General features: G+C 33.3%; 63 protein-coding genes and 1 riboswitch (1 of these 64 running past the window's edge). Of the genes, 2 read left to right on the forward strand and 61 right to left on the reverse strand.

Features of this window, described 5'->3' with window-relative positions; all coding sequences use genetic code 11:
* Window positions 1-167: 167 nt before the first annotated feature.
* The 28 genes from gcvPB to ccpN all read right to left on the reverse strand — a co-directional run bounded on the left by gcvPB (window position 168) and on the right by ccpN (window position 26,715).
* Complete coding sequence (gene gcvPB / locus KRR19_RS08130; protein ID WP_216733580.1) at window positions 168-1,643, reverse strand: aminomethyl-transferring glycine dehydrogenase subunit GcvPB; 1,476 nt, start codon at window positions 1,641-1,643, stop codon at window positions 168-170.
* Window positions 1,633-2,982 carry an aminomethyl-transferring glycine dehydrogenase subunit GcvPA gene (gene gcvPA, locus KRR19_RS08135; RefSeq protein ID WP_057510473.1) on the reverse strand — a complete coding sequence of 450 codons (1,350 nt, stop codon included), beginning with the start codon at window positions 2,980-2,982 and terminating at the stop codon, window positions 1,633-1,635. The genes gcvPB and gcvPA overlap by 11 nt, the downstream gene beginning before the upstream one ends.
* A gap of 21 nt (window positions 2,983-3,003) precedes the next feature.
* Window positions 3,004-4,098, reverse strand: coding sequence for a glycine cleavage system aminomethyltransferase GcvT (gcvT, locus tag KRR19_RS08140; RefSeq protein ID WP_216733581.1), 1,095 nt, complete (start codon window positions 4,096-4,098; stop codon window positions 3,004-3,006).
* A gap of 81 nt (window positions 4,099-4,179) precedes the next feature.
* Window positions 4,180-4,299, reverse strand: a riboswitch (glycine riboswitch).
* Window positions 4,277-4,816 (reverse strand): shikimate kinase, encoded by a 540-nt coding sequence (locus KRR19_RS08145; protein ID WP_002481034.1) that lies wholly within the window; start codon window positions 4,814-4,816, stop codon window positions 4,277-4,279. Its footprint overlaps the riboswitch before it by 23 nt.
* 164 nt (window positions 4,817-4,980) lie before the next feature.
* The gene (gene comGF, locus KRR19_RS08150; protein ID WP_216733582.1) at window positions 4,981-5,475 is read right to left on the reverse strand and encodes a competence type IV pilus minor pilin ComGF; all 495 of its coding nucleotides are present in this window, start codon (window positions 5,473-5,475) and stop codon (window positions 4,981-4,983) included.
* Window positions 5,476-5,693: 218 nt separating this feature from the next.
* The gene (gene comGD / locus KRR19_RS08155) at window positions 5,694-6,119 is read right to left on the reverse strand and encodes a competence type IV pilus minor pilin ComGD (protein WP_002481037.1); all 426 of its coding nucleotides are present in this window, start codon (window positions 6,117-6,119) and stop codon (window positions 5,694-5,696) included.
* A 2-nt stretch (window positions 6,120-6,121) separates the two neighbouring features.
* Window positions 6,122-6,451, reverse strand: a complete 330-nt coding sequence (gene comGC, locus KRR19_RS08160) for a competence type IV pilus major pilin ComGC (RefSeq protein WP_002481038.1) — start codon at window positions 6,449-6,451, stop codon at window positions 6,122-6,124.
* Window positions 6,452-6,468: 17 nt separating this feature from the next.
* Window positions 6,469-7,542: a competence type IV pilus assembly protein ComGB gene (comGB, locus tag KRR19_RS12330; protein ID WP_057510472.1), complete on the reverse strand. Its 1,074-nt coding sequence runs from the start codon at window positions 7,540-7,542 to the stop codon at window positions 6,469-6,471.
* Complete coding sequence (gene comGA / locus KRR19_RS08170; protein ID WP_105979774.1) at window positions 7,514-8,488, reverse strand: competence type IV pilus ATPase ComGA; 975 nt, start codon at window positions 8,486-8,488, stop codon at window positions 7,514-7,516. The genes comGB and comGA overlap by 29 nt, the downstream gene beginning before the upstream one ends.
* Window positions 8,489-8,544: 56 nt before the next feature.
* Window positions 8,545-9,168: an MBL fold metallo-hydrolase gene (locus KRR19_RS08175; RefSeq protein WP_057510470.1), complete on the reverse strand. Its 624-nt coding sequence runs from the start codon at window positions 9,166-9,168 to the stop codon at window positions 8,545-8,547.
* On the reverse strand, window positions 9,168-9,497 hold the full coding sequence (locus KRR19_RS08180) for an MTH1187 family thiamine-binding protein (protein ID WP_216733583.1): 330 nt from the start codon (window positions 9,495-9,497) through the stop codon (window positions 9,168-9,170). The genes KRR19_RS08175 and KRR19_RS08180 overlap by 1 nt, the downstream gene beginning before the upstream one ends.
* Complete coding sequence (locus tag KRR19_RS08185; RefSeq protein WP_002481043.1) at window positions 9,497-10,483, reverse strand: ROK family glucokinase; 987 nt, start codon at window positions 10,481-10,483, stop codon at window positions 9,497-9,499. The genes KRR19_RS08180 and KRR19_RS08185 overlap by 1 nt, the downstream gene beginning before the upstream one ends.
* On the reverse strand, window positions 10,483-10,683 hold the full coding sequence (locus tag KRR19_RS08190) for a YqgQ family protein (protein ID WP_002481044.1): 201 nt from the start codon (window positions 10,681-10,683) through the stop codon (window positions 10,483-10,485). The genes KRR19_RS08185 and KRR19_RS08190 overlap by 1 nt, the downstream gene beginning before the upstream one ends.
* Complete coding sequence (locus KRR19_RS08195; RefSeq protein ID WP_023015150.1) at window positions 10,667-12,124, reverse strand: rhomboid family protein; 1,458 nt, start codon at window positions 12,122-12,124, stop codon at window positions 10,667-10,669. Before KRR19_RS08195 ends, KRR19_RS08190 begins: the two co-directional genes overlap by 17 nt.
* Before the next feature lie 12 nt (window positions 12,125-12,136).
* Window positions 12,137-12,679, reverse strand: coding sequence for a 5-formyltetrahydrofolate cyclo-ligase (locus KRR19_RS08200; RefSeq protein ID WP_002481046.1), 543 nt, complete (start codon window positions 12,677-12,679; stop codon window positions 12,137-12,139).
* A gap of 138 nt (window positions 12,680-12,817) precedes the next feature.
* Entirely contained in the window at window positions 12,818-14,878 is a 2,061-nt protein-coding gene (locus KRR19_RS08205) for a peptidoglycan D,D-transpeptidase FtsI family protein (RefSeq protein ID WP_037556407.1), read from the reverse strand.
* A gap of 202 nt (window positions 14,879-15,080) precedes the next feature.
* A complete protein-coding gene (locus tag KRR19_RS08210; RefSeq protein ID WP_002481048.1) occupies window positions 15,081-15,686 on the reverse strand; it encodes a superoxide dismutase in 606 nt (201 codons plus the stop codon).
* Window positions 15,687-15,865: 179 nt separating this feature from the next.
* A complete protein-coding gene (locus tag KRR19_RS08215; RefSeq protein WP_023015147.1) occupies window positions 15,866-16,273 on the reverse strand; it encodes a Fur family transcriptional regulator in 408 nt (135 codons plus the stop codon).
* Complete coding sequence (locus KRR19_RS08220; RefSeq protein WP_002481050.1) at window positions 16,274-17,122, reverse strand: metal ABC transporter permease; 849 nt, start codon at window positions 17,120-17,122, stop codon at window positions 16,274-16,276. It lies immediately after the preceding gene.
* Complete coding sequence (locus tag KRR19_RS08225) at window positions 17,122-17,892, reverse strand: metal ABC transporter ATP-binding protein (protein ID WP_002481051.1); 771 nt, start codon at window positions 17,890-17,892, stop codon at window positions 17,122-17,124. The genes KRR19_RS08220 and KRR19_RS08225 overlap by 1 nt, the downstream gene beginning before the upstream one ends.
* 127 nt (window positions 17,893-18,019) lie before the next feature.
* Complete coding sequence (locus KRR19_RS08230; protein ID WP_023015145.1) at window positions 18,020-18,910, reverse strand: deoxyribonuclease IV; 891 nt, start codon at window positions 18,908-18,910, stop codon at window positions 18,020-18,022.
* A 16-nt stretch (window positions 18,911-18,926) separates the two neighbouring features.
* Complete coding sequence (locus tag KRR19_RS08235) at window positions 18,927-20,267, reverse strand: DEAD/DEAH box helicase (protein WP_002481053.1); 1,341 nt, start codon at window positions 20,265-20,267, stop codon at window positions 18,927-18,929.
* Between the two features lie 23 nt (window positions 20,268-20,290).
* Window positions 20,291-21,385 (reverse strand): Nif3-like dinuclear metal center hexameric protein, encoded by a 1,095-nt coding sequence (locus KRR19_RS08240; protein ID WP_002481054.1) that lies wholly within the window; start codon window positions 21,383-21,385, stop codon window positions 20,291-20,293.
* Window positions 21,382-22,056: a tRNA (adenine(22)-N(1))-methyltransferase gene (locus tag KRR19_RS08245; protein WP_031262513.1), complete on the reverse strand. Its 675-nt coding sequence runs from the start codon at window positions 22,054-22,056 to the stop codon at window positions 21,382-21,384. Before KRR19_RS08245 ends, KRR19_RS08240 begins: the two co-directional genes overlap by 4 nt.
* 125 nt (window positions 22,057-22,181) lie before the next feature.
* Complete coding sequence (rpoD, locus tag KRR19_RS08250; RefSeq protein WP_002481056.1) at window positions 22,182-23,291, reverse strand: RNA polymerase sigma factor RpoD; 1,110 nt, start codon at window positions 23,289-23,291, stop codon at window positions 22,182-22,184.
* Between the two features lie 76 nt (window positions 23,292-23,367).
* Window positions 23,368-25,140: a DNA primase gene (gene dnaG / locus KRR19_RS08255; protein ID WP_216733584.1), complete on the reverse strand. Its 1,773-nt coding sequence runs from the start codon at window positions 25,138-25,140 to the stop codon at window positions 23,368-23,370.
* Between the two features lie 114 nt (window positions 25,141-25,254).
* Entirely contained in the window at window positions 25,255-26,079 is an 825-nt protein-coding gene (locus KRR19_RS08260) for a pyruvate, water dikinase regulatory protein (RefSeq protein ID WP_057510463.1), read from the reverse strand.
* Window positions 26,080-26,091: 12 nt separating this feature from the next.
* Window positions 26,092-26,715, reverse strand: a complete 624-nt coding sequence (gene ccpN, locus KRR19_RS08265; RefSeq protein WP_081705407.1) for a transcriptional regulator CcpN — start codon at window positions 26,713-26,715, stop codon at window positions 26,092-26,094.
* Between the two features lie 313 nt (window positions 26,716-27,028).
* On the opposite strand from ccpN, the gene KRR19_RS08270 reads away from it, so the two are divergent.
* Window positions 27,029-28,420, forward strand: coding sequence for a glycine--tRNA ligase (locus KRR19_RS08270; RefSeq protein ID WP_002481060.1), 1,392 nt, complete (start codon window positions 27,029-27,031; stop codon window positions 28,418-28,420).
* A 53-nt stretch (window positions 28,421-28,473) separates the two neighbouring features.
* On the opposite strand, the gene recO is transcribed toward KRR19_RS08270, so the two are convergent.
* The 19 genes from recO to lepA form a co-directional block, all read right to left on the reverse strand.
* Window positions 28,474-29,241 carry a DNA repair protein RecO gene (recO, locus tag KRR19_RS08275; protein ID WP_023015139.1) on the reverse strand — a complete coding sequence of 256 codons (768 nt, stop codon included), beginning with the start codon at window positions 29,239-29,241 and terminating at the stop codon, window positions 28,474-28,476.
* Between the two features lie 24 nt (window positions 29,242-29,265).
* Window positions 29,266-30,165 carry a GTPase Era gene (era, locus tag KRR19_RS08280; protein ID WP_216733585.1) on the reverse strand — a complete coding sequence of 300 codons (900 nt, stop codon included), beginning with the start codon at window positions 30,163-30,165 and terminating at the stop codon, window positions 29,266-29,268.
* A complete protein-coding gene (cdd, locus tag KRR19_RS08285; RefSeq protein ID WP_002481063.1) occupies window positions 30,162-30,569 on the reverse strand; it encodes a cytidine deaminase in 408 nt (135 codons plus the stop codon). The genes era and cdd overlap by 4 nt, the downstream gene beginning before the upstream one ends.
* A gap of 15 nt (window positions 30,570-30,584) precedes the next feature.
* Window positions 30,585-30,929, reverse strand: coding sequence for a diacylglycerol kinase family protein (locus tag KRR19_RS08290; RefSeq protein ID WP_057510461.1), 345 nt, complete (start codon window positions 30,927-30,929; stop codon window positions 30,585-30,587).
* Between the two features lie 3 nt (window positions 30,930-30,932).
* Window positions 30,933-31,394: an rRNA maturation RNase YbeY gene (gene ybeY / locus KRR19_RS08295; RefSeq protein WP_057510460.1), complete on the reverse strand. Its 462-nt coding sequence runs from the start codon at window positions 31,392-31,394 to the stop codon at window positions 30,933-30,935.
* A gap of 5 nt (window positions 31,395-31,399) precedes the next feature.
* Window positions 31,400-32,347, reverse strand: coding sequence for a PhoH family protein (locus KRR19_RS08300; protein WP_023015136.1), 948 nt, complete (start codon window positions 32,345-32,347; stop codon window positions 31,400-31,402).
* A gap of 219 nt (window positions 32,348-32,566) precedes the next feature.
* Window positions 32,567-33,202 (reverse strand): superantigen-like protein SSL4, encoded by a 636-nt coding sequence (locus KRR19_RS08305; protein ID WP_023015135.1) that lies wholly within the window; start codon window positions 33,200-33,202, stop codon window positions 32,567-32,569.
* Between the two features lie 13 nt (window positions 33,203-33,215).
* Complete coding sequence (floA, locus tag KRR19_RS08310; RefSeq protein ID WP_002481068.1) at window positions 33,216-34,202, reverse strand: flotillin-like protein FloA; 987 nt, start codon at window positions 34,200-34,202, stop codon at window positions 33,216-33,218.
* 18 nt (window positions 34,203-34,220) lie between these two features.
* Window positions 34,221-34,937, reverse strand: a complete 717-nt coding sequence (locus KRR19_RS08315; RefSeq protein ID WP_002481069.1) for an NfeD family protein — start codon at window positions 34,935-34,937, stop codon at window positions 34,221-34,223.
* A 213-nt stretch (window positions 34,938-35,150) separates the two neighbouring features.
* The gene (gene rpsU / locus KRR19_RS08320) at window positions 35,151-35,327 is read right to left on the reverse strand and encodes a 30S ribosomal protein S21 (RefSeq protein ID WP_000048060.1); all 177 of its coding nucleotides are present in this window, start codon (window positions 35,325-35,327) and stop codon (window positions 35,151-35,153) included.
* A gap of 130 nt (window positions 35,328-35,457) precedes the next feature.
* On the reverse strand, window positions 35,458-36,804 hold the full coding sequence (gene mtaB, locus KRR19_RS08325) for a tRNA (N(6)-L-threonylcarbamoyladenosine(37)-C(2))-methylthiotransferase MtaB (protein WP_002481071.1): 1,347 nt from the start codon (window positions 36,802-36,804) through the stop codon (window positions 35,458-35,460).
* Between the two features lie 5 nt (window positions 36,805-36,809).
* On the reverse strand, window positions 36,810-37,562 hold the full coding sequence (locus KRR19_RS08330; protein ID WP_023015134.1) for a 16S rRNA (uracil(1498)-N(3))-methyltransferase: 753 nt from the start codon (window positions 37,560-37,562) through the stop codon (window positions 36,810-36,812).
* A 1-nt stretch (window position 37,563) separates the two neighbouring features.
* Window positions 37,564-38,502, reverse strand: a complete 939-nt coding sequence (gene prmA, locus KRR19_RS08335) for a 50S ribosomal protein L11 methyltransferase (protein ID WP_156666968.1) — start codon at window positions 38,500-38,502, stop codon at window positions 37,564-37,566.
* Window positions 38,503-38,507: 5 nt separating this feature from the next.
* Window positions 38,508-39,641: a molecular chaperone DnaJ gene (gene dnaJ, locus KRR19_RS08340; protein ID WP_002481074.1), complete on the reverse strand. Its 1,134-nt coding sequence runs from the start codon at window positions 39,639-39,641 to the stop codon at window positions 38,508-38,510.
* 170 nt (window positions 39,642-39,811) lie between these two features.
* The gene (dnaK, locus tag KRR19_RS08345) at window positions 39,812-41,647 is read right to left on the reverse strand and encodes a molecular chaperone DnaK (RefSeq protein ID WP_002481075.1); all 1,836 of its coding nucleotides are present in this window, start codon (window positions 41,645-41,647) and stop codon (window positions 39,812-39,814) included.
* 50 nt (window positions 41,648-41,697) lie between these two features.
* Window positions 41,698-42,288 (reverse strand): nucleotide exchange factor GrpE, encoded by a 591-nt coding sequence (grpE, locus tag KRR19_RS08350; protein ID WP_002481076.1) that lies wholly within the window; start codon window positions 42,286-42,288, stop codon window positions 41,698-41,700.
* Between the two features lie 26 nt (window positions 42,289-42,314).
* Window positions 42,315-43,274 (reverse strand): heat-inducible transcriptional repressor HrcA, encoded by a 960-nt coding sequence (hrcA, locus tag KRR19_RS08355; RefSeq protein ID WP_002481077.1) that lies wholly within the window; start codon window positions 43,272-43,274, stop codon window positions 42,315-42,317.
* A gap of 96 nt (window positions 43,275-43,370) precedes the next feature.
* The gene (hemW, locus tag KRR19_RS08360; RefSeq protein ID WP_107548356.1) at window positions 43,371-44,492 is read right to left on the reverse strand and encodes a radical SAM family heme chaperone HemW; all 1,122 of its coding nucleotides are present in this window, start codon (window positions 44,490-44,492) and stop codon (window positions 43,371-43,373) included.
* Window positions 44,493-44,560: 68 nt separating this feature from the next.
* Entirely contained in the window at window positions 44,561-46,384 is a 1,824-nt protein-coding gene (gene lepA / locus KRR19_RS08365) for a translation elongation factor 4 (protein WP_002481079.1), read from the reverse strand.
* 265 nt (window positions 46,385-46,649) lie between these two features.
* Between lepA and rpsT the strand changes: the two genes are divergently transcribed.
* A complete protein-coding gene (gene rpsT / locus KRR19_RS08370) occupies window positions 46,650-46,901 on the forward strand; it encodes a 30S ribosomal protein S20 (protein ID WP_216733586.1) in 252 nt (83 codons plus the stop codon).
* A 32-nt stretch (window positions 46,902-46,933) separates the two neighbouring features.
* Here the strand turns inward: rpsT and holA are convergent, their stop codons facing one another.
* From holA to greA, 14 genes are all read right to left on the reverse strand, one after another.
* Window positions 46,934-47,908, reverse strand: a complete 975-nt coding sequence (holA, locus tag KRR19_RS08375; RefSeq protein WP_156666506.1) for a DNA polymerase III subunit delta — start codon at window positions 47,906-47,908, stop codon at window positions 46,934-46,936.
* A 69-nt stretch (window positions 47,909-47,977) separates the two neighbouring features.
* On the reverse strand, window positions 47,978-50,215 hold the full coding sequence (locus tag KRR19_RS08380) for a DNA internalization-related competence protein ComEC/Rec2 (RefSeq protein WP_216733587.1): 2,238 nt from the start codon (window positions 50,213-50,215) through the stop codon (window positions 47,978-47,980).
* Window positions 50,216-50,222: 7 nt separating this feature from the next.
* Window positions 50,223-50,684, reverse strand: coding sequence for a ComE operon protein 2 (locus KRR19_RS08385; RefSeq protein WP_002481084.1), 462 nt, complete (start codon window positions 50,682-50,684; stop codon window positions 50,223-50,225).
* Window positions 50,685-50,754: 70 nt separating this feature from the next.
* Window positions 50,755-51,438, reverse strand: a complete 684-nt coding sequence (locus KRR19_RS08390) for a ComEA family DNA-binding protein (protein ID WP_156666504.1) — start codon at window positions 51,436-51,438, stop codon at window positions 50,755-50,757.
* A 53-nt stretch (window positions 51,439-51,491) separates the two neighbouring features.
* A complete protein-coding gene (locus tag KRR19_RS08395) occupies window positions 51,492-52,208 on the reverse strand; it encodes a class I SAM-dependent DNA methyltransferase (protein ID WP_156666503.1) in 717 nt (238 codons plus the stop codon).
* The gene (gene rsfS / locus KRR19_RS08400; RefSeq protein WP_002481087.1) at window positions 52,209-52,559 is read right to left on the reverse strand and encodes a ribosome silencing factor; all 351 of its coding nucleotides are present in this window, start codon (window positions 52,557-52,559) and stop codon (window positions 52,209-52,211) included.
* Window positions 52,560-53,144, reverse strand: coding sequence for a bis(5'-nucleosyl)-tetraphosphatase (symmetrical) YqeK (yqeK, locus tag KRR19_RS08405; RefSeq protein ID WP_002481088.1), 585 nt, complete (start codon window positions 53,142-53,144; stop codon window positions 52,560-52,562).
* A complete protein-coding gene (locus tag KRR19_RS08410) occupies window positions 53,134-53,706 on the reverse strand; it encodes a nicotinate-nucleotide adenylyltransferase (RefSeq protein WP_002481089.1) in 573 nt (190 codons plus the stop codon). Before KRR19_RS08410 ends, yqeK begins: the two co-directional genes overlap by 11 nt.
* Window positions 53,707-53,709: 3 nt before the next feature.
* Window positions 53,710-54,000 (reverse strand): ribosome assembly RNA-binding protein YhbY, encoded by a 291-nt coding sequence (gene yhbY, locus KRR19_RS08415; protein WP_002481090.1) that lies wholly within the window; start codon window positions 53,998-54,000, stop codon window positions 53,710-53,712.
* Complete coding sequence (gene aroE, locus KRR19_RS08420; RefSeq protein WP_002481091.1) at window positions 54,001-54,810, reverse strand: shikimate dehydrogenase; 810 nt, start codon at window positions 54,808-54,810, stop codon at window positions 54,001-54,003.
* A gap of 12 nt (window positions 54,811-54,822) precedes the next feature.
* Window positions 54,823-55,920, reverse strand: a complete 1,098-nt coding sequence (yqeH, locus tag KRR19_RS08425; RefSeq protein WP_002481092.1) for a ribosome biogenesis GTPase YqeH — start codon at window positions 55,918-55,920, stop codon at window positions 54,823-54,825.
* Entirely contained in the window at window positions 55,921-56,448 is a 528-nt protein-coding gene (locus tag KRR19_RS08430) for a YqeG family HAD IIIA-type phosphatase (protein WP_002481093.1), read from the reverse strand.
* Window positions 56,449-56,468: 20 nt separating this feature from the next.
* A complete protein-coding gene (locus tag KRR19_RS08435; RefSeq protein ID WP_105977997.1) occupies window positions 56,469-57,155 on the reverse strand; it encodes a 5'-methylthioadenosine/adenosylhomocysteine nucleosidase in 687 nt (228 codons plus the stop codon).
* Between the two features lie 207 nt (window positions 57,156-57,362).
* Window positions 57,363-57,671, reverse strand: the 3' portion of a protein-coding gene (gene greA / locus KRR19_RS08440) for a transcription elongation factor GreA (RefSeq protein ID WP_002481095.1). 174 nt of this gene lie beyond the right edge of the window; the window shows 309 of its 483 coding nt (coding positions 175-483); its start codon lies beyond the right edge, outside the window; the stop codon is at window positions 57,363-57,365.

The following is a 57,671-nucleotide window of genomic DNA, read 5'->3' on the forward strand; positions in this document are numbered from 1 at the left end:
TTTAGCATACTATCACCTCATTATCTTATTACTATCATTATACAAGAAATGGGGAAAAGGTTATTATGTAAAATGTTAAAAAATAAAAAATGCCGACAAGTCCGTAGGACTTTGTCGACAGTCTGAACCCTCGTTCATTAAAAACGAGGGTTTAATCATTATTGATATTAAAGTTTTTCTTCGTGTAAGTTTTCGAATTTCAAGACTGGATGTCTAGCTGCCTTAGTCTCATCAAGTCTATCGATTACTGTATTATGAGGTGCTTCAAGCACTTTATCTGGATCTTCTTTTGCTTCTTCAGCGATTTGAATCAATGCATCACAGAAGTAATCTAATGTTTCTTTAGATTCTGTTTCTGTAGGTTCAATCATCATACCTTCTTCCACATTAAGCGGGAAGTAAATTGTAGGTGGATGAACACAGAAGTCTAATAAACGTTTCGCCATATCCAATGTACGAACGCCTTCTTTTTTCTGCTTAGATCCACTTAATACGAATTCGTGTTTACAATATTGGTTATATGGAATTTCAAATGCATCTTTCAGACGCGCTTTAATGTAGTTGGCATTAAGCACTGCTGCTTCTGAAACTTCTTTAAGACCAATGTTACCCATTGTTCTAATATACGTATAAGCACGTAAGTAGATTCCAAAGTTACCGTAGAATGGTTTAACACGACCGATAGAATCTTTAATATCGTTGTCATATTTATAAGTGTCGCCATCTTTGATTACCATTGGTTTTGGTAAGAAGCTAGCAAGTTCTTTTTTAACTCCAACAGGACCTGAACCTGGTCCACCACCGCCGTGAGGCCCAGTGAATGTCTTGTGTAAGTTCAAGTGAACAGCATCAAAGCCCATGTCTCCAGGTCTTACTTTATCCATAATCGCGTTTAAATTTGCGCCATCATAGTATAATAAGCCGCCAGCATCATGAACAATTTTTCCAATTTCCATAATGTTATGTTCAAAGATACCTAAAGTATTCGGGTTTGTTAACATAATTGCTGCTGTATTTTCATTAACAAGAGTTTTTAAATCTTCTACGTCTACTTCGCCGTTTTCATCAGATTTAACTGTAACTGATTTGAAGCCAGCGAAAGCTGCAGAAGCAGGGTTTGTACCATGTGCTGAGTCAGGTACAATGACTTCATCACGGTGACCTTCACCATTTTTTTCATGATAAGCTTTGAAAATCATTAATGCAGTCCACTCACCATGTGCACCTGCTGCAGGTTGTAATGTTACTTCATCCATGCCTGTAATTTCTTTTAATTCTTCTTGTAAGCTATGGATGATTTCTAAAGAACCTTGAATTTGAGATTCTTCTTGTAATGGATGTGCTTCAGCAAATCCAGGAATACGTGCTACTTTTTCATTGATTTTAGGGTTGTACTTCATTGTACATGAACCTAAAGGATAGAAACCAGTATCTACACCGAAGTTCTTGTTAGATAACTCAGTATAGTGTCTTACTAAGTCTAATTCTGATACTTCAGGGAATTCTGCTTTGTTTTTACGGATGAATTTATCATCTAATAATTCTTCAACTGCATTTGTATCAATCTCTTTTTTCGGAAGAGAGTATGCATATCTTCCTGCTCTTGAACGTTCGAAAATTAATGGACTTGATTTACTGACCATTAATCTCACCCACTTTCTTCACAAAAGTATCAATTTCATCTTTTGTTCTTAATTCAGTGACAGCAACTAGCATTGCATGTCCCATATCGTCATTGATTTCAGTTAAATCGAAACCGCCAATAATGCCCTCTTCTAATAATTGACCATTTACTTCTTTAACAGGTTTGTCCAACTTAATAACGAATTCATTATAAGATGTACCTGGTAATACTTCTACACCTGCTTTTTCAAACTCTTTCTTAGCATAGTTAGCATTTTCAAAGTTTTGTTCAGCAATATCTTGAATACCTTGTTTTCCTAGAGCTGACATAGCAATTGAAGATGCTAGAGCATTTAAAGCTTGGTTTGAACAGATGTTTGAAGTTGCTTTATCACGACGGATATGTTGTTCACGCGCTTGTAGCGTTAAAACGAAACCACGGTTTCCATGATCATCATTCGTTTGACCAACTAAGCGACCTGGGATTTTACGCATTAACTTTTTAGTTGTTGCGAAGAAACCACAGTGTGGTCCACCGAATTGACTTGGAATACCAAATGGTTGTGTATCACCTACAACAATATCTGCACCGAATTCACCTGGAGGTGTTAACAAGCCAAGTGAAAGTGGATTTGCATAGACAATAAATAATGTCTTTTTACTTTTAATAAATGATTTAACTTTTTCTAAATCTTCGATAGAACCATAGAAGTTAGGATACTGAACAGCAACAGCTGCTGTATCTTCATCAATAGCTGCATCTAATTTTTCTAAATCAGTTACAGTACCGTCTAGATCAACTTCTACAATTTCATATTCACTTCTAACTTTTGAATATGTGTGAAGTACTTGTAATGCTTGATAATGCAAGCCTTTAGATACAACAATCTTATTCTTTTTAGATTGACTTAATGCTAAAATACATGCTTCAGCAAATGCTGTGATTCCATCATACATAGATGAGTTTGCAACATCCATACCTGTTAATTCACAAATTAAAGTTTGGAATTCAAAGATTGCTTGAAGTTCCCCTTGTGAAATTTCTGGTTGGTAAGGCGTATAAGCTGTATAGAATTCTGAACGTGAAATCATAGCATCTACAACAGCTGGTGCATAATGGTCATAAACACCCGCACCTAAGAATGAAGTATGATCTTCTTTTGTAATGTTTTTATTAGCAACTCTGCTAAGACGTTTGAATAAAGTAGTTTCATCTTCTCCATTTGGAATATCTAACTCTCTATCCAATAAAATTTCTTTTGGCACATCTCCAAATAATTCTTCAATTGAGCTTGCGCCGATTGTTTCTAACATTTCTTTTTTGTCTTTTTCAGTTAATGGTATATAACGATGACTCACCACTGCCACCCCTTCATTAAATTATTTACTGATTTGATTTTTCTTGACAATTTTAGCTTTGACTTGACGTTTTCTTACTTGAACGATGACTTCTTTGCCCATTTCGAATTCATCACGGTCAATCATTGCTAATGCAATGCCTTTTCCAGTTGCTGGCGATTGCGTACCAGATGTAACTTGCCCAATTTTGTTACCTTCTAAGTCTAGCACATCATAGCCAGTTCTTGGGATACCTTTTTCGATCATTTCTAAACCAACTGATCTAAGTTTTGCTCCATTTTCTTTTTGATCTTTTAACACGTCTTTACCAATGAAGTCTGCTTCAATCAATGGTTTAACAGCAAATGCAATACCACCTTCATAAGGTGTGATATCTTCTGATAACTCTTGTCCATGTAGAGGTAAACCTGCCTCTAAACGTAAAGTATCACGTGCACCTAATCCAGCTGGTTTTAAATCAGCATTTTCTAAAAGACCATCCCAAATATCTACGACGTCTTTAGAGTCGCAATAAATTTCAAAACCGTCTTCACCAGTATAACCTGATTGAGATAAGATAACATTTTTTCCAAAGATTTCAACATCTTTTTTGAATTCGAAAGGTTTCATTTCAGAAACATCTACATCAACCAAGCTTGCAACATAGTCGCGTGCTTTTGGTCCTTGAACTGCTAATTGACCGTATTGATCAGAAACATTTTCAACATTTACATCAAATTTGTCTGAGTGAGATTTAATCCACTCATAGTCTTTATCTGTATTTGCAGCATTAACCACTAATAAAAATTTATTATCATCTAATTTATAAGTGATTAAATCATCAATCACGCCGCCTTTTTCATTGCAAAGTGCAGTATATTGCGCTTTGTTATCTGATAATTGATCTGTATCATTTGAAAGCACATATTGAATGAATTCTGATGCTTCTTTGCCTTCAATTAACACTTCGCCCATATGGCTGACATCAAAGATTCCCATAACTTCCCTTACTGCGTTATGTTCTTCTTTGATACTAGAAAATTGAACAGGCATTGCCCATCCACCGAATTCAACAATTTTTGCTCCGCTTTCAATAAAACGGTCGTATAATGGTGTCTTTTTTAAGTCGTTTGACATCTTGCAACCCCCTATATGTGATTAAATATTAAAAACAGGATAGCAAAGCCAATTGCTATCCTGTAGTTACCTTCAGGAACGCGTCACAGTATTATCCTTTTGCCTGAGAGATTCGATATAACATCTTGCACCTTCGGCGATGAATACAAGCTAAAACACAAATAATGTTTTAGATAATTCATTCTCTCCAATACTGATCATTCGCTATAATGATATTCATCAAATTTTGATGTAATAAACTCAAATCATTGTCTGTATCCATTCTGCTGAATGCGATTTCATTATATCGTGAAACCCTTGATAAATACAACCTTTTTAATTCATCGAATGCTTTATTTGCAGCGTTAGGTCGATTACTATCGTTTTTAATTCTATCGTATATAAGTTGAATGCTTGCATCTAACCAAATTATAAATTTATAGTGGGATAAAATTTCCATAGAATCAGGGCTTTCAATCACACCCCCACCAGTAGAAATGATGTCATATTCATTAATAGCTTCCTGTAAATATTGTGTTTCTAATTTTCTGAAGCCACTCTCCCCTTTTAATTCAAAGATTTCAGGGATTGTTTGATGTGTTCGCAATTCGATAAGTTGATCTAAATCAATAAAGCTCTTACCTTCTTTTTCAGCGATATATTTTCCTAATGTTGTTTTGCCCGTTCCCATAAATCCTATAAAAATAATGGGTTCTTTTTTAACTTCCTTGTTTTTCATATTTCTCATCCTTCTCAACAATTTGTTCTAGTTGTTGTTTGTAGTAGATGTTAAGGTTGTGTATTGTCTTTAATTTTAAGCTATATTGATAGCTATAGGAAGTCAAAATAAGAATAAAAATCATAAAAATTACTGTTGTAAACGGTAACAGGTAACCTTTCAGATTATAAGTATAGTACTTTGTAATATTTTTCTTCGTTTTCAATCAGAGTCATTTCCACCTTTAAGTATTTATCGTCAATTTTTGTTACTTTGAAATCACTTATATCCTGTATCAGCGTTATATTTCCGCGTGAATTTATATTTTTATAAATTTTCCGATTAGAAAAGATATACGCTGTTTGTTTGCTATCTTCTTGTAACGTTATGCGTCTATTACTGACATTGATTTTATCTATTGGTATATGTTTAATCTCTCTAGATATGTCTTGTGCAAAAAATTCATAGTGAATCAAAGATGCATCATCCATGTGTTTATTTAATGTTTTTACAGATTTGAATAAAGGTGGTATTAGACTCATTGTAATTGAAAAAATACATAACGCAAAAATCATTTCGATGAATGTAAAGCCTTTAATTCTTTTTTGATTTAACTTTAAAACAGTAGTGACTATCAGTTTCATTGCTTTTAATACAAATAGATTTTTCAATCTTTTCAATGGTATAATGCTCCAGTTGTATCCCTTGTTGAATTTCATTTATGTTAAAACGATTAATTACCGTTATTAATGTGCGATACATATCTGCTTTTTCAATTTCTTTACGAAACTGTAAATGCTGATTAATTAATACAGGCAAGAAAATTAGAAGTAAAGTAATGATAAGAGAAAACGAAGTCAATGCATCAAGCATAAAAGATCCCTTGATATAATTTTTACTACGATGTCTTTTCAATTCTTAAACTTCCTTTCTCAATATGGAAAATAAAGCGAAATGTTGTTTGATTAAACTTAATGTAAACAGATCCAAACCGATTAAACTCACCTTCTGGACTAATAACAACAATATCCATATTGTTACTTCTTACTATTTCTCCTTTTGTGATTGTTATATAACTTACTTGATGATTTTGATTTATTACTTTGATTCTATTGCTGCCACGATTAAAAAATAGTATAACATCATCATGATTTTTAATAGCAGTAGATTTCATGTATATTATTTGCGCAGCAAGATTTTTAGCTAATAATTCATTTTCCACGTCTTTTAAATGTGTTGGGCTTTTAACATTTAAACTTAGATATGTTAAAAGGCTAATAATCGCAAGAACTAGCAAAGTTTCAATCATAGTAAAAGCTTTCATGACTATTGACTAACGGTAGCTTCGCCGTCGCTGATTGTAATCGTTTTTCCGGATTTACATGTTTTTTGACCTTCTTTTAAAAATCCTTCACTAACTAATTCATCGATTGAAGAAGGCGCTCTATTCTTATTGAGAGTAAAAGCTTCTATTTGGCTATTCACCATTTTTTGTTGTGCTTCACACCCAGTATCTTGAACATGCTTAGATTGTTTAGCGATATTTGGAATAATGAGTATCAATAAAACACTGATAACTAAAAGAACTAAAAGCATTTCTAGTAAAGTAAATGCTCGTAAATATTTATGTTTTAAGTTTTTGACAAGGTTTTTCATAGGTTTCTCCTTCTTTGTTATTTGATGGATTGAAGCATGTCGAACATTGGCAACATAATGACTAGATAAAGTGAGATAATTAGAAATCCTAGCAATAAAAAGATAACTGGTTGAATAAACTTTATTTGTTTGTTCATTTGACGCTCGATTTGACTTAGAAGAATCTGTGCGTAGATGCTTAATTCTATATCAATTTTTCCGCTCTTTTCACCTTGTTCAATAAAATGAATAAGTTCTTCTTGAAAACAACCAACTGCTTGTAAAATTTCAGGTAATCGCATCCCTTTTTCAATATTTTTAATCATGAAATCACCAAGGTAATTTAAAAACAAATCAATCTTCTGTTCTGTGTAAATATTTGATATCTGCTGTAAAACAATACCATTTCGAAAAAACAACGATAATTCATTTGTAATTTGATAAGTTTTAAAGAGTTTGTAGTAGGTGTTGATGAATGGGAGTTTAATAATAAATTTGATTCGTTTTTCTATTGGCAGCTTTCTTATATATTGGAATAGAATTAGGAAAATTATTGATAAAAATGCAATAAGGGAAAGAATGATGTGAGGAAAATGTTGAATTGTATAATTGAGTATCTTTAAAAGCGGAGACAATTGAATGTCCATTGTGGTATATATTTGTTGGAATTCAGGTAGTATAAAATAATTGATACCAAACAGCATGCACATAAATACACCTATTAGTATCACAGGATATTGAATTGTTTTGATCAAGCGTTGTTTTGATTCGCATTTCTGTTTTAGAAATGTATATGACTCAGTTAAGCTGTCAGACAGCCTTCCGAACTTTTCGGAAAAATATATTTGAGTCACAATAGTTTGAGGATAGTTTAGAAACGAGAGGATAAAATGACAATTCTTACCATCTTTTAAAAATTTTATAATCGTATGGCGCGTTTCTTTATCTTTATAATCAATGTGCATATTCAAGAATTCAAATGATTCTATCAAAGTGAATCCATGATCAAGTAATATTTTCAATCTGTTTAATAATATGAGTTGATCTTTGTCACTTATTTGTTTCTTATTACGAATCTTGGAATTAAGTATATCTTTTAAACACTTCTTCACAAATAACGCCTTCTTTGTTCATCTGACTAAGTACTTTGCTTAATTTTATAAAATGTTTGGGCAGCATATGATTGTTTTTAAAAAAGTATTGAATATCTGATTGATATAATGTCTCATATGCTAGTTCACGGTGTCCTGATTGATTTGTAACTAGCCTTTGATTTGATATTAAGGCTATGGCTTGTTGCGCCTCTTGCGGTGTTATGCCCATTTCTAGTAAACGTAACAAGGCACCCTCGCAATCATTAGAATGTAATGTAGACAACACCAAATGTCCGCTTAATGAGGCTTGAATAACACATTTAGCAATAGATGCTTCACGAATTTCTCCGATAAGGATAATATCTGGATCACATCGTAAAATAGCTTTGAAAGAACTTTCATAGTTGATACCGGCTTTTTCATTTACAGAGATTTGAGTTATCCCAGGAATCCTCTTCTCTACTGGGTCTTCGACTGTAATAATGTTTAGGTTTAATTTTTCTTTCGCAAAAGAAACCATTTCATACATCATAGTACTCTTCCCTGAACCCGTTGGACCTGTAAATAAAATTAAACCTTGTTTTTTATTCATTAGGTGATGAAAGTGTTTTGGACCTTCACATTCAAATTCTTGAGTAAAATACTGTGGGGAAACTCTAATAACGCAGCTTTCCATTCCTAATGAGACCGGCAAAGTAGATACTCTTAAATTGTAAAGCATTTGATGCTTGAAAGTTGTTTGGCCACTTTGTGCTTGGTGATAAGTAGAAACATCCAAGCCAGATAAGAACTTCAAAAAAGTAAGTAACTTCTGATACGTTGTAATCTCAATGGATTCATAATTTAATAACATATCATTAACTCTGAACTTAATAAGTACGGCATGTTCTATTGGTATAAAATGAATGTCTGATACGCGTTGTGCGATTGCGTCGATTAAAATTTTTTCAAATAGTCTTTTCATAAAAAATCACCTCCTACATATACAAACGTAGGAGGTGAGAATATTACTTTTAAATTTTAGCCGTGTAGATAAGGATTTAATTGTTCACCTTCTACAGTGGTAGAAGGGCCATGTCCTGGATATAACGGTAGATCATCTTTTATAGTGAAAATTTTATCTTGTATAGAGTCTACTAATGTTTCGTAGTCTCCACGATATAAATCTGTTCTTCCGATACCGTTATTAAATAAAGCATCTCCAACTAATGCGAAATCATCAAAGATAAAAGTGAGCCCTCCTGGTGAATGACCAGGTGTATGCATGACTTCGACATTGAATCCTTCGATATCATGTTTACCTTCATCGAGTGCAATAGGTTTTGCATGACTTGTAATAGGCTTTAAACCATATTGACTGAATTTTTCAGAACCATTTTTTGCAGGTTCAGTAAGAAAATCAAATTCTTCTTTATGAAGATAAACAGGCACATCATAGTGCTCCAACACTTCGTCTAATGCACCGATATGATCAAAGTGCGCATGAGTTAAAATGATTGCTTTCAACGGTTTGCCAATAGATTTAAGTTTTGAAATAATCTCTTGCCCATCACTTGATGGATCTACAAGTAAAACACTGTCTTCATTTTCTATAAAATAAGTGTTTGTATCCGCTATACCTAAAGTTAAAAATGAAATTTCCATTATTTTTCACCACTATTTTTGTCTAATTGTTTTTGAACAGAGACCAATTTATCATTCATTTTTCTAGATTTGTCTCGACGGTCATCTATTCTTATATTAGTACATACCCTGTCTAGACCTTTATCAAAAGGCAGTTCATGAATTACTTGAACGACATGCAATAAGTCTTTCAAATCACCTTCTATTAGGGTATTCATAGGTGTTAGTTGGTAATCAATGATACCTTGTTCTTTGAATTCTTTTAATTTTGTTTGAATTTCTGCAATATATTTACTTACACTTGGATCTTCTGTTCCTACTGGAATTACGACTACGTCTACGATAGCCATTATTCAACACGCTCCTCTTCAATCACATATGTTTTTATTAAACCTGCAGCACCAGTAATGCCGGCATCGTTTCCTAATTGTGCTTTCACAATTTCAGTGCCGTTTTGTGCAGGTGTAAAAGTAAGGTTTCTATATTCAGTTTTAATATTTTCAATTAGAATATCTCCTGCTTCAGACATTCCGCCGCCTAGGATAATATATTTCGGGTTGCTCATTACACTGATGATACTACATGCATAAGCGATATAGTTTGCAACACGTTCAGTAATAAATAAGCAGAACAAATCACCTTTTTTAGAAGCATCGAAAACATCTTTTGCAGTGACTCTATCTTCTTTAATGAGCTCTAAAATCGAAGATTTAATTGTAAGTTTAGGATGATAAAATTTAACTAAGTTAACTACACCTGTTGCTGAAGCAACAGTTTCTAAACAACCATTTTTACCACAATTACAAGCAAACCGTTGATCAAAGTCTACTCTGAAATGACCAATTTCAGCACCAGAACCATTATGACCGTGGACTAACTTACCATTTGAGATAATACCGCCACCTACTCCAGTGCCTAATGTAATGGCTACAACATCATCTGCATCATGACCTGCACCCTTATGTTTTTCACCTAGTGCCGCAGCATTAGCATCGTTGTCAACAAAAATCGGGAAACTTACAAATTGTGAAAGAATCGCTCGCACGTTAACATCCCCAGGCCAGTTTAAATTTACTGCTCCATGAACAATACCTGATTCGAAATCAACAGGTCCTGGTACACCAATTCCCAATCCAATAACATCTTCCATTTTTAGACTTAGTTCATTCATTTTTTGTACAAACGCACTGTAAATAGATTTAAGTAAAACGACACCTGATGGATCACTGATATCAGTTTGTATCGACCATTTAGTGATTCTTTCAAGTTTGTTATCAAAAATTCCTAGTTTACATGTAGTTCCACCGACATCGGCTGCCAATATTAAATTTCTCATTACTTATTCATCCTTCTTTGATTGATTATTAAGATACACTTGATAAATGCGTCCTTAGAGATAAGTTGATATTCAAATAGCTCTCTAATTTCTTGTTCCATCATTTCATACATGTCGTGTTTATCTTTAAAGTAAATTATAAACCCAAATTGTTTAAGTAACTGTTGTACGTCGTAAAACGTGTTAATTTGACGATTCATTTTGTTTTTCCAACTCTTTTTTTAGATACTTATATTTTTCATTATGAGGATTTGATTTTACTGCAACCTTTATATGTTTAAGTGCCGATTTTTTATCTCCTAATGAACGATTAGCAATTGCTAGTTCATAATTTAGAACGCCAGAGTTAGGGTAATGTTTTAATCCGCGTTCCCATGTTGAAATTCCTTCAGCTTTTGAATCTTTTGTTGCTTTTAATAGACCACTTAAATAATATGTATAATCATCTTCGTAGCCTTTATTCATAGTATGTTTAATAAGCTCTTCAGCTTTGTTGTAATTACCATTGCTCATCTCTTCACTTATTAATTTATCATAAATATTATCCTCTTTAATAGTGAATGTTCTTATTAGCAAGATAATCAATAGTAAAATACCGACACCAAGTAAAATCCAAAATAACTTTCGATCTTTATTAAAATAATAACCTATAAAAGTAGCTAGTAATCCGCCAATAAATCCACCTAAATGTGCGTAGATATTTACATTAGCCATAAATAATGAAAATACTGTTAATAACGCTAATACACCAACTAATTGTAATAGCATTTTTGGTGTATATTGTTTACTAAGATACATAATTGCGAATAGACTGCCGATCAAACCGAAAATTGCACCACTAGCACCTACTGAAATCGAGTTTGTGTCCAATGCTAAAGATACAATGTTACCAAAGATACCAGAGATGAAATAAATCCCTAGCATTTTCCAATGACCAGCAATGGCTTCAACAAGTTTTCCGAAGATAAACAATGAAAGCATATTCATCAATATATGTTCAAAGTTAAAATGAATGAACATAGATGAGATTAAACGGTATATCTCTCCATGAACTACATTAAAATGAACTAAACCGCCCCAATCTAATAAACTTCTGTTTGTAAATGCATTGATGATCAAAAACATAAACAGCCAAATTATTATATTAATAGTAATAAGCGAGTATGTGACTGGAGCAAATTTCAACATATATTTTTCTATAGGATTGTTACTATAAAGTCGTTTCTTGTAGTAGAGTGATGTTTTATCATTTTGACGTGAATAAAGCTTAGCTATAATAGGGTTCGGCAAAGTTTTTAATAAATCTTGTTGGTTTCGAATGACATTAAAATTCATGTGAATAGGATGAACTTCATTCAAGTTCTCATAAGTGAAGATTTTTTCAGTTAAATAATTGAAAGTCACATATTTTGGAATGAATCCTGTGTATTCACTAATTTCGTTTTGATGTTCTAAAACTCTGCTTTTGTCAAAACGTATTTCTTGAGAGCTGCTTACTCCAGTTTTAACAATAATAAGTTTTTTCTTATTTTTATTGGATAGCCAAACTTCTGTATCATTTTTACTGATATGTGCGATTTCGTAGTTGAAGTATTTAACATAATAATAAATTAATTTCCAAAATTGTTTTTCTATATTCATGGTGCCTCCAGTTTAACTAGTTTTAGCAATGATCAGACGTTCAACGACTTCATCATGTGCTTCTGGTTTAAATGTATTATCGATTTGTGTATCATACACTAGGCTTATTGTTTCTGTACGATGTTGATTTAAAAATTTATCGAAATAACCCCCGCCATAGCCGATTCTATAGCCTTCTTGGTTAAAAACAACGCCTGGTACAATTAATAAATCTAATGAATTTGTGCGCTCTGTATCGGCATCAACGTATTGGATACCTTTTTCATCCGTGCTTAATTGGTTTAAATCATTTAGTCTTTGGAATGTCATACGTTTAGTTTCATAATCAGTTGCTGGTACAAAAGGGATTTTTCCTTGACTGATGATTTCTTTAATAATCGGAAATGTATTAACCTCATGTTCCATAGACAATACAATGCCAACCGTTTTTGCGTTTCTAAAAGCGTCAGTCTTTAATAATTGTTCTTTTAACCATTGATCAGCTTTTTCTTTGTTGAGATTGTTAATATTTTTCATCTTCTGCAAAACTTGTTTGCGAAGTTCAGATTTTTTCATGATAACACCCCAATATTTTCTATTTGAATTAATATTTTCATTATAACGTTTATCTGCATAAGTGTCATTAGACTTAATATTTGAAGGTATATAGAAACAAAAAAGCTGATACTCGATGAGTGAGTATCAGCTGAAAAATTATGATTTTGATGATTTCTTTTCTTTACCGAAATAATAATTGATAATGTCGCGACCTAAATCTCCACCTTGTAACCATGGTTCTGGAACGGGTTGATTAGTATAGACAATTGAGAAAGCTAATTTAGGATTATCTTTAGGAGCATAACCGATATAAGTTGAGTTAACTCTTGGCTTTCCGTCTTGGAATACTTCTGCTGTTCCTGTTTTACCAGCAGATGGTACGACTGTGTCATGGAAACTCTTATATCCAGTACCTGGTTCCTTATTAAATGCCATATCAAACCCTTTTTGAACTTGTTTAATTTCATCAGGTGAGTTGTTAAGACGATTCAATACATTACCGCGTATTTTATGTTTAACCGGTCCTAAACTATCTTTATCTGTTGCTTTTCTGATTTCAAGACCAACGTGTGGTGTAATTCTATAACCGTTATTCGCAATCGTAGAAACATATTGTGATAATTGTAATGGAGAGTACGTATCATACTGACCAATCGCAAGGTCTAAGTAGTTACCGCTGTTTGAATCTAATTTTTCTATTTGACCTGCAACTTCATTAGGCAAGTCAATTCCTGTTTTAACACCTAAACCTACTTGATTTAGTCCTTTACGTAATTTTTGACCTGCATCTCTAATATCGTTTGGTAATGCCATATTATAATGATATGGATCTTTCGCTAGTTTTAAAGCTGTTTTAAACATATATACGTTTGATGAATGCATTAATGCCTCTTTATCGTTAATATCTACTTTTCCATTTTGGTTGAAGTAAGAACGTTTTGTAAGCCCACCTTGGAAATGTAGAGGTTCATCAATCATATGTTCTCCTACATGTATGGCTTTGTTTTGATAACCTGCTAATAAAGTTCCACCTTTAACAGATGAACCAACCGTATATTGAGAAGTAAAGTTACCAATATCATAATCTGTCATGGAACCATCTGGCTTAATTTGCTTACCAGCCATAGCCAAGATATCTCCATTATTTGGATCTTGCACTACAATGAATGCATTATCCATGTTCTTAGCACCTTCACCACGAAGCTTATTAATTTGATGTTCTAAAGATTCTTCTACTTTCTTTTGTAAGTCAATATCTATTGAAAGTACTAAATCATCTCCACGTGAACCTGGATTAACTACTTCTGCATTCGTTATTTCTCCTGATTTATCAGTTGTGTATTTCATTTCTTTCTTTTTACCACGTAATACATTTTCATATTGATACTCTAAATATGATTTACCAACTCTATCATTTCTTGAATAGCCTCTTGATAAATAGTAATCAGTTAGTTCTTTTGGTATACCTTCTTCTGATGTTGAAACACTTCCGAATAAACCTCTGAGTACATCTCCATAAGGATATTTACGATCCCAATCCATAGATGTATTTACACCTGGTAATTTTGAAAGTTGTTGTGACACAGCAGCATATTCTTTATTGCTGACATCATCCTTTTTAATAGTTTGAGGATTTAGTGTTGAACCTGACATCATTTCACGATAAATTGCTAATACTTGTAAGTCTTTGTCAGATAAATCATCAAGTTGTTTTTGCTTGATTTTATTATGCAATTCTTCATCGTACTGTTCTTGTGAAATTTCCCCTTCACTAAGCATCTTATCTTCTTTTTTCATCATGTCTGAAACTTTATCAGGATGTAATTGAATCCAGAAGTCTTGTTTATCTCTTTTGGTAATACGATCAGTATCCATTTTTATTAATTTAGATAAGCGTTCTGCTACGTTGAGTATATCTTTTTGTGAAGTCTTTCTACCTCTAGTATATGTAATAGACTTTTTAGAAGCATTATCAACAAGAATTTTACCATTACGATCTAAAATTCTTCCTCTTGGGACAGATTCATTTACCGTAATATTTTCATCATTTTTAATGAGTTGCTTGTAATGAGAACCTTGTGCAATTTGTAAGTAACCCAATCGTAAAACAATGATTACAAATACTACGACAACGAGACCGAAGAAGAATCCGATTCGTTTATCCATCAGATTCCTGATTTTTTCATCATTCGTTTTTTCCTTTAATCTTTTTAGCAATACAACCTACCTCAATTCAACAGTTCTCTAAACAAATGATATATGAAATCGGAACTTTTTTCTATAATTTGCATAGAAAACCAAACATAAATTTAAGATTTCTTCGTAAAAGAAGTGAAAATCAAATGAAACAATAAAAAAACAGCAATTGGATAACCAATTGCTGTTAAAGTTATAATTTAACTTTTCGTGGGTATTAAGATTATTTAGTTGCAGCGTTGTATAGCTCGTCAACTTTTTCCCAGTTAACAACGTTCCAGAATGCATTGATATAGTCTGGACGTTTGTTTTGATATTTAAGATAGTAAGCATGTTCCCAAACGTCTAAGCCTAGGATAGGAGTTTTGCCTTCAGTAATTGGGTTGTCTTGGTTTGCTGTAGTAACGATTTCTAATTTACCGTCTTTATCTACTACTAGCCAAGCCCAACCTGAACCAAATTGTCCAGCAGCTTTTTTAGCAAATTCGTCTTTGAATTCGTCTAAAGAACCCCATTGTTCTTTAATTTTATCAACTACTGTACCTTTCTCTTCAGAGTTAGGTGAAAGGATTTGCCAGAATAATGAGTGGTTTAAGTGTCCACCACCATTATTACGGACTGCAGTTTGGATGTCAGATGGTACACTATCTAAGTTAGCAACAATTTCTTCGATTGATTTGTTTTCTAAATCAGTTCCTTCGATTGCTGCGTTTAATTTTGTAACATAAGTGTTATGGTGTTTGTCATGGTGAATTTCCATCGTTTCTTTATCGATGTGTGGTTCCAATGCATCAAACTCATATGGTAAATTTGGTAATTCAAAAGCCATAAATAATCATCCTCCTAAATTGTTTTCATATTTACTATATCAAGTCGTTAGATACCTTACAATTTTTATGCTTATAAAATAATGAAGTATCTAATTAATATGAACTCTTTCCTCTATATGTTTATCCTGAAAGTAAAGAGTTAAACATTATAAACTGATATAGTTACTAAATTTAATGGTTACTGACATTTTTCACAAATACCATAAACTTCAAGCTTGTGTGTGTGAATTGTAACATTAGGAAGTTGTTTCCTAATTGCGTCCATCGGACAGTAGTCAATTACTTTCGTGTCTCCGCAAATTTCACAAATGAAATGATGATGGTGGTGATGTGTACAAGCAATTCTAAATTTCATTTCACCATCTAGTTCAGTATTTTCGATAATTCCTAAATCTTTAAACAAATACAAATTTCTATAAATTGTATCGAAAGATATTCCAGGATATGCAGTATCCATAGTTTGTTGGATTGTTTTCGCACTTACATATTTGTTTTCCTTCACGAAAATATCGATAATCTTTTTTCGTTTATCTGTATATTTATGACCGTTATCTTTTAATAATTTGATAGCATCAGTCGTATTCATTTAACTATCTCCTTTTTTTACCCTAGTACGTAAAGTCTGAGTGAACATTGTAGCTACTAAAATAAGTACTAATAATACTACAATAACCCCACCTGGTGATAAATTTAAATAAAAAGCAATTACTAAACCACCAATAACAGATACTTCTCCAATGATAATACTATAGAGGATTAATTGTTTAAATCCTTTTGTCATTCTCATTGCTATGGCCACTGGTAAAGTCATCAATGCACTTACAAGTAAAATACCAACTACGCGCATAGATGCTGAAATAACCATGGCTACAATGATAATGAATAAGAATTGAATCCATCTTGGTATACCAATAACTTTACTATATTCTTCATCAAATGAAAGGATAAAGAGTTCTTTATAAAATAACATAATGAAAAGTGTTACAAGTACAGCAATGGTCAAAACAGTAATCATATCACTTAAAGATACAGCACTGATTGATCCAAATAATAAACCTACTAACTCTTGGTTAAATCCGTCTGCAAGTGAAATAAAAATGGCACTTAAGCCAATACCTGCACTCATAATAATCGGTATCGCAATTTCTTGATAGTTTTGATAAGATGTTCTTAATTTTTCTATTAAAAGTGCACCGACTACCGCAAACAATATGCCACCCCACATAGGATTTATAAAGATAAATATCGGTGATAATGTGGTTAAAAACATTCCGAAAGAAATACCGCCTAAAGTTACATGACTTAATGCGTCAGCAATCAAAGAGAGTCTGCGTACTACGATAAATGCACCAATAAATGGTGCAATAAACCCAATCAAGATACCACTTAAAAGAGAATAGCGCATAAAATCGAAATTCATTAATGCTTCAATCATTAGTTACAGCACTCCCTTTCATGTTGATGGTCAACAAATTTAATTGGATAGCCGTAAATTTTTGATATTTCAACTTGATCTAGCGACTTAAACTCTTGTGCAGGACCATGGAAATGTAAATGTCTATTTAAGCAAGCAACTTTTGTTGCAGTATCCACGACAACTCCGATATCGTGTGTAACTAAAATAATAGTGACACCTTCATTTTTTAATTGCTCTAGAGTTTGATAAAACTCACTGACATGTTTAGCATCAATACCATTAGTAGGTTCGTCTAAAATAAGTACTGATGGGTCTGAAATCAATGCTCTTGCGATTAACACGCGTTGTTGTTGTCCACCTGATAATTCAGCAATGTTTTTGTTTAATAAGTGTTCAATATTTAAGCGTTTTAGGATGTTTTTTACTTTTTGTACATCCTTTTTATTAAACCATTGAAAAAGGTGTTTTTGTTTTGTTAATCCACTTAAAACAACTTCTTTTACACTAGCAGGAAAACCTGAATTAAATGCTCTTGCTTTTTGAGATACATAGCTGATTTTCAACTCTGATAATTTTCGTTGGTATTTCTGGCCATCAATATACATCTCACCGCTTTGAAGTGGAAATAAACCTAGCATAATTTTTAATAATGTAGATTTACCTGCCCCATTCGGTCCGACAATTGCCAAGAAATCACCTTTATATATTTTAATGTTTATGTTTTCCAGTACTTGTTTGTTTCCAAAATAGTAATTTATATTTTTTAATTCAAAAACTGGGGTAGACATATCTTCACCTCGCTATAAATATAACCTTGAATAAATAATATGTAAATTGTAATGCTTACGATTGAGCATGTAAAATTAAAAGACAAAGTAAGCTTTGTCTTTTAATTACATAATTACTCTAATAGAATTATTCACTCATAATGATATTCTTCATATCAGGATTGAAAGTTTGACTTTCCAACATTTCAATCTCATGTTTATATGGTGGTTTTTTATTTTTCTTATCTTCGCCTACAAAAGGTGTTTCTAAAATTTTTGGAATGTTTTCGAATACTTCATGATGAACAATATAATTCAATGCATCAAATCCGATATGACCAAAACCGATGTTTTCGTGACGGTCTTTATGTGCACCGACTTCATTTTTACTATCATTAACATGAAGTACTTTAATTCTGTCTAATCCAATTATTTTATCAAATTCCTCAAGTACACCGTCGAAATCATTTTTGACATCATATCCTGCGTCATGTGTGTGGCAGGTATCAAAGCAAATTGATAGTCGTTCGTTATGATTTACGCCATCTATAATTTGTGCTAATTCTTCAAATGTACGACCTACTTCAGATCCTTTACCGGCCATAGTTTCTAATGCAATTCTGACATCATTTTCATTTGTTAGAACTTCATTTAAACCTTCAATAATTTTTTTAATGCCAGCTTCAGAACCAGCTCCTACGTGTGAACCTGGGTGTAAGACGATGTCTTTTGCACCGATTGCTTCGGTACGTTCAATTTCTTTTTGTAAAAATTCAACACCTAAATCAAAGACATGGGGTTTTTGTGTATTTGCAATATTAATAATATAAGGTGCATGTACAACGATATTAGAAAGACCATATTCTTTCATTGCTTCGTGTCCGGCTTCAATATTTAGTTCTGAGATATCTTTTCTTCTTGTGTTTTGAGGTGCACCTGTATAAATCATAAATGTTTTTTCGCCTAATCTATGTGCTTCTTCTGCTGAACCCAGCAGCATTTTTTTACCATTCATCGGAACATGAGAACCAATTAACAATCTGTCCACCTAACCTTTACTTATTTTTTCTTTGTTGTCTGTTTTGACGTTTACTGTATTTCTTACGTTCTTGACGTTTTAAATTTTCTAATTCTCTCTTGAACTTTTTCTTATACCCTGGCTTTACTTTTTTCTTATTACCGCGCTTAACTTGTTGTTTCACTTGAGTAGTTAAGTGATCATCTTTGTTTTTACGTGTTTGTCTTGTATTATGCGCTTTGATTTCTTTTAGTTCACCATTTTTTATATCAACATCTTGGAATTTATAACCTTTTTTCTCAATCTCAGCAATTAAATATTCTTCATCGGGCGTATATAAAGTAAATGCTTCACCTTTATATTGGCCTCTACCAGTTCTGCCGACACGATGAGTGAAGAAATCGATGTCTTTAGGAACATCATAGTTAATTACATGACTGACACCTTCGATATCAATACCTCTTGATGCTAAATCACTTGCGATTACAAACTGAAAGTCTAAGTTGCGGATGCGTTTCATTTGTTGTTTTCTTTCTCTAGGACTTAATCCGCCATGAATCATACCAATTTTTAAGCCTTCTGCAGTTAATGATTCTGCTAATTCATCAGCATTTTCTCTGCTGTTACAGAAAATAAGGCATAGATATGGATTGATAATATCAATCAAAGCTTTAGTTTTATCTAATTTTGATGAACCTTTTGTCGGTATTAAGTAAAAATCAATATTTTTCTTGTTTTGTGTTTTACTATCTACTTCAATAAGTTCTGGTTGATTTAAATATTTATTTAAGAACGGATGTAGAGATTTTGGAATCGTAGCGCTGAATACAGCGATATGTGCACTGTCATCTAAACGTGCTGCGATATGGTCGACGTCTTCAATTAAACCTAAATCAATCATTAAGTCAGCTTCATCTACAACTAAATACTGAGCTAAATGTGCATGTAATGTGCCGTCCTTTGATAAATCATTGATACGTGTTGGTGTTCCAATGACTAATTGAGGTTGCACGTTACAACGTTGTTTGTCACGTGCAAAATCAGTTCCCCCAATAAATAAAGTAACTTTAACTTCATCTTTAAATTGTGCTAAATGATGTGCTGCATTATAAAGTTGTTGTGCTAATTCTCTAGTTGGTGCAACGACAATAGCTTGGGGTTCTTGAATTGAAGTATCAATTTTTTCTATTAATGGTAATAAGAAAGCATGAGACTTCCCAGTACCCGTTTGTGATTGCCCGATAATATTTTGACCTTTGATAATTTTAGGGATTACTCTTTGTTGGATTTCAGTTGGCTGATTAAAATTCAAGTCAGCTACAGCATCTATAAGTTGTGGACTTAAATCAAATTGTTCAAATGGGTGTTGTGTGGCCATTAAAATCCCTCCTTTTTAGTTTTTTATACATAATTAAATGGATCTGTATTTAAAGTTGAAGCTTCAATAGTAAGGTTATCATTACTAATCCATTCTTTAAGTAATGATTTTAAACCTTCTTTCATAACATATTCACTATAATGATTGATATCGATTAAGTTATATCCTTCTGTTTCAGCATCTAATGCGTCATGATGTTTAATATCACCAGTGATAAATACATCTGCACCTTTTTGATGTGCGAATTTTTCATAACCAATACCAGAGCCACCAATAATTGCTGCTTTTGAGATTACTGTGTCTGGATTCCCAGTGAAACGGACGCTTGGTATATCTAATTGTTTTTTAATAATCGTAGCTAATGATTTTAAAGTTGTTTGTTCTGGTAATTGTCCTATCATGCCTAAACCCCGTTTTACCGTTTTAGTTAATGGAATAAAATCATACACCGGTGTTTCATATGGATGTAGTACATTAATACAATCCTCTGCTTTTGTACGTTCGTACTCTTGAATCATGAATTCAACTTTTACTTCTTCTACTGTTTCGATTTGATTCAACTCACCGATATGAGGATGTGCATTCTCGACAGGTTTAAATTGACCAGCACCTTTAGTAGAAAAGAAACAGTATTCATAATCACCTTCAGATGCAAAACCTTCATCATTCATTTTATTTTTAAATGTCTCTACATTTTCTTCAGGAATAAACACTTGGACTTTATAATAATTTGTTTGTTGAGTTTCTAAAATTTCAGTATGTGTAAGTCCAATTTGCTTTGATAGCATCGCATTGACACCAAAACGATATACATCTAAGTTTGTATGCAAGGCAATTAATTGGATATTGTTTTGTATCAAACGACGAATAATAGCGCCATAACCTTGTTCATTGATGCTTTTAACACCTTTAAAGATAAGTGGATGATGTGCAACAATTGTATTAATGTCTTTTTCTATTGCTTCATTTACCACTTCCATTGTACAATCTAACGCCGTCAGTATACCTGTGATTTCTTGTTGTTTGTCCCCGATTAATAAGCCAACATTGTCCCAACTTTCAGCAGAAGAAAAAGGAACATGCTGATTTAAAATATTTAGTAACTCTGAAGTTTTCATGATAACACCTCTTGAATTAATTTGATCTCATGATTAATCTCTTCTAAGCGGCTTTGATGCTTGTTCTTATCCAAGTGAGATTGGATGTTTTTTAAAGCTTCTAATTCTCTATTCCATTTTTTAATGAATAAAGCTGATTTAGAATTCATTAAAATTGGACCGAATTTCAACTCTACTTCTTTTAATTCTTTATGACCATATTCTGCAATAACTATTTCATAAATATGGCCCTTTTCTTCCATAATCTCTTCATCAATAATATGGTAATCCAATTGCATTAATGTACGTCTTAAAGTAGATGTTTGAATATTACTTTGTAACGCTAAACGTGGCTGATTCATTAGCTTTTCTTTTCCATTTTGGAGTATTTCTGCAATTAATGGGCCGCCCATTCCACATATTGTAATAGTATTAACGTTATTTGTTTTTTCTAGGACATTTAATCCATCTCCCAGTTTAACATCAATCCTATTTTGCATGCTATATTTTTTAACGTTATCTAAAGCAGCTTGATATGGTCCTTTTACCACTTCTCCAGCAATAGCAGAAGTACATAATTCGTTTTCTATCGCATAGATTGGCAAATATGCATGGTCTGAACCAATATCTGCCAATACATCACCAGTTATATATTTACTCACTGCAGTAAGTCGTTGGTTTAAAATCATCACTTTGGCTCCTCTAATAAAAGAGCGAGACAATAAGCAAGATATTCGATTGACTGTAGGTCTTTACATGATTCCTTGCCTTCGTCAGCCAAACATTATCAGCTCATTGTCTCGCTATTTTTACTTAATTAATCCATAAAATCTTTAAGGCGTTTGCTACGGCTTGGATGTCTTAGCTTTCTAAGTGCTTTAGCTTCGATTTGACGAATTCGTTCTCTTGTAACACCGAATACTTTACCAACTTCTTCAAGTGTTCTTGTACGTCCATCATCAAGACCGAAACGTAATCTTAATACGTTTTCTTCTCTATCAGTTAGTGTATCTAAAACATCTTCTAATTGTTCTTTCAATAACTCGTACGCTGCGTGATCAGATGGGCTTTGTACTTCTTGGTCTTCGATGAAATCTCCTAAGTGACTGTCATCTTCTTCACCAATTGGTGTTTCTAAAGAAACAGGCTCTTGTGCAATTTTTAAGATTTCACGTACTTTTTCCGGTGGTAAATCCATCTCTTCACCAATTTCTTCTGGTGCTGGATCACGACCTAAATCTTGTAGTAATTGACGTTGAACACGAATCAATTTATTAATTGTTTCGACCATGTGTACTGGAATTCTGATTGTACGTGCTTGGTCAGCAATAGCACGTGTAATTGCTTGACGAATCCACCATGTTGCATACGTAGAAAATTTGAATCCTTTACTAAAGTCGAATTTTTCTACCGCTTTAATTAAGCCCATATTTCCTTCTTGGATAAGGTCTAAGAACAACATACCGCGTCCTACGTATCTTTTAGCAATGCTGACAACTAAACGTAAGTTTGCTTCTGCTAATCTTGCTTTAGCTACTTCATCACCTTGTTCGATACGTTTTGCAAGTTCAATTTCTTCTTGGGCGTTTAATAAATCAACACGACCGATTTCTTTTAAATACATACGTACAGGGTCGTTAATTTTAACACCTGGAGGTGCACTTAAATCATTAGGATTAAGTTTTTCGTCTGTATCAGAACTGTCTTTTTCATTAATAAGATTTATATCATTATCATTTAATTGTTCAAAGAACTCGTCCATTTGATCAGAGTCCATATCGAAGTTTTGCAGTTTTTCTGCTACTTCTTCATGGCTTAAATGACCTTCTTTTTTCCCTTTATCTAATAATTGTTTTTTTACATCTTCCAAAGTTAATGTCGGATCGATGGTTTGTTTTTTTACTACTTTCACTTGGTTTTCAGACATAAAAAGGCCTCCCGAAATTAATATAAGCACACAATGCGTTACTTAAATAAAACTCTTTAAATATATATTAACAATTTTAATACATTCGTTTTTGATTTAAAGCGACAATCTTTTGCAAATAATACTTTTGCAGTTCTGAATCACCAATACGTGTAGCCTCTCGTAACTTCTGGTTTAATGACTCAGAGGTCTCTTCATCTCTACTGCTAACAATAATTTGAATATACTCATCAATCTCATGTTCATATGGATTGTTATTGAGTAAAAGATTGTCTAATGCAATTAAAGTTTCTCTATCTATTTCTTCATCACTATATAATAATGCAGTACTCAGATTATAATATTCATTTTCAGCATAGTAGTCGTGCAAAATATTAAATATACGCTTAAATTGCTGATTTGTAAAGTCATCTGCTTCTACACGCTGACTATGTTCAAGAAAAATGTCTTTATTAAACATAAAATGTTTTAATAGTTTACGTTCAGCATCTTCTTGTTTTGAATATTTTTTTTGTTTAACTTCTGGAACTGCAGCAGGTATTTGTTGAAATGAATGTTGGTTATGTCTTGACACTTCATTATTTAGACTATCAAAACTTACTTTAAACAATTCAGAAACGTCTTGCAATACTTTTTTCTGTAAAATCCCTGATTGCATTAATGAAACATCGTTCGTTATCTCTTTAAGGTATTGTTCATAAGCCATGTCGTTATTTTCGATTTCGTCTTTATATAAATTGACTTTATACAATACAAAAGCACGTTTTTCATGTTCCACGTATTTTTTAAAAGCATCTTCCCCATATTTAGTAATATACTCATCTGGATCCATTTTAGAAGGAAGTTGAATAACAAAAACATTCAGACCTTGCTCTAGTAAGTGCTGCCCAGTTTTAAGTGTAGCTTCTTGTCCTGCAAAATCGCCATCAAATAGTAATGTGACATTTGATGTTAGTTTTTTGATGAACGCTATGTGTTCTTGGGAAATTTGTGTTCCCATACTTGCCACAACCTGTTTAACCCCAGCATTGTCAGCTTTAATAACATCCATAAACCCTTCTAATAGTATAATTTCATTTTTTTGACGTATAATGCGTCTTGCTTTGTCAACGTTATATAAAAGTCGTCTCTTTTGAAATATAGGTGTTTCCGGACTGTTTAAATATTTAGGTTCTTGATTTTTGTATATTCTTCCCGAATAACCTACAGTTCGTCCTTGTGCATTATGCAAAGGAAACATAATTCTATCTCTAAATCGATCATAATAACTAAAGTTTTCTTCATTGCGAGATAATAAACCGGCTTCATACGCTAGCTCAATATCATAACCTTTCTTTTGCAAGAAATCATGACAAAAGTGAGAGTTGTCGGGTGCAAAACCGATTTTTCTGTCTTTTAACAGTTCTTCAGTGAAACCTCTAGACTTCAAATATTTTAAAGGCTCTTCCCCTTCCACTGTTTTCATCAGTACATAATGATAATATTCTTGCATAAGTTCATGCATTTTAATCATCATTAAGTCATCAGAAGCGATTTGGTTTTGCTCATTATTTTGTCCAACATCTACTTTTATATTTACCCTTTCTCCAAGGGCTTTAACAGCATCGACAAACGAAATACCTTCTATCTCTTGAGTAAATTGAAAAACATTACCGCCTTTTTTACAACCGAAACAATGGCAAATTTGTTTGTCCTCCGAAACAGTAAACGAAGGTGTTTTTTCATCATGAAAAGGACACAAACCAATATAATTGCGCCCTCTTTTCTCTAATTTCACGTATTCACTTACAAGGTCAAGAATATCTGTTTTATCTTTTATTTCATTTATTACTGATTGCTCTATTCTCACCATAACCACCTGTATACATTAGTCTTGTTATTATATCATTTTCTATAAAAAATAAAAGTTATTAGCTCAATAAGAAATACGCTGAGTTTAAAACACCAGCGTATTGTATTAGGCTTACTTATTCATTTTATTTTGTTCAATTATATACATGATATCATTCGCTGTTTCTTCTATAGCTTTGTCTGAAACATCAATCACAGGACAGCCTATTCGATCAACTATTTTATCAAAGTAATCCAATTCTTCTTGAATACGTTGCCCTGTAGCATAACGTGCTGAATCTCCAAGCCCGAGTTGTTTCAATCTTTCTTTACGGATTTTATTCAACTTTTCTTCACTGATTTTTAATGCAATACATTTTTTTGGATCTACTTCAAATAACCCTTCAGGCGGATTGATTTCAGGAACGATTGGGATATTCATAACCTTATAACGCTTATGTGCTAAAAACTGTGATAAAGGTGTTTTTGAAGTACGTGAAATACCAATTAATATAATATCAGCTTTAGGTAAACCTTTCGGATCTTTACCATCATCATATTTAACTGCAAATTCAATCGCTTCAATTTTTTTGAAGTATGCTTCATCTAGTTTATGCACTATACCTGGTTCATAATATGGTTTTTCATCGATTTCATCAATTAAAATATTCATTAATGGTCCCATGATATCGACATGTTTTATATTTTTTTCGGCTAATTGCTGTTCCATATATTCTTTAATGTCAGGTTTTACAAGCGTGAAAACAACAATATTCATTTCGTTTTCTTTCGCAACTTCCATAACTTCATCAACATTCTCTAACGTTTCAATATATGGATAACGTACAATCTGACTTTGGAAATTTTTCGAGTTAAATTGAGAAACACAAGCTTTTGCAACTTGTTCGGCTGTTTCTCCCACCGAATCAGATGCAATTATTATTTTTATCTTTTGCATTAAATCCTACTCCTACTCATCGAAAATTGATACAAATAATTTTGTTATCGTGGTTTTTGAAATGCGCCCGATGACTTCCAACTTACCATTATCTTTACCACGAACTATCGGCAGAGAATCAATTTCTTTTTCAATCATAAGCTGTGCAGCTAGTACGACCAAATCATTTTCTAAAACGTGTGTTAAATTCGGCATACGTGTCATGATAACACTGACTGGCATCGTATGTATATCCTCGCCAATCATGGATGCTCTGAGTAAGTCTTTTCTTGAACAAACTCCAACAAAATCATTATTTGTATTCACAATAAATAACGTGCTGACGTCTTCAAGAAAAATTGTACATATTGCCTCATAAACAGAAGTATCGCCTTTTAAGACAATCGGCAAAGATTGATAGTCTTTAACAACATATTGACGTAATTTTTCTGTTAATAATTGATTTGTTGATTTACCAGAATAAAAGTATCCTACTCTAGGTCTAGCTTCGAGAAACCCAGACATTGTCAAAATAGCTAAATCAGGTCTAAGTGTCGCTCTAGTTAAACTTAGTTGTTCGGCAATCTTTTCACCGGTAATCGGCCCATTTTGCTTTACTATTTCGATAATTTCACTTTGCCTACTACTCAGTTCTATATGTCTTCACCCCTTCACACTTACAATTTATATTATAACTGTAATTGTTTTGGTCTACAAATCTATATAAACACTTGCCTTTAATTTTCGGATGCATTAGAATTAGGTTTGAAGCGAGTTAAGGATGGTGCGAGCTTAACAATTAAATTGGCCTAACAACTTTTATAATCTAAGCGAGTGTCTACACTAATTTGGGTGGAACCGCGGGTTATTACGAATTTCAATGAGAAATGAGATAACTCGTCCCAAGATTTCGAAATGTTTATTTCGTTTTCTTGGGGCGTTTTTTTATTATTAAAGAGGAGTGTTATTTATGGCAAAAGATATGGAATCAGTAGTTCAGCTAGCAAAACACAGAGGTTTTGTATTTCCAGGCAGTGAGATTTACGGTGGTTTATCAAACACTTGGGATTATGGTCCATTAGGTGTTGAATTAAAAAATAATATTAAACGTGCATGGTGGAAAAAATTTATTTCACAATCACCTTATAACGTTGGCTTAGACGCAGCAATTTTGATGAACCCTAAAGTATGGGAAGCATCAGGTCACTTAGGTAACTTTAATGACCCTATGATCGACAACAAAGATAGTAAAATTCGTTACCGTGCAGATAAATTAATTGAAGAATATATGCAAAATGAAAAAGGTGACGAAAACTTTATCGCAGATGGTTTAAGTTTTGATGAAATGAAACGTATTATTGAAGAAGAAGGTATTAAATGCCCAGTAAGCGGTACTGCTAACTGGACTGATATCCGTCAATTCAACTTGATGTTCAAAACTTTCCAAGGTGTAACTGAAGATTCAACTAACGAAATTTTCTTACGTCCTGAAACTGCACAAGGTATCTTTGTCAACTACAAAAACGTCCAACGTTCAATGCGTAAAAAATTACCATTTGGTATTGGTCAAATCGGTAAATCATTCCGTAATGAAATTACACCAGGTAACTTCATTTTCAGAACACGTGAATTCGAACAAATGGAATTAGAATTTTTCTGCCGTCCTGGTGAAGAAATCGAATGGCAAAATTATTGGAAAACATTTGCTGAAAAATGGTTATTAGACTTAGGTCTTCAAAATGAAAATATTCGTTTAAGAGATCATGACCAAGATGAGTTATCTCACTACTCTAATGCAACTACAGACATTGAATATAAATTCCCATTTGGTTGGGGCGAATTATGGGGTATTGCAAGCCGTACAGACTACGACTTGAAAAAACATAGTGAATATTCTGGTGAAGATTTCAGATACCATGATCCAGAAACAAATGAAAAATTCATCCCATACTGTGTTGAACCTTCTTTAGGTGCTGACCGTGTGACATTAGCATTCTTATGTGATGCTTATGACCGTGAAGGTGTTGAAGGTAGTAAAGATGAACGTACAGTATTGCACTTCCACCCAGCTCTAGCACCGTATAAAGCAGCAATTTTACCATTAAGTAAAAAATTATCTGAAGAAGCAATTAAAGTTTACGAACAATTAAGCGAAAACTTTACAGTTGATTTTGACGAATCGCAATCAATTGGTAAACGTTACCGTCGTCAAGATGAAATTGGTACACCATATTGTATTACATTTGACTTCGATTCATTAGAAGATCAACAAGTCACAGTACGTGAACGTGATACTATGGAACAAGTTCGTATGCCAATCTCTGAATTAAACGATTTCTTAGCTGAAAAAGTTAAATTCTAATATTAAATAAATAAGGGTATATCGCGAAATTGCGATATACCCTTATTTTTCTATCATTTTTTCTGGTTATTGGACTCTAAACGATGCAATTGATTTATTAATTTTTGACTTCTGAAAAACACACCCGCATATTCCCGGTATAACATGATAAGCAAATCAGACATCTCATCTACTATATCCTGATGAATATTAACTGAATTCATTTTATCTATAGGCAGTTTTTGAAGTACATCCAATAAATAAAGTGTTTTATTAGATATAGGAACTGCTCGTTCATCTCTATACAAATTCTCCTGAGCAATCACACCATGATATTTAAAACTGTAGCCACATAAATTTGCTTGGTTTGTATCGCCTGAGATAATATCTTGATTGAATGCGATAGTAAAACCAAAGTCAGGCATTTTTTTTAATAAAACAATAACGGACATCAGTTGGGCACTGTAACCTTTTTCAACTCTGTTCAAGCAAAAGTGTAAGAGTTGATAATTAAATTTAGAAATTTGTTCTTCGTCCATAGATTTGTCAATGATTTCAGCACAAAGTGCAGCATAACTGCTCTCATAAATATCTAAACGAAGTTGATAATTTTGACTGATAACATCAACTGAATTAAGTATGCCTAGACCACGTAATTTAGCATAGATAAACAGGCCATATACAAATAATTGTGTATTAGCCTGCATACCTGTTCTACTTTTTTTAGCACGTTTGACCATCAAAGGAATCTTCGCGCCACTTTCGCTTAGGATGGTAATAATTTTATCTGATTCGCCATAATCGACTGTTTTAATAATAATTCCTTTTTGTTTTACTAACATAAAAGGTACCACCGACCTTCTAGTTTAATCTTGATCCTCTATATAGCCCATTTGGCGAATAAAGTTGATTTTATTACGCCAATCTTTTTGTACTTTTACCCATAAATCGAGATACACTTTTGAACCTAATAGGTTTTCGATATCCAATCTCGCACGTTTTCCAATTTCTTTTAACTTTTTGCCGCCTTTGCCGATGACAATTCCTTTTTGTGAATCTCTTTCAACAAAAAATGTAGCTTCTATACGAACTTTATCTTCAGATTGTTTAACCATTCTATCAACGTTAACCCCTATTGAATGTGGAATTTCTTCGCTCGTTAAGTGAAGAATTTTTTCTCTTATTAATTCACCTACCACAAATTGTTCAGGGTGGTCAGAAATTTGACCATCTGGATAATATTGAGGGCCTTCTGGTAAATATGATTTAAGTACTTCGATAAAGTGTTCAACATTTAAACCTTCTAATGCTGACATTGGAACAGTTTCAGAGAAGTCCATATATTTTTGATATGATTCAATAATAGGCATGATTTCATCAGGGTGTACTAAGTCAATTTTATTGATAACAAGGAATACTGGAGTTTTGACATTTTTCAGCATTTCCATAATATATTCATCACCGCGACCAATCTTTTCATCAGCGTTAACCATGAAAATGACTGCATCTACTTCTGATAAAGTATTTTTAGCAACTTTCATCATATAGTCGCCTAATTTATGTTTGGGCTTGTGAATACCTGGTGTATCAACAAAGATAATTTGTGCATCATCTTCAGTCATAACACCTTGTATTTTATTTCTAGTTGTTTGTGCTTTGTCTGACATAATTGCGATTTTATGCCCAAGTACTCTATTCATAAACGTAGATTTACCTACGTTAGGTCGGCCTATAATTGAAACAAAGCCTGATTTATGTTCTGTCATATATTCAAATCCTTTCCTGAAAAACCTAGCGGCAGTAATTCGGCGACAGTCGTTTCAATCATATCGCCTTTATGGTTTGTTAAATAAATCGGCATGTCGTCATCACATAGTTCATTAATAACTTGACGACATGAACCACATGGTGATGAAGGCTTATCAGCATCTACTGTGACTGTTAAAGATTCAAAGTCACCTGGTCTATAACCTTGACTAATTGCTGCAACTAAACTTGAACGCTCTCCACAAATTGCTTCGCCATACGCAGCATTTTCCACATTTGCGCCGAAAAATTCTTTGCCATCTTTAGTTCTTAAATAAGCACCCACCTTAAAGTTGCTGTAAGGTGAATAAGAACGTTTTTGTGCTTCTCTTACTTTTTCATAATGTTCTTGAGTATAAGCCATTTTTATCTCTCTCCTTTATAATAAGTTAACGATGTAAGGGATAAAGATAATTAGACCTATAATTACTGCTGCGATAGATATTAAAAGCACACTTAGTGCTGCGATATCTTTAGCATATTTAGCAAAAAGTTTATAATCATCCGTTACAAGGTCAACTACATATTCAATTGCGGTGTTAATTGCTTCAAATGCTAACACTAGAAAAATTGTTAAAATAACCGCAATCCATTCCATGCGGGTAATATTGAAGTAAAAAGACGCGCCAATGACTAAAAAGCCAATTGCGATATGCCATAAAAAGTTACGATCTTTTTGTAGTATGGTCAACAACCCTTGAATGGGATACTTAAAACGATTCATAGACTATTCTCTTGTTAAGCCATAAGCATCTAAAATAGATTTTTGTCTTCCAAACATTTCTTTTTCGTCGGCTTCATTCATATGATCATAGCCAAGTAAATGTAAGAAGCCATGCAAACTTAAAAAGCCGAGTTCTCTCTCAAAGGAATGTCCATACTCTGCAGCTTGTTCTTTTGCAACATCTGCGCAAATGATAATGTCACCTAGTACACGAGGGATATCTAAACCCTCAATTTCAGGTTCATCTTCTTCTAACGCAAATGAAATGACATCAGTAACTTTATCTTTATCTCTATAGTCTCTATTAATTTGTTGAATTTCTTCTTTATCAACAAATGTAACTGATAGTTCTGCATCTTCTTCAATATTCTCTTGTTCTTTCGCAAAGTTTAATAACTTTTCAATCTGGTCATACCATTCTTCTTTTACTTCATCCGTATGATTTGAAAAATCAATCGTGAACATGGCGTTTATTCATCTCCTTCATAACGGCTGATAATTTTACTTACTAATGGATGACGTACAACATCACTTTGGTCTAATGTTTGTACACTAATGCCTTTAACGCCTGATAAGCGTTTAACAGCTTGTTTTAATCCGCTTTTAATACCTCTCGGCAAGTCTACTTGAGTCATATCACCCGTTACGACCATTTTTGATCCAAATCCTAAACGTGTTAAGAACATTTTCATTTGGGCATGCGTCGTATTTTGCGCTTCATCTAGAATAACAAATGCATCGTCAAGTGTACGTCCTCTCATATAGGCTAATGGTGCAACTTCAATGATACCTCTTTCAATAAAACGCGCTGTTTGCTCAGGTCCCAGTACCGTATGAAGACCATCGTATAAAGGTCTTAAATAAGGGTCTACCTTTTCTTTTAAGTCGCCTGGTAAGAAACCTAATGATTCGCCTGCTTCTACAGCGGGGCGAGTCAGCACTATTCTTTTTACGTTACCTTGACGCAATTCTTTAGCAGCATAAACAACAGCTAAGAAAGTTTTACCAGTACCAGCTGGTCCAATACCAAAGACTAAATCATTATGCTTCATCGCATTCAGATATAAACGTTGACCCATTGTTTTTGCACGAATTGTTTTACCATAAGCATCTTTAGTAATTGCTTCATCGTATAAATCAACGAGGTGTTGGATAGATCCTTTCTCTGCCATTTTAATTGCTGCTTCTACATCTTTAAGATTAATTGATACGCCTTGATCAATTACTTTTAAAAGGTTTTTTATTACAGCTTCTGCTTTTACAATTTCTTCTTGTTGTTGCCCTTTTACAGCTATTTCTTGCCCCCTAGCATGAACAATAACATTGAAAGCTTCTTCTATTGCTTGTAAGTGTTCATCGTTATTACCTATTAGTGCTTGGGCTTGATTGATATCGTCAATAACTATTATTCCTGGCATACATTAACTCCTTTTCTTTATTATCGCTTTTCAGCATATTTTTTAATAAGATGCAGAATATAATGGTTAACGGAAACTACGGACTTAGTTAATAATTTCCACATATTCATACAATCATTATATCATGTTCTCGCTGTTTATTAATCCAATAAAGTTTAGCTTGCATAAAAGAAAAATGGATTGGATGACATAAAATTATGTCCATCCAATCCATTAAATTTATTGTAACTGTTTCGGCTTTTTAAGTACTTCTGACCAAACAAAACCATTTAGTATTTCATCTTCATCAAAGCGTAAATCTTCATTAGTTCGTGTGCTTGTTTGATTAAACTTATTAGCGAATAGTTGTTTGAGTCTTTCTTTTTTAGCACGTTCTGAAAGATATTTATCACTAATGATTGCTTGAGCACGACGTTCTAATATCTCAATTTGCTTTTGTTTCTCTAAATCCATTTGAGAGCGTAAATCATGTAACTCATTATTTAAAGAATCATTCAGTTGTTTTGTCAATACTTGCTCTTTTTGATTTGAATCGAGTCTTGGTTGAGATGATTGCTCGCGCGTTTGTCTCGGTTGAGATGTACGACGGTTCGGACGTGTAGTTTCTTCTGGTTTAGGTGTGTGATCAGGTTGAGAAGATGGCGGCGTACCTTCTAATTCTTTTTGCATTTCCTCAAACTTTTCACCTAATTGTTCAAGAAACCCTTTTTGTTGTTTACGCTCAGTCGTAGGTTGTCTTCTAGGTTGTGATGATTTTGGTTGATTTTGTTGTCTCTTTTTATAATTTTTATCGTTAATTGCTGATATTAATGAGATAACAACACTAACGACAAATATTATTAGACCGATATTCATTTAATCACCTCGTTTACTTGTCTGGTGACTCGTTATCATTTGGTTGCGTACGTTTATTGATAGACTCACGCATACCTGTATCAGCTTCTATGTTCTTCAAATTATAGTAATCTTTAACTCCGATATTACCTTTTCTTAGAGCTTCAGACATTGCAAGTGGAACTTCAGATTCTGCTTCCACAACTTTCGCACGCATTTCTTGTACACGTGCTTTCATTTCTTGTTCAGATGCAACTGCCATTGCACGACGTTCTTCAGCTTTAGCTTGTGCAATATTTTTATCTGCCAATGCTTGTTCAGTTTGTAAGTCTGCACCGATGTTTTTACCGATATCCACATCTGCGATATCAATAGATAAAATTTCAAAGGCTGTTCCTGAATCTAGACCTTTACTTAATACAGTTTTTGAAATATTGTCTGGATTTTCTAAAACAACAGTATGATGTTCACTTGAACCGATTGTTGAAACAATCCCCTCACCGACACGTGCAATAATAGTCTCTTCACCAGCACCGCCGACTAAACGAGAAATGTTTGCACGAACTGTGATTCTAGCTTTAGCTTTTACTTCAATACCGTTCATTGCAACACCTGTAATAAATGGCGTTTCAATAACTTTAGGGTTTACTGACATTTGGACAGCTTCTAAAACGTCACGGCCTGCTAGGTCAATCGCTGCGCCACGTTCAAAAGGTAAGTTGATGTCAGCACGTTGTGCAGCAATATTTGCATCTACAACGCGGTCTACATTACCACCTGCTAAGTAGTGTGATTCTAGTTGGTTAGTTGTAAGGTTTAAACCAGCTTTATGTGCCTTAATTAATGGCGCGATAACTTTACGTGGTGAAACACGTCTTAAACGCATTCCGATAAGTGTGCCAATGTTTACTTTGACACCGGCTGCTATTGCAGAAATCCATAAACCGATTGGTACAAATGAAAATAAGATTAATAGAGCAATGACTGCAATAATAACAATGATTATTAACGGTACTAACATAGTAAGTGCCTCCTAGTATTATGTGTTTTTTGGAATCTCTCTGACAACTACTCTCGATCCTTCAACTTCAGTTACTTTGACTTCTACATCTCTTTGTATAAATGTTCCATCTGACACTGCATCTATGCGTTCATCATTTAATGAAATCATCCCTGCAGGTCGTAATTCTGTTAAAGTGATTGCAGTTTGTCCTACTAGATTAGAGCGGTCATCGTGTGAAGTATAGCCAGCTTCAGACGTTGTCGAATCTCTGAGTATAACTTTTTCAAATAACGAAATCTTTTTGTTATATCCTTTCACTAATATCACCCATTCTATAATAGTCAGTATTAAAGCGATTATAACATTGACTAACATCCAAAGAATGTTTTCACCAAGCATAATCATACTTACTGTGATGAGAATCATGCCTATAATGCCGATTACTGCACCAATAACAAACAATTCAATGACGAGCAGTATCACACCTATAGAAAATAATCCAACAGAAATTAAGGAAACTTCTCCTTGTATCAAATAGCCTAAAAATAGTATTAATAAGGCTAGTGCAGCAAGAATGCCTGGAAAGTTAATACGCTTGGAATAGAGTTGATAAAGAAAACCTAAAAAGATAATACAGGTTAAAATTAATGAAATAAATGGACTTGTTATAAAATCGCTGATTTGATGTAGTGTGGAATTTGAACTTGCCTGAAATACCGAAATATTATGTAGGATTTCAGCTTGGTATGACATAGATTCACCTCGCTCTCAAGCTTCATTATACATGATTACTTAGTGTAATTATAGGATTATCGTTTTATTTTAACATCAATAGAAAAATTATATTATGTAGCATCAAAACATAAGAAAAAACCCTAAGTTTTACATAATTGTAAAACTTAGGGCTGTTTAAACTGCATTATATAATAATTAATTGTTTGTTGAGGGAGTCAACAGACTTAATAATTATTTGAATTTACGTTTACGTGCAGCTTCTGATTTCTTTTTACGTTTAACACTTGGTTTTTCGTAAAATTCACGTTTACGTACTTCTTGAATTGTACCGCTTTTAGAAACTGAGCGTTTGAAACGGCGTAATGCATCTTCAAGTGATTCGTTTTTACGGACTACTGTTTTAGACATCTGTATTTCCCTCCCTCCAAATAACAACGGAACTTTAAAATTCGTTTGCATAGTTTTTTATAAACCATGCAATGCTAATTATAATATATGTGGTTGATGCGGTCAATTAGAATAATTAATTTTTTGAACCTTACACAATAGCTGTAAATTCACTGCTATTTGTTGCATGATCAATCACACGAGTAACATAACCTTTATTTAAAGGATAACCTGCTTCTGTGATTTTCACACGTACAAGTTCTCCGATAAGCGAATCATCGCCTTCAAATTCAACTTTCATGTAGTTATCTGCATAACCCACTAATGTACCTGGTTTTTCACCGTGCTCTTCTGGAATTACTTCTAATACTTTTTGATCAAAGTGAGAAGCATATTCTTTCGCTAATTGGTTACTTAATTCAATTAGTTTATGAACACGTTCATTTTTTACACTTTCATCAATTTGATCATCCATTCTAGCTGCTGGTGTCCCTGTTCGAGCTGAATATGGGAAAACGTGTAATTCTGAGAAGTGATGATCTAAAATAAAGTCATATGTTTCTTGGAATTCTTCCTCAGTTTCACCTGGGAATCCTACAATCACGTCACTAGTGACTGCTAAACCTGGTAAAGCATCATGTAACTTCATCAATCGTTCTGAGAAGTGTGCCATTGAATATTTACGTCTCATGCGTTTTAATACTGTATCTGAACCAGATTGTAATGGCACGTGTAAGTGACGTACGACTTTATTTGAATTTTTGATTACATCAATGACTTCATCAGTTAATTGACTAGCTTCGATTGATGAAATACGAATTCTTTCTAATCCATCTACTGATTCTAAATCACGTAATAATTGTGCTAGGTTATAATCTTTCAAGTCTTGACCGTAACCACCTGTATGAATACCAGTCAACACAATTTCTTTATAACCAGAATTTACTAATGTTGTTGCTTGTTCTACTACTTTCTCAGGATCTCTTGAACGCATTAAACCACGTGCCCATGGAATAATACAGAAAGTACAGAAGTTGTTGCAACCTTCTTGGATTTTTAAAGAAGCACGTGTTCTATCAGTGAAATATGGTACATCTAATTCTTCATATGTACGATTTTTCATGATATTGCCTACACCGTTAATTGGTTGACGTTCAGCTTTGAACTCTTCAATATAACCTAACAACTTCGTTCTATCCTGTGTACCGACTACAACGTCTACTCCAGGGATATCCATGATTTCTGCTGACGATGTTTGTGCATAACAACCTGTAACACAAACGACTGCATCTGGATTTTTTCTGATAGCACGTCGGATGACTTGTCTACTCTTCTTATCTCCTGTATTTGTAACTGTACATGTATTTATAACAAAGACATCGGCATTTGTATCAAATTCAACTCGATCATAGCCGGCATCTTTAAATAATTGCCAAATTGCTTCAGTTTCATAATGGTTTACTTTACAACCTAAAGTATGAAAAGCTACTGTTGACATTTATTTCACCCCATTAATTCTTTTTCATAACTAATTGCACTAAGCGCATAAAGCGGAGCCGTCTCTGCTCTCAAGATTCGATGACCTAGGCCGACTATGTAACTATTATTTTTGAACATTTCAATTTCATCAGGACTTAAACCGCCTTCTGGTCCAAAAATAATTAATACACGATCTCCTTTGCTGAATTGTTCGAGTGCGCGTTTAAACTCACTCATCTCGCCCTCTTTTGCTGCATCTTCATAAGCGATTAGTACATAATCATATTTATCTATATTAACATATACTTTCTTTAAATTCGATACAAATTCAATAGTTGGGATTACAAGACGATAACTTTGTTCAGCTGCTTCTTTGACAATTTTATTCCATCGTGTCAATTTTTTATCTGCTTTACTTTGATTTAGTTTTACAACAGAACGATCCATTTGTACTGCAATAAAGTGAGAAGCACCTAATTCCGTAGATTTTTGCAGCAACCACTCATATTTATCTGCTTTAATCAATCCACTGCAAATTGTTACTTCAATAGGTAATTCAGTATCATTTGGTTGTTCTTCTAATAATTTAAATTCAACGCCTTCATTATTTATAGCTGTAATCTCACAGAGATAAACTTTTAAGTCCTCGAAGGTTACGATAATTTTAGCCCCGACTTGACGACGCATGACATTTGAAATGTGATGTATATCGTCTTTGTCAGTAATAAAAAAACGCTGACTTTCATCAGCGTTTTGATTTATAAAATATCTTTGCATATTATTTGCTCTCTTTCTCTCCAACGATACAAACCCAACCGTTGTCGTGATTAATTGAAATGATATTAAAACCAGTACGCTTCATATGTTCTATAATTTCATTGCTCTTCTCTTCAATGATACCAGATGTTATAAATAAACCATCTTCATTTAGAGTATTATAAGCGTCATCTATCATTTCTTCAATAATATGCGCCAATATATTTGCGATTACAATATCATATTTATCTGTTTCGCCTTGTAATAAATTACCGGTTGTTGTTTCAATTGAATCAGCACAAGCATTTTTTATGAAATTTTCTTTTGCTACTTTTATAGCTAGTTCATCCAGATCTAAAGCTTTGATACGCTTAACACCTAATAATGAGCAAGCAATACTTAAGATACCTGATCCAGTACCAACGTCAATCACAGTATGTTCTGGTTTTACATATGTTTCAATCTCTTTTAAACACATGCTAGTTGTAGGATGATCTCCTGTACCAAAAGCCATACCTGGATCTAGTTCAATACATAATTCTTCATTATTTTCTTTATCATATTCTTCCCAACTTGGCACAATAGTAAAGCGTTCTGAAGCTCTGAATGGATGGAAATAATTTTTCCACTCATTCTCCCAATCTTGTTCTTGAAGTGATTGTTCAGAATAGCTAAACATATTTTCATTTAAAGTATCAATCTTCTTGATAGCACTTAAAATATCTTCTTTTAGTTCATCTGAGTATTCTAATTCGTTGAAATATGCTTTAATTCTTACACCACGTTCAGGATAATCACTAGGATTCAATTCATATATTTCGCCAAATTTATCCTCTAAGTTTCCTTTTAAATCTTCTGAGTCTTCTATCACTACACCGTTTGAACCCAAGTCTTCTAAAATGTTTGTACTTGCATCTTGTGCTTCATGATTTACTACAATTGAAAGTTCCACCCAGTTCATTATTGTTATTCTCCTTTAAAGAATCTACGTGCGCGTTCTTTGAAATTAGAAGGTTGTTCTTCAATTTCTTCACCGCTAAGTTCCGCAAATTCTCGCATTAATGATTTTTGTTTTTCACTTAATTTAGTTGGAGTCACTACATTAATGTTCACAAACAAGTCACCATATCCATAGCCATGAACGTTTTTAACACCTTTTTCTTTCATACGGAATTGTTTTCCGTCTTGAGTACCTTCTGGAACTGTTAAAATAACTTCACCATCTAATGTAGGCACTTTAACTTCATCACCTAGAGCTGCTTGTGGGAAGCTGATTTTCAAGTTATAGAAGATATCATCACCTTCACGGATGAATTTATCAGATGGTTTAACTCTGAATACAACATATAAGTCACCTTGTGGTCCACCGTTATGTCCTGGAGCGCCTTCACCGGCTAAACGAATTTGTTGATCAGTGTCTACACCTTTTGGTACTTTGACTTTGATTTTAACGTTTTTAGTTTGTGTGCCTTTACCGTGACAAGTTGGACATGGTTCTTCAATTTCTTCACCTGTACCATTACATACTGGACAAACTTTTTCAGTTCTTACACGACCAAGTATTGTATTTTGTTCTACAGATACGTGTCCTGCTCCATTACAATAGTGACACGTTTTCTTTTTAGAACCTGGTTTTGCACCTGAGCCGTCACAAGTTTCACATTTTACTTCCTTACGAATTGAAATTTCTTTTTCAGCACCAAAGACTGCTTCTTCGAATGAAATAGTCATAGTGTATTGTAAGTCGTCCCCTTTACGTGGTGCATTTGGATCACGTTGTGCACCACCGCCTCCGAAGAACGTACTGAATATGTCTTCGAAACCGCCTCCGAAGCCACTGAAGTCTTGACCGCCGAATCCTTGGCCGCCAAAGCCGCCTTGTGGTCCGTTATGACCAAATTGATCATAGTTTGCGCGTTTATTCTCATCACTTAGCACTTCATAAGCTTCAGTAATTTCTTTGAACTTTTCATCTGCGCCTTCTTCTTTATTAATATCTGGGTGATATTTTTTGGATAATTTACGGTAGGCTTTTTTTATCTCGTCCTTTGACGCATCTTTACTGACACCTAAGACTTCATAATAGTCTCTTTTTGCCACTGTAATCTCTCCTTATCTTTCTGCTAGTTTAGAATCATTATACCTTTTAAAGTATAGTTGGTTAAATAATAAAAAGTCAAAGCCAATGTACAATTGACTTTGACTTAAATTTTTAAGAAGCCGCTTTTTTCTTTATTTAGTTAAAGCTGCTCTTTTGAGAAAGCATGCACTTATTTATTATCTTTGTTGTCGTCGTCTTTAACTTCAGTGAAATCTGCATCTTCAACATCACTGTTGTTAGAAGCATCTCCACCTTGTTGTTGTTCTTGAGCTTGTTGTGCTTGTTGGTAAACTTTCATTGATAAATCTTGAACGACTTTTTCAAGTTCTTCTTTTTTAGCTTTGATATCTTCTAAATCGTCGCCTTCAAGTGCTTTTTTCAATTCTTCTTTTTTGTCTTCAGCTTGTTTTTTATCGTCTTCGCCGATATTGTCAGCTAAGTCTTTTAATGTTTTTTCAACTTGGAATACTAAGCTGTCAGCTTCGTTACGTAAGTCACTTTCTTCACGACGTTTTTTATCTGCTTCTGCGTTTTGTTCAGCATCTTTAACCATTTGATCGATTTCATCATCTGAAAGTGCAGAGCTTGATTCGATTGTGATATTTTGCTCTTTGTTTGTACCTAAGTCTTTAGCAGTAACGTTTACAATACCGTTTTTATCGATATCAAATGTTACTTCGATTTGTGGTACACCACGTGGAGCTGGTGGAATATCAGTTAATGAGAAGCGTCCTAATGTTTTGTTATCTGAAGCCATTGGACGTTCACCTTGTAATACGTGAATGTCTACTGCTGGTTGGTTATCTGCTGCTGTTGAATAAACTTGTGATTTTGATGTTGGGATAGTAGTGTTACGTTCGATTAATGTGTTCATACGACCACCCATAATTTCGATACCTAATGATAATGGTGTAACGTCTAATAATACAACATCTTTAACATCACCAGAGATAACGCCACCTTGGATAGCTGCACCCATAGCTACAACTTCATCAGGGTTAACACTTTTGTTTGGTTCTTTGCCGATTTCTTTTTTAACTGCTTCTTGAACAGCTGGAATACGAGTAGAACCACCAACAAGGATTACTTCATCGATATCTTTGCTTGTTAAGCCAGCATCTTTTAGTGCTTGACGAGTAGGTTCCATTGTACGACGAACTAAATCATCTGAAAGTTCTTCGAATTTAGAACGAGTTAGAGTTAATTCTAAGTGTAATGGACCACTTTCTCCTGCAGAGATGAATGGTAATGAAATTTGAGTTTGTGATACACCAGATAAGTCTTTTTTAGCTTTTTCAGCTGCATCTTTCAAACGTTGTAATGCCATTTTATCTTGTGATAAATCAATGCCATTTTCTTTTTTGAATTCTGAAACTAGGTAGTCAATGATTACTTGGTCAAAGTCGTCACCACCAAGTTTGTTGTCACCTGCTGTTGATAATACTTCGAACACGCCATCGCCTAATTCAAGGATTGAAACGTCGAAAGTACCGCCACCAAGGTCGAATACTAACACTTTTTCGTCTTGATCAGTTTTATCTAAACCGTAAGCTAAAGCAGCTGCAGTTGGTTCGTTGATAATACGTTCAACTTCTAAACCAGCAATTTTACCAGCATCTTTAGTAGCTTGACGTTCAGCGTCATTGAAGTAAGCTGGAACAGTAATAACTGCTTTATCTACTTTATCTCCTAGATAGCTTTCTGCAGTACTTTTTAAGTTTTGAAGAATCATTGCAGAAATTTCTTGTGGAGTGTATGATTTTCCATCAACGTCTACTTTGTGGTCTGTACCCATTTCACGTTTGATTGATTGAATAGTATTAGGGTTTGTGATCGCTTGTCGTTTAGCAACTTCACCTACTTGAGTTTCACCATTTTTGAAAGCTACAACAGATGGTGTTGTACGTGCACCTTCTGGATTTTGGATTACTTTTGGTTCGTCGCCTTCTAAAACAGACACGCATGAATTTGTTGTACCTAAGTCAATTCCGATAATTTTACCCATAACTAATAATTCCTCCTAATAACATTTGTTGTGTATTTCATCAGTTATATTTATTGATTTACTTTAACCATTGAAGGGCGTAATACACGATCCTTCAATTTATAACCAGTTTGAAGCTCTTGTGTAACTTCACCTGATTCATATGAATCATCACTATCTTGCATAACAGCTTGGTGGAAGTTTGGATCAAATTGTTGTCCTAAAGCTTCAATTTTCTCAAGGCCGTTTTCTTCTAGTGCGCGTAATAAGCTTTCATAAACCATTTGTACCCCTTTTTGCAGAGATTTAAATGATTCGTCTTCACCTTCTATTTGTAACGCACGTTCAATGTTATCAATAGTCGGCAAGATATCCGTTAAAACACTTTGAGCTTGATATGTTTTTAATGTTTGATTTTCTTTTTGAATACGTCTCTTATAGTTTTCAAACTCTGCATACAGACGTAAATATTTTTCTTCTTGTTCTTTTAACTCATCTTTTAGTTGTTGGATTTCATTCTCTTCTTGATTCTCTTCAGAACCATTTTGAACGTTTTCGGTATTCTCAGTTGATTGAGTATCTTCTTCAGTATTTGAATTTACAGTTGCATCTTCGTTCTCAGCAACTTCTTCATTGTTAACTGATTGATCTTTTTCTGCCATTTTCTGTCCTCCAATACATTTCAAAACTATATTTTATATAGTAATTGAATTACATTTTGATAACGCATAGCGGTCGGTCCAATAACAGCTATGTGTCCTTTAAGATGTTCATCAATATGATAATCACTCATCACAATTGAGATGTCCTCTAGGTCATTATCAATTTCTTTTCCTATTTTAACATCGATTCCAGAATGATTATCTTTTTCGAACAGTTTCAATATCTTATTGGACTCTAAATATTGAAGAATTTGTTGTATTGAATTCACATTCTGCTCATTCAATGTATCAATCAAATTTGATTTACCACCAAGGTAGATGTCTTTCTTGCTATCATTAACTCTTTGATAAAGTAAATCTGTTAATTGATGAATTGTTGTGATGTCGCTCGAATGTTCCATTGCTTCATCAACAAAACTTTTATTGTTATAAAGTTCTTTGATGTAATTCGCTATTTGAATTAAACGCGCTTTAGAAATCTTTTCGTCTACTGCTAATTGAATATGTTCAACATTTCCTGTTTCGAACACAATTACCATAATAACCAAATTAGCGGTTGCGTTAAACAAATGAACATCGCTGATTAAATCTTTTGATTGATTTGGTTTCATTACCAACGTAGTATACTGTGTAAATAATGACAATTCATTCGCATACACACTTAGTGCAGCAGATAAATTAAAGTTATATTCCATTAACAGTTTATTTAAACGTTGGTTATTCGTTTCTTTTAGAGGAGAAGTATTTTCCAACAGTTGGTCTACATAATATCTAAAACCCTTTAATGAAGGTGACCTTCCTGATGATGCATGAGATTTTTCTACTAAACCAAATGATTCTAATTGTTTCATTTCATTTCTTATAGTAGCTGGACTCACATCAACATTATGTCTCTCAATAATTGTTTTAGAACCGACAGGTAGACCATAATCCACATAATCTTCAACAATGGCATTTAAAATGCTCAATTGTCTATCTGTAATCATGTTTCCACCTCATTAGCACTCTCTTCTTCCAAGTGCTAATTATAATTTATCAAATTGGTCAAAGTAAGTCAATGTTAAAGCCTTGACCTCTTAAAATTAATCTAATAAGAATGCTTCAAAGACTTCATTACCAATAACTTTACCTCGATCAGTCAATTTAACAGCGTTATTGTCATTAATAATTAAGCCCTTTTTACTTAGGTCAGTAAGTGCCTCAGCATAGATTTGATCAATGTTTTCATTGAATTTATGATTGAACACAGATTTATTTACCCCTTGATTCATTCTTAAACCTAAAAACATCTGTTCTTCCATTTGTTCGCGATGAGTGGGTGTGGTTTGATGTAAAATAGGACGTTCGCCGTTTCTAATCTTCTTAATATAGTGATTAACAGGATTGACATTTGAGTACCTTATTCCATGAACGTATCCACTGGCACCTGCTCCGAAGCCATAATAACCTTCGTTCATCCAATACACTTTGTTGTGTTCAGATTCATGACCAGGTTGACCAAAATTTGAAATTTCATATTGATGCATTGAAGATTGATTAATTTTATCAAGTAATAGCTCATACATTTCTTCCCCTACATCTTCGTTTGGAAGTTTTAACTTTCCTTTTCTATATAAATTATAAAATTGAGTTTTAGGTTCAAGAATTAGACCGTAACTTGAGATATGATTAATATCCATTGATAACGCAATATCTAAACTGTCTTCAAATTGTTTAAGTGTTTGACCAGGAAGATGATACATCAAATCAAGACTGATAGAGTTAATCTGGTATTGATTAGCGAGCTCGACAGCATTGTATATATCTGCCGTATTATGTGTACGCCCAAGTACTTTTAATAAATCTTGGTCAAACGTTTGAACACCCATTGAAATGCGATTGACGCCGTAGTCTTTTAAAAGTTTAATCTTCGATGGTGTAAGTTCATCTGGATTTGCTTCAAAAGTATATTCTCCTGAAATAGTAAAGTGCTCATTGATAGCTTTTAACAAACGCTCTAATTGTGACTCATTTAACGCTGTAGGTGTGCCTCCTCCTACAAACATTGTTTTTAATGTGCGATTGTCAGCTGTTTTAAATTCTTCAATTAAGCAATCTAAATACTCATCAACTGGTTGATTTTGTATAAAGTATTTATTGAAATCACAGTAAGTACAAATTCTGACACAAAATGGAATATGAATATATGCACTTTTAACTTTCATATTTTCGCCTCGCTTTTAGGACAAAATTCAAAATAAAAAGCTGGGACATTAGAGTCCCAACCTTATTATTAATCTTCATCCATTTTTAATACTGCTAAGAAAGCGTCTTGAGGTATTTCAACATTACCTACTGCTTTCATTTTTGCTTTACCTGCTTTTTGCTTTTCTAATAATTTACGTTTACGGCTGATATCCCCACCATAACATTTCGCAAGTACATTTTTACCCATTGATTTAATATTTGTACGGGCAATGATTTTATGGCCAACTGCAGCTTGTACGGGTACTTCGAATTGTTGTCTAGGGATTAACGTTTTTAATCTTTCAACAAGCGCTTTACCGCGTTCATATGCAAATTCTTTATGAACAATAAAACTTAAAGCATCTACTTTTTCGCCGTTTAATAAGATATCCATTTTAACTAAATCACTTTCTTTATAGCCGATAAGTTCATAATCAAATGAAGCATAGCCTTTTGTATTTGATTTAAGTTGGTCGAAGAAATCAAATACTACTTCTGAAAGTGGAATTTCATAAATAATATTGACACGAATATCATCTAAATAGTCCATATTGATAAATTGTCCACGCTTACGTTGGCATAATTCCATAACGGCACCTACATAATCATTCGGTACCATCATTGTTGCTCTAACGTAAGGCTCATAAATTTCATCAATTTGATCTCTCTCAGGCATTTGTGCTGGATTATCAACGATTTTTTTCTCACCATTTTTTAGAATACATTCATAAATTACAGATGGAGCTGTCGCAATTAATTCGATTCCAAATTCTCGTTCGATACGTTCCTGAATAATTTCCATATGCAGCATGCCTAAGAATCCTGTACGGAAACCAAAGCCTAAAGCTTGAGAAGTCTCAGGTTCGAATTCTAGTGATGAATCATTCAGCTGTAATTTTTCTAAGGCTTCTCTTAAATCATTGTATTTTTTATTATCAATTGGGAATAAACCACAGAACACCATTGGATTCATTTTTTTATAACCTTTTAATGGTTGTGCTGCTGGGCGTTCTGCATGTGTGATAGTATCCCCTACACGTGAATCATCCACATTTTTGATGCTTGCGATGATGTAGCCAACATCTCCAACAGTTAGTTCTTCGACTGGAAGTTGTTTAGGTGTGTTAATACCAACTTCGGTTACCTCGAATTCTTTACCAGTCGCCATCATTTTGATTTTGTCCCCTGCTTTAACTACGCCATCCATAATTCGAATTGAAGAAATAACACCTCTATAAGCATCATATTCAGAGTCGAAAATTAATGCTTTTAATGGTTCAGAAGGATCGCCTTCTGGTGGTGGTACGACTTCAACGATTTTTTCTAATATTTCTTCAATACCAATATTAGATTTAGCACTTGCTAAAACTACATCATCTTGATCTAAACCAATAACATCTTCAATTTCTTGTTTAACACGTTCAGGATCTGCAGCTGGTAAATCAATCTTATTCACTACAGGAAGTAATTCTAAGTCATTATCAAGTGCAAGGTATACGTTTGCCAGTGTTTGTGCTTCGATACCTTGTGCAGCATCTACAACTAAAATAGCCCCTTCACATGCTGCTAAAGAACGAGAAACTTCATAAGTAAAATCGACATGCCCTGGTGTATCAATTAAGTGGAAAATATAATTCTTACCATCTTTAGCTTCGTATTTTAATCTAACCGCATTCAACTTAATAGTGATACCGCGTTCTCTTTCTAAATCCATTGAATCTAATAATTGTGACTGCATTTCTCGTGTTTCAACACTTTTAGTGTTTTCTAAAATTCTATCAGCCAACGTTGACTTTCCATGGTCAATATGGGCAATGATAGAAAAGTTTCTAATATTTTCTTGTCGGTTTAACCGTTCTTCATTATTCATTCTATCTACTCACTTTCATAATATTCAAATAGAGCATTATGTATGATATTCTTTGATATAATAACGTGTTTGCCCCATAATTGCAACTAATGGCAATTTCATGTACATTTTACTGACAGACTCTATTTTACTGTAAATCATCGCTTGTTAAAAGCTTCATTGAAAATAAATGATTGCAGTTTAATAGTACATTTGATAAAATGTTTCTTGTTGTAATCAAATATTTATTTGATGATCATAGATCACTTTTAGGAGGTGACATTCAATGCCAAATATTAAATCTGCTATTAAACGTGTTAAAACAACTAACAAAGCTGAAGCACAAAACATTTCTCAAAAAAATGCTATGCGTACTGCAGTTAAACGTGCGAAAACAGCTATCGCTGAAAACGCTGAAAACAAAAATGAATTAGTACGTATCGCTGTGAAAAAAGTCGACAAAGCTTATCAAGCTAACTTAATTCACTCAAATAAAGCTGACCGCATTAAATCAAAATTAATGGTTGCAGCTAAATAATGAAAAAGTTCAAGCATCTGCTTGAACTTTTTTTATATGGATAAAATAAAGAGTTCTAATATAAGCTGTTTGTCCATATACGAAGATTTTAATTTATAATCAGTTTCAGCACATGCATTCATAATATTCATCAAGTGCTTCAAATCATACTGTCTAGATGCTCTCAATGCTAATTTCACTCTAAATGGATGGACACTGACAGTTTTAGCGATTTGAGCTTGTGAATAACCTTTTTTAGCTAGAATTTTGCATTGATAATATAACCTGAAATTACTAGCAATCAAAGCCAACAACTTAATTGGTTCTTCTTTTAGAGTAATTAAATCATTCACTAAATGCACTGCTTCAGTTTTTTTTCCTTGTTGAATATAATCTGTTAATAAGAAAACGTTCTGCTCTAGGCTTCTATTTACAATTGTCTCAACACCTTGTTTAGTTATAGTTGGACGATCTCCTAAATATAAGATAATTTTTTCTAACTCTTGTTTAACTAAGTTAAAATTTATACCTGTTAAATCAATAAATAAGTTCAAAGCATCTTGTTTAATATCCTTATATTGTTCATTTAAGGTATGCTTAATCCAATTTTTAAGCTCATCTTCAGACATTTGCTCGATTTTAACCAGTTTTGTATATTTTTTTAAGCTTTTAACAAGCTTTTTACGCTCGTCTAGCTTAGGATTATAAACTTCAAATATAACCAATGAAGGACCATCATATTTTTCAATAAATTCCTGCAGTTGCTCTATATTATGATTTAAATCTTTATTACCTCTATCACCTGTAAAGATATAAGCGTTTTTCACAATAACAGCCTTCAAGTCAGAGAAGAACGGTAAAGTTAAAGCTTCTTCAATACATACACTGATTTCAGTTTCATTTAAATTAAAACTTGCATAATTGAATTCATCTTTTTCACCTTGCAAATACTGTTGTGTAAGTTCTTGCGTTTTCTTTTCTATAAGCTCTGGAACTTCACCATAAATAGTAATAATATTATTTTCCACAACTTGCACCTCTCAAAATTAGCATACTTAAGTATTATATCATTTGTCCGATAGTCAGACCATTTATAATTATTTTTCAGTTTCCACCTCAATTTCCTTATTTAATTTGAAAGTCACTTCCCCATTGTTTTGCGTATTGTATAACTTAGTACCTACTTTTTTTAATCTATCTACTACAGATTTATTAGGTAATTTATATACGTTGTTTTGACCGCTCGATATAATACTATAAGTAGGATGAATAGTATTTAAATATACTTCACTATTACTTGTTTTACTGCCATGATGTCCTACTTTCAATATATCTATTTTCGGAAGTTTATAATTCGATAGCAACTTCTGTTCATTTTTTATTGTCGCGTCTCCAGTTGTTAATATGTTATAGGTCTTAGTTTGTATCAAAGCTATTATTGAATGATCGTTTAAATCCTTACTTTGAGTGATTGCCGTATTATAAAATTTTATTTTATTATCTCCTAGTTTAATCGAAGAAATACTATTAACATCTAATAGAGTGGTTTTATATTTATGACACAAGTCTTTCAATTGCATTAATGTGTGAGTGGGATAACTTTTAAAATTAATGATTAAGCGTTTAATGTGAACATGGCTAATTATATAATCTAATTCACCGATATGATCAGCATGTGGATGTGTAATAATGACATAATCTAACGAAGAAATACCCCTTTTACGGAGGGTTGGAAGCACATGAAACTTGCTGATAGAATGAGAAGCATTTGCATTCTTGGTACTAAAATCAAAGAGCTCATTTTCGTTTTGTGCCTTACCTCCTGTGTCTATTAATATGCGTTGTCTAGCTCCTGTTTCAAATAAAAAAGAATCTCCTTGTCCAACATTAAGTGCTGTAAATCTTAAATGTGGTAATGATGCTGAATAAGTAATAATGATACTTCCAAGTATAAAAATAACAGTAGAATTTTTTATTTTGCCATTTGTAGTTAACGTAAGCATCAATACGAGCCAAATAAGGGTACCAGCTAAAAGTAAGCTGTTCATTTCCCCTATAAACCATCTATAGCATGTTAAATGCTTGAAAATCGGAATTAAGAGCGTGTCATGTAACCAATAACTAAACGAGATTATTTGATTTAATAACAGATTTGAACCAAAAAATTGATAATAGAAAAAAGTTAAGATAGCAATGGGAAATAGAATGAATGAATAAAATGGTATAAAGATGAAGTTAGCAACAAAACCAATCCACTGAATCTGATTAAAATGAAACGCACTCACTAAAAATGATCCGATTTGTGCTATGAATGTCATTGCATACATAGATTGTATAGTTGTTAATGTTTTTAAAATTGGAGCGCATAACATAATGAAAAAAGTGATTAAGAATGAGAATTGAAATCCAATATCAAAAACGATATCAGGATTGGTAACACATAAAAAAAGGAAGACTGTTGCTAGTATGTCTAATAATGATTGATAGAATCTTTTTGGAATAATCATGACTAAGGACATACAAAGTATTGCTCTTAAAGCGCTCGGTGCAAAATTAGTATAATAAGCAAATAAAAACAATACGAAGATAATAAAAGTCTTTGTAATAAAAAGAGGAATAGAGAAACGATTAAATACAAAGTAAAATATAGATGCTATTACAACGACATGTGAACTACTTACGGCCAATAGATGATAAATGCCGATTTCTTTATCAAGTTCAATTGCACCTTTATCAATATAACTGACATCCCCTGTAATCATTGCATAAGTATTTTGCCAGTATGGAGAATTTGATTTTAAGCGAGTTAATGAAAAAGCCTTGTGTTTTTCAATTATTGAATGAACGGAATTTGACTCGATAGCAGTGCACGATTTCGCATTAAATTTATTTACCATAAGTGAAATCGTGTCGTTAAAATCCGAATCAACTTTTAGCTGCCCTTCTACAATACAATTTAAGTTTGAGGGTAACTTTTTCAATTCAATTAAATGACTTTTTTGCTTTGGAAAATAGAAAAGTTTGACTGAATGATTTTGTAATTTTGCTATCCCTTCTACATATTTTTCGTTTTTAACCTTTAATTGAGTAATTTCAATGCGATTATTCAAATGACTATGAATCTTAAACCACTTTAAATCTTGAATATTAGACTTTATATGGCTAGAGAAAATTTCATAACTTATTATAGGTTGACATAATATCAATATGGTTAATAATATTGGTAGCTTTCTTTTGTATAACATTAAAAATAATAAGCCGGCAAGAATGTATGCAAGCGGCTTATTATATATCAATAAGATGCCTTCTAAAAATGCAAGTGCGATATATATCAAATATGAATCACTTCTTCGTTAAGAATTCTGCAACTTGATCGGCATCAAATGGTATTTTTTTATATTCAATCCCTGATTGTTTCAGTAATTTTAAAGCATAATCATGGTTATGGTAATCTTTAGCATAGTAGATTTTCTTAATACCTGCTTGAATAATAGATTTCGTACAGTTCAAACATGGGAAATGTGTGACATATATCGTTGCTCCTTCAGTTGAAACACCCTGTTTTGCACACTGAAGAATCGCGTTCATTTCTGCATGTATTGTTCTTATACAATGTCCATCTTCCATTAAACAACCTTCGTCAATACAATGTACTTCACCTGCAACTGAACCATTATAGCCACCAGCTATGATTCTATTATCTTTCACTATAGTAGCCCCTACAGATAATCTTGTACATGTTGAGCGAAGAGATAACAAATGGCTTTGAGCCATAAAGTATTCTTCCCATTTAATTCTTTCCACACTTTGAACCTCCTTTGTCTTATAACAATACTATTTTATTACAAATCTGCACAGTAATAAATCAATATTGTTAAACTGTAAAATATTCTTTTAACTTCTCGAACGATTTTTCTCCGATACCTTTAACATTTTTCAATTGATCCACACTATTAAAAGGTCCTTTTGTTTCTCTAAATTCAATGATCGCCTTTGCTTTAGAAGGCCCTAAGCCGTTCACAGTAGTTAATTCATTTTCTTTGGCACTGTTAAGGTTAACTTTCGTTTGTGGTGATTTATTAGTGCTTTGTGTACTAGAGGTGCTTATGCTACTACTTGTTGTTAGATTTTGACCTTTCTCTGGTATGAAAATCATTTTTTGGTCAGTTAATTTCTCCGAAAGATTGATAGTTGTTAAATCAGCCTTGCTCGTTAGCTTTGCTTTATTTAACACATCTTTTATACGTTGATTATCTTTCATTTCATAAATATCAGGGTGTTCAACAGCTCCTTTAACATCTACCACTACTACTTTAGTTTTTCTATTTGCTTCAGTTTCTGTGTCGGCCTCTTTGTTTGATTCTCTCTTATTTGAAAAATTTTGTTTGTCATTATCTAAATGAGAGTTGCTCACATTTTGAGCAGTTGATTCTATTTCTTGGTTACTACTATCAGAGTGTAGTTTCATTAAAATAAAAGCAAGCACAATAACTGCAATAACCAATAACCATGAGAAATGCTTATATTGGTTATAGTAGTGTTTTAACTGTTCTAACATAAAAAATTCACTCCTTTATCTTTTAAACGTTTAAAGGAGTGATTTTTCTTCTTTTATTTTTTAACTATGAAGAATAAGCGATCGCTTTGTTCATCATGATTTTTAATATCAAAGTCATAAAATGTATGAATGTGGCTAAAACCAACTTCATTAAGCATTTCAATATATGCTTGTTCGCTGAATGTTTTTTGAAAATGCTCTTCATCAAAACGTCGATAACTTCTATCGTCTTGTTGTTCAAAGAAAGTCATATAATGCCATACACTGTCAGGTAAATCACCTTGAATTGCTTCCCATGCTAAAAAGATATGTTCAGTTTCATCAATATATGTTTGATTTGCAAATAGCGTATTCATTTTAAACTTTGAGTGGACATCAAAGATAAATGTTCCATCAGTATTTAAATGGCGATATACATGTTTAAATGTTTCAATAACATCATGTTGATCAGTAATATAATTTAATGAATCACACAATATAGTAATGACATCAAAATTTTGACCTAATTCAAAATCTGTCATGTCACCCTCAATCCATCTAACTGAATCAGACTTTTGGGAAGCAACTGCGAGCATATCACTACTTAAATCCATTCCTGTTACACTTTTAAAATCAGTTAATAACGTCGTCAAACTACCAGTACCACAGCCAATATCCAATATACTAGTTCGCTTAGAAGTTGCTTGTCGTATAATTTCTAGCCATTGATTGTATGGTTGATCTTGTGTAAGCTCATCATAATATTGGCTAAAGCCTTCATACTGGCTCATTTAATAAGCTTCCTCATATGTTTTCATCGGTGCATCTCTATAAAGTTTTTCAATGTTATAATAGCCGCGTTCATCTTTATGGAAGATGTGTACGATAACACCAGATAAATCTAATAAAATCCATCTTGCTTCGTTTAAACCTTCAAACACTGAAACATTAATACCTTCTTTATCTGCAGCTTCTTTTACCGCTCTACCGATTGCTTGTACTTGACGTTCATTATTACCATGACAAATAACAAAGTAGTCTGCCATATCATGAATACCTTCTAAATTAAGTGAAATAACTTCTTCTGCTTTTTTACTTTCAACTGCTTTAATCGCTATATCTAAAATTTGTTCTACTTGCATTTAATCATCCTTTATTCTTTCATCACTGAAATTATAGTAGTTTAAACAATCAATCGTCGCTTTGTACACACTGATATCTTTACCAATTAAAAATAGCACTGTTCTTTTAGAGATTTCATAAATTGTTTGATCTAAGTTGCCTGGTTGTTCTGCCATTCCTCTAATTTCTTCAACGCCTGGTATTTCTCTTTTTGGTTCAATATAGTCCGCAATAAAAACCAATTTTTCTGTTTTTGTCATTTGTGCACGACCAGTCGTATGATAGTGAATAGCAGCTAATACTTCTTCATCAGTAATACCATACTTCTCTTTCATAATAACTGCACAGACTGGGCCATGTAAAATTTCTGAACCATAACTTAATAAATCTGGGTCTAAATTATGCTGACCTACAATTTGATACATATATCCTAAATCATCATATTTTGAAAAGTCATGTAAAACACCAGCAAGTTCAGCTTTTTCCACGTCCCCTTTATGGATTTCAGCTAAATGTTTTGCTGTCTCAGCTACTCTTAATGAATGTTTATATCTTTTCTTTGGCAGTTTTTCTTCAACTAGTTTGATAGCTTCTTCAATTTTCATATAATCGCTCCCTTCTGATATATGATTCAACCTGTTTAGGAACTAGAATTTGTATTGATTCACCTGATTGTACACGGTGACGAATCAATGATGAACTGATATCAATTCTAGGTATCCTTACAGCTATCATGTCTTCTGATACTTCCTGTACTTCTTTACCTCGATTGACAACAACAAATGTAACAATTTGTTTAAGTTCATCAATACGATACCAACGTTCTAATTGTTCGTATTGGTCTGTGCCGATAATAAAGAAAAGTCTTGAATCAGGATGTTCAGATTTAATTGCATTTAGTGTGTCGTAAGTATAACTTTGACCTTGTCGTTCTATTTCATCCAAGCATACCTCACCAAATCCTAATTCTTCTGTAGCGATCTCTAACATCTTTAGACGATGCGTTGTGTTTAATTCAGAATTATGGCTTTTAAGTGGTGACATGTAACTCGGTAAAAATAAAAAACGATCTGGTTTTAATTGATGATACACTTCACTTGCTACAGCTAAATGTGCTGTATGAATTGGATTGAATTGGCCCCCGTATAATACTATTGATTGCGTCATTAATTAAGGTAATTCAATTTGCTTATTTTCTTTTGATTCTTTGTATAGAACAATCATAGACCCAATTACTTGTACCAATTCACTATTTGTTGCTTCACTTACAGCTCGTGCAAGTTCACTTTTATCATCCATATTATTTTGTAAGATATGAATTTTTATTAACTCTCTATTTTCTAAAATTTCATCTAGTTGCTCAATCATATTTTCATTTAAACCAGCTTTTCCAATTTGAAAAGTAGGGTTCACATGATGCGCTTTACTTCTTAAAAATCTCTTTTGTTTTCCTGTAAGCATTTAATTTCTCCTTTTTAATTGTTCGATTACTGCCGTTTTCATCGCCTCAGTATCAGCTGTTTGACCTGTCCAAATTTTAAAACTTTCAGCACCCTGATTAACAAACATATCCAAGCCATTATATATAGGATTACCTTTTTCTTCAGCGAGTGCTAATATCGGCGTTTTGGATGGAATATAGACGATATCACTAACAAGTGTGTGAGGTGCTAGGTTGTCTAATGATATCACTACATCTTTATTTTTATTCATTCCAGCAGGTGTAGTATTTATGACAATATCAAAACGATCCAACATTTTTTCAGCATCACTTAGCGTTAATTGTTCTACAGATAAATCCCAAGTATCGAATCTGCTCATTGTACGATTCGCAACAGCTAAAGGTGTTGTAACAATCTCATTCAATGCGGCTGCTAAACCTTTACTAGCGCCACCTGCTCCTATTAGCAATATTTTTGCATTTTCTAGTTTTGGATATACTTCTTGCAACCCTTTAACATAACCAATGCCATCAGTGTTATAACCTAACCAACGACCATTTTCAATCTTCACTGTATTAATAGCGCCAATTGTTTCGGCATGTGAATCTATTTCATCAAGGTAAGGTATAATGTTTTCCTTATGCGGAATAGTAATATTAAAACCATCCAATTGTTTTTCATTTATAATTTCTTTAATTAAATGAAAATGTTTTGGTGGAATGTTTAATGCTTCATAAGTGTCATCTCGCTTTAACGCTTTAAAGTTTGCGTCGTGCATAATTGGAGATAACGAGTGGTCTATAGGATGACCGATTACTGCAAATTTCATAACTATCACCTGCTACATGATTGAATTTCTCAATACAACATCAACTGATTTCGGAACTCTGACAATAACTTTTGCTCCAGGTCCAATTGTTATAAAACCTAACCCTGCAATCATTACGTCTCTCTTCTCTTTACCCGTTTCCAAGCGTACTGCTTTCATTTCGTCTAAATTAAAATCATCTTTATTACTTGGTGGTGCTAATAATTTACCGAGCTGAGTACGCCATAACTCATTGGCTTTTTCAGTTTTAGTCCGATGAATCGGCAAATTATTAGAAAAATAACAAACCAGTGGGCGTTTACCTCCAGAAACGTAATCGATTCTTGCTAATCCTCCAAAGAAGAGTGTTTGTTCTTCGTTTAATTGATAAACACGTTGTTTTACTTCTTTATTAGGCATAATTTGTTTAAGTTCTTTTTCAGAAACATAATGCGTCATTTGATGATCTTGTATGACACCAGGTGTATCGTACATAAATGAATGATCGTCTAATGGAATATCTATTAAATCTAAAGTTGTTCCTGGGAATCGTGAAGTTGTTACTACATTCTTTTCACCTACACTTTGTTCAATCAGTTTATTGATTAATGTAGATTTCCCAACGTTGGTTGTGCCTACGATATAAACATCTTCTTGTTTTCGGTGTTGTTGGATAGCTTCTAATAAATCTTGAATCCCGTATCCTTTTTCTGCAGAAATTAAAACAACATCTTCCGCTTCCAACCCATATTTTCGCGCGGATTTTTTCAACCAATCTTTAACACGGCGTTTATTAATTTGTTTAGGTAATAAATCAATTTTATTCGCTGCAAGAATCACTTTTTTATTCCCTACAATACGCTTTAAAGCATTTATGAAGGAACCTTCAAAATCAAAGATATCTACAACATTGACTACAAGTCCTTTTTTATCTGCAAGATGATTTAATAAGTCCAAGAAATCTTGGCTATCCATACCCACATCTTGAATCTCATTATAATTTTTTAATCTGAAACAGCGTTGACATATCACATCTTCTTTATGCAGATTGTGCGCTGGCACATAACCTGGTTTCTTTGGATCATCGGCTTGTAAAGTCGCACCGCATCCAATACATTTCGTTTCTGTCAATCAATTTTCCTCCCATTTAATATAGCCTTTTCTTTTGTATCTGTGTAATAAACGTCTTTCAATAATTCGATTGAATTTCGTGATAAATCCATCAGTTTTTTTAACAGGAACAACCATAACAGTATACATGCCGCGTCTATTACCGCCAAAGACATCTGTCATCATTTGATCACCAATAACAACAGTCTCTTCAGGTTTTAATCCCATACGTTCTGATGCATGTTTAAAGGCTTTTCCCATCGGTTTTTTAGCTTCAAAGATATAGTTGACTTTGAGTGGTTGGCAGAAACTAGACACTCTGCCTTGATGGTTATTTGAAACCACTGTCACTTTGATACCTTTTTCATTCAACATATTAAACCAATGAATGACTGCCGGTGTCGGATCAGCTTCGTCCCAACCTACTAATGTATTGTCCAAATCCGTAATAACGCCTTTGATTCCATTTTCTGCTAACTGATCAAAGTCTATTTCATGGATTGATTTAACATAAGCATTCGGCATAAAATTCCTACTTAAAATTCCCATTACATTAATCCACCTTATCTTTATAATGATTTTAACATTTGGAGTACAGTTTCACTTGATGTTTTCGCTGCTTCTCCAATGAATTCATCAAACGTAATATTTGCTTCGCCATTCGCTAAATCTGATACTGCTCTTGTAATAATAAACGGTGTGTTAAATTGATAACATGTTTGTGCAATTGCTGCAGATTCCATCTCTACAGCCATAGCTTTAGGGAAATGTTCTTTAATGTATTCACGTTGTTTAACTTCACCGATAAAACTGTCGCCGCTGACAATCATACCTAAGCGACCTGTTAAGTTTTGTTTCTCAATAACAGCTTGTGCTAATTCTGCTAAGTTATCATCCGCTTCATACGCAATCGGCATATTCGGAATTTGTCCCAATTCATAACCAAATGCCGTCGCATCCGCATCATGATACATCGCTTCTGTTCCAATTAAGACATCACCCACATTCAACGAGTGATCTAGCGCCCCTGCAGAACCTGTATTCAAAATTGCCTCTGGGGAGAATTGTTGAATAAGTAAAGCAGTGGAGATACTTGCGTTAACTTTACCGATACCGCTTAACGTCAAGACGACTGCTTTATCATTAATTTTACCTTTATAAAATTTTACATGAGCAATGGTAACTTCTTCTAAACCCTCAATATGTTCTTTTAATATCATTATTTCTTCTTCCATTGCGCCAATGATTCCTATCATTGCCATTTCCCCTTTCAAATGAACTATCAGTGATATTTTATCATAATTTGTCTAGTGCAACGACCAAAGACCATGTTCACCACGATCATCACATAAAAAAGGTTGGCGCTTTACTTTTGTCCATTTGAAGCAAGCTTCAAACAAAAGTATCACCAACCCTTTGTTATCTATTTATCATAAAGCGATATCAGCCTTTGTGATAAATGATTATTGTGATTGAATATTAGTAATTTTCACTTTCATTTCTGCACCGTTTGGAAGTGGTACACGAACTTCGTCTTCTAGGTGTTTACCGATTAAACTTTTTGCAATCGGTGATTCGTTTGAAATTTTGCCATTGAATGCATCTGCTTCTGCAGACCCAACAATTTGATACACTTCTTCATCGCCATCAGGCAGTTCAACAAATGTCACAGTTTTCCCGATTTGTACCACATTGTTATCGCCTGTATCTTCAATAATCAATGCATTGCGAATCATGTGTTCAATACGTTGGATATCTTGTTCAATGAAACC

Origin of the sequence: Staphylococcus sp. CWZ226, assembly GCF_018986355.1 — a bacterium.
Lineage (GTDB): Bacteria > Bacillota > Bacilli > Staphylococcales > Staphylococcaceae > Staphylococcus > Staphylococcus simulans.

What these genes read in the sequence shown, in the direction of transcription:
- KRR19_RS08235 (WP_002481053.1), bottom strand. Translation starts at nt 20,267, where the DNA reads ATGGCCACACAACACCCATTTGAACAATTTGATTTAAGTCCACAACTT.
- KRR19_RS08435 (WP_105977997.1), bottom strand. Translation starts at nt 57,155, where the DNA reads ATGATAGGAATCATTGGCGCAATGGAAGAAGAAATAATGATATTAAAA.
- KRR19_RS08210 (WP_002481048.1), bottom strand. Translation starts at nt 15,686, where the DNA reads ATGGCTTTTGAATTACCAAATTTACCATATGAGTTTGATGCATTGGAA.
- comGA (WP_105979774.1), bottom strand. Translation starts at nt 8,488, where the DNA reads ATGAAAAGACTATTTGAAAAAATTTTAATCGACGCAATCGCACAACGC.
- lepA (WP_002481079.1), bottom strand. Translation starts at nt 46,384, where the DNA reads ATGAATAATGAAGAACGGTTAAACCGACAAGAAAATATTAGAAACTTT.
- rpsU (WP_000048060.1), bottom strand. Translation starts at nt 35,327, where the DNA reads ATGTCTAAAACAGTAGTCCGTAAAAACGAATCACTTGAAGATGCATTA.
- yqeK (WP_002481088.1), bottom strand. Translation starts at nt 53,144, where the DNA reads ATGAAAATTGAAGAAGCTATCAAACTAGTTGAAGAAAAACTGCCAAAG.
- KRR19_RS08215 (WP_023015147.1), bottom strand. Translation starts at nt 16,273, where the DNA reads ATGAATACGACTGATGCTATCAAATTATTAAAAGATAACGGTCATAAA.
- KRR19_RS08240 (WP_002481054.1), bottom strand. Translation starts at nt 21,385, where the DNA reads ATGAAAACTTCAGAGTTACTAAATATTTTAAATCAGCATGTTCCTTTT.
- hemW (WP_107548356.1), bottom strand. Translation starts at nt 44,492, where the DNA reads ATGAAAGTTAAAAGTGCATATATTCATATTCCATTTTGTGTCAGAATT.
- KRR19_RS08330 (WP_023015134.1), bottom strand. Translation starts at nt 37,562, where the DNA reads ATGCAAAGATATTTTATAAATCAAAACGCTGATGAAAGTCAGCGTTTT.
- gcvPB (WP_216733580.1), bottom strand. Translation starts at nt 1,643, where the DNA reads ATGGTCAGTAAATCAAGTCCATTAATTTTCGAACGTTCAAGAGCAGGA.
- KRR19_RS08390 (WP_156666504.1), bottom strand. Translation starts at nt 51,438, where the DNA reads ATGTTAGAACAGTTAAAACACTACTATAACCAATATAAGCATTTCTCA.
- aroE (WP_002481091.1), bottom strand. Translation starts at nt 54,810, where the DNA reads ATGAAATTTGCAGTAATCGGTCATCCTATAGACCACTCGTTATCTCCA.
- mtaB (WP_002481071.1), bottom strand. Translation starts at nt 36,804, where the DNA reads ATGTCAACAGTAGCTTTTCATACTTTAGGTTGTAAAGTAAACCATTAT.
- KRR19_RS08430 (WP_002481093.1), bottom strand. Translation starts at nt 56,448, where the DNA reads ATGGGAATTTTAAGTAGGAATTTTATGCCGAATGCTTATGTTAAATCA.
- rpoD (WP_002481056.1), bottom strand. Translation starts at nt 23,291, where the DNA reads ATGTCTGAAAACCAAGTGAAAGTAGTAAAAAAACAAACCATCGATCCG.
- KRR19_RS08180 (WP_216733583.1), bottom strand. Translation starts at nt 9,497, where the DNA reads ATGGCTATCGTAGACGTAGTCGTAATTCCAGTAGGAACAGAAGATCCA.
- KRR19_RS08290 (WP_057510461.1), bottom strand. Translation starts at nt 30,929, where the DNA reads ATGAATCGTTTTAAGTATCCCATTCAAGGGTTGTTGACCATACTACAA.
- KRR19_RS08195 (WP_023015150.1), bottom strand. Translation starts at nt 12,124, where the DNA reads ATGAATATAGAAAAACAATTTTGGAAATTAATTTATTATTATGTTAAA.
- ybeY (WP_057510460.1), bottom strand. Translation starts at nt 31,394, where the DNA reads ATGTTCACGATTGATTTTTCAAATCATACGGATGAAGTAAAAGAAGAA.
- era (WP_216733585.1), bottom strand. Translation starts at nt 30,165, where the DNA reads ATGACAGAACATAAATCAGGCTTTGTTTCAATTATAGGCCGACCTAAC.
- KRR19_RS08145 (WP_002481034.1), bottom strand. Translation starts at nt 4,816, where the DNA reads ATGAAAAACAAGGAAGTTAAAAAAGAACCCATTATTTTTATAGGATTT.
- cdd (WP_002481063.1), bottom strand. Translation starts at nt 30,569, where the DNA reads ATGGCTTATACTCAAGAACATTATGAAAAAGTAAGAGAAGCACAAAAA.
- KRR19_RS08185 (WP_002481043.1), bottom strand. Translation starts at nt 10,483, where the DNA reads ATGAGAAATTTAATATTGGCAGCCGATGTCGGTGGAACTACATGTAAA.
- KRR19_RS08175 (WP_057510470.1), bottom strand. Translation starts at nt 9,168, where the DNA reads ATGGAAATTTCATTTTTAACTTTAGGTATAGCGGATACAAACACTTAT.
- recO (WP_023015139.1), bottom strand. Translation starts at nt 29,241, where the DNA reads ATGTTAGTAAAACAAAAAGGAATTATTATTAAAACAGTCGATTATGGC.
- KRR19_RS08200 (WP_002481046.1), bottom strand. Translation starts at nt 12,679, where the DNA reads ATGAAAAAATCTGAACTTCGCAAACAAGTTTTGCAGAAGATGAAAAAT.
- KRR19_RS08410 (WP_002481089.1), bottom strand. Translation starts at nt 53,706, where the DNA reads ATGACGCAATCAATAGTATTATACGGGGGCCAATTCAATCCAATTCAT.
- rpsT (WP_216733586.1), top strand. Translation starts at nt 46,650, where the DNA reads ATGCCAAATATTAAATCTGCTATTAAACGTGTTAAAACAACTAACAAA.
- KRR19_RS08260 (WP_057510463.1), bottom strand. Translation starts at nt 26,079, where the DNA reads ATGCAAAAGATAAAAATAATAATTGCATCTGATTCGGTGGGAGAAACA.
- floA (WP_002481068.1), bottom strand. Translation starts at nt 34,202, where the DNA reads ATGTTAGTACCGTTAATAATCATTGTTATTATTGCAGTCATTGCTCTA.
- prmA (WP_156666968.1), bottom strand. Translation starts at nt 38,502, where the DNA reads ATGAACTGGGTGGAACTTTCAATTGTAGTAAATCATGAAGCACAAGAT.
- comGD (WP_002481037.1), bottom strand. Translation starts at nt 6,119, where the DNA reads ATGAAAGCTTTTACTATGATTGAAACTTTGCTAGTTCTTGCGATTATT.
- KRR19_RS08395 (WP_156666503.1), bottom strand. Translation starts at nt 52,208, where the DNA reads ATGAGCCAGTATGAAGGCTTTAGCCAATATTATGATGAGCTTACACAA.
- gcvT (WP_216733581.1), bottom strand. Translation starts at nt 4,098, where the DNA reads ATGTCAAACGACTTAAAAAAGACACCATTATACGACCGTTTTATTGAA.
- KRR19_RS08190 (WP_002481044.1), bottom strand. Translation starts at nt 10,683, where the DNA reads ATGAATCGTCAAATTAACACGTTTTACGACGTACAACAGTTACTTAAA.
- KRR19_RS08220 (WP_002481050.1), bottom strand. Translation starts at nt 17,122, where the DNA reads ATGATTGAAGCATTAATGAATTTCGATTTTATGCGCTATTCTCTTTTA.
- dnaK (WP_002481075.1), bottom strand. Translation starts at nt 41,647, where the DNA reads ATGGGTAAAATTATCGGAATTGACTTAGGTACAACAAATTCATGCGTG.
- comGC (WP_002481038.1), bottom strand. Translation starts at nt 6,451, where the DNA reads ATGAAAAACCTTGTCAAAAACTTAAAACATAAATATTTACGAGCATTT.
- rsfS (WP_002481087.1), bottom strand. Translation starts at nt 52,559, where the DNA reads ATGCAAGTAGAACAAATTTTAGATATAGCGATTAAAGCAGTTGAAAGT.
- KRR19_RS08300 (WP_023015136.1), bottom strand. Translation starts at nt 32,347, where the DNA reads ATGCCAGGAATAATAGTTATTGACGATATCAATCAAGCCCAAGCACTA.
- KRR19_RS08315 (WP_002481069.1), bottom strand. Translation starts at nt 34,937, where the DNA reads ATGTCATACCAAGCTGAAATCCTACATAATATTTCGGTATTTCAGGCA.
- hrcA (WP_002481077.1), bottom strand. Translation starts at nt 43,274, where the DNA reads ATGATTACAGATAGACAATTGAGCATTTTAAATGCCATTGTTGAAGAT.
- KRR19_RS08225 (WP_002481051.1), bottom strand. Translation starts at nt 17,892, where the DNA reads ATGTCTACCCCAGTTTTTGAATTAAAAAATATAAATTACTATTTTGGA.
- KRR19_RS08270 (WP_002481060.1), top strand. Translation starts at nt 27,029, where the DNA reads ATGGCAAAAGATATGGAATCAGTAGTTCAGCTAGCAAAACACAGAGGT.
- grpE (WP_002481076.1), bottom strand. Translation starts at nt 42,288, where the DNA reads ATGGCAGAAAAAGATCAATCAGTTAACAATGAAGAAGTTGCTGAGAAC.
- KRR19_RS08305 (WP_023015135.1), bottom strand. Translation starts at nt 33,202, where the DNA reads ATGAATATCGGTCTAATAATATTTGTCGTTAGTGTTGTTATCTCATTA.
- yhbY (WP_002481090.1), bottom strand. Translation starts at nt 54,000, where the DNA reads ATGCTTACAGGAAAACAAAAGAGATTTTTAAGAAGTAAAGCGCATCAT.